58 protein-coding genes (2 of these 58 running past the window's edge) are annotated in these 56,221 nt (G+C 57.9%); 35 read left to right on the top strand and 23 right to left on the bottom strand.

The window, feature by feature from the left end; translation table 11 throughout:
- From narH to GPM19_RS12405, 3 genes are all read right to left on the bottom strand, one after another.
- Positions 1-1,021 carry the 5' portion of a nitrate reductase subunit beta gene (gene narH, locus GPM19_RS12415; protein ID WP_160419342.1) on the bottom strand. Its footprint begins 542 nt before the window's first position, so only the first 1,021 of its 1,563 coding nucleotides appear in the window; its start codon is at positions 1,019-1,021; the stop codon falls past the left edge of the window.
- Complete coding sequence (locus GPM19_RS12410; RefSeq protein ID WP_160419341.1) at positions 1,018-4,800, bottom strand: nitrate reductase subunit alpha; 3,783 nt, start codon at positions 4,798-4,800, stop codon at positions 1,018-1,020. Before GPM19_RS12410 ends, narH begins: the two co-directional genes overlap by 4 nt.
- Before the next feature lie 254 nt (positions 4,801-5,054).
- On the bottom strand, positions 5,055-6,332 hold the full coding sequence (locus GPM19_RS12405) for an MFS transporter (RefSeq protein WP_160419340.1): 1,278 nt from the start codon (positions 6,330-6,332) through the stop codon (positions 5,055-5,057).
- 193 nt (positions 6,333-6,525) lie between these two features.
- Here GPM19_RS12405 and GPM19_RS12400 point away from each other — a divergent pair, with 193 nt between their 5' ends.
- The 7 genes from GPM19_RS12400 (at position 6,526) to GPM19_RS12370 (ending at position 15,121) form a co-directional block, all read left to right on the top strand.
- Positions 6,526-8,430 (top strand): type IV pili methyl-accepting chemotaxis transducer N-terminal domain-containing protein, encoded by a 1,905-nt coding sequence (locus GPM19_RS12400; protein ID WP_160419339.1) that lies wholly within the window; start codon positions 6,526-6,528, stop codon positions 8,428-8,430.
- Positions 8,427-9,110, top strand: a complete 684-nt coding sequence (narL, locus tag GPM19_RS12395) for a two-component system response regulator NarL (protein WP_160419338.1) — start codon at positions 8,427-8,429, stop codon at positions 9,108-9,110. Before GPM19_RS12400 ends, narL begins: the two co-directional genes overlap by 4 nt.
- A 292-nt stretch (positions 9,111-9,402) precedes the next feature.
- The gene (locus GPM19_RS12390; RefSeq protein WP_160419337.1) at positions 9,403-11,034 is read left to right on the top strand and encodes an MFS transporter; all 1,632 of its coding nucleotides are present in this window, start codon (positions 9,403-9,405) and stop codon (positions 11,032-11,034) included.
- Between the two features lie 95 nt (positions 11,035-11,129).
- Entirely contained in the window at positions 11,130-11,606 is a 477-nt protein-coding gene (locus GPM19_RS12385) for a universal stress protein (RefSeq protein ID WP_160419336.1), read from the top strand.
- A 6-nt stretch (positions 11,607-11,612) separates the two neighbouring features.
- The gene (locus GPM19_RS12380) at positions 11,613-13,106 is read left to right on the top strand and encodes an MFS transporter (protein ID WP_160419335.1); all 1,494 of its coding nucleotides are present in this window, start codon (positions 11,613-11,615) and stop codon (positions 13,104-13,106) included.
- A gap of 83 nt (positions 13,107-13,189) precedes the next feature.
- Positions 13,190-14,521 (top strand): MFS transporter, encoded by a 1,332-nt coding sequence (locus GPM19_RS12375; protein WP_160419334.1) that lies wholly within the window; start codon positions 13,190-13,192, stop codon positions 14,519-14,521.
- A gap of 189 nt (positions 14,522-14,710) precedes the next feature.
- Positions 14,711-15,121 carry a hypothetical protein gene (locus GPM19_RS12370; protein ID WP_160419333.1) on the top strand — a complete coding sequence of 137 codons (411 nt, stop codon included), beginning with the start codon at positions 14,711-14,713 and terminating at the stop codon, positions 15,119-15,121.
- 28 nt (positions 15,122-15,149) lie between these two features.
- Here the strand turns inward: GPM19_RS12370 and GPM19_RS12365 are convergent, their stop codons facing one another.
- On the bottom strand, positions 15,150-15,536 hold the full coding sequence (locus tag GPM19_RS12365) for a SirB2 family protein (protein ID WP_160419332.1): 387 nt from the start codon (positions 15,534-15,536) through the stop codon (positions 15,150-15,152).
- A gap of 196 nt (positions 15,537-15,732) precedes the next feature.
- Here GPM19_RS12365 and hmpA point away from each other — a divergent pair, with 196 nt between their 5' ends.
- The 4 genes from hmpA (at position 15,733) to GPM19_RS12345 (ending at position 19,753) form a co-directional block, all read left to right on the top strand.
- The gene (hmpA, locus tag GPM19_RS12360) at positions 15,733-16,905 is read left to right on the top strand and encodes an NO-inducible flavohemoprotein (RefSeq protein WP_160419331.1); all 1,173 of its coding nucleotides are present in this window, start codon (positions 15,733-15,735) and stop codon (positions 16,903-16,905) included.
- A 170-nt stretch (positions 16,906-17,075) separates the two neighbouring features.
- Positions 17,076-18,071, top strand: coding sequence for a ubiquinone anaerobic biosynthesis protein UbiU (ubiU, locus tag GPM19_RS12355; protein ID WP_160419330.1), 996 nt, complete (start codon positions 17,076-17,078; stop codon positions 18,069-18,071).
- Between the two features lie 8 nt (positions 18,072-18,079).
- Positions 18,080-19,000, top strand: a complete 921-nt coding sequence (locus tag GPM19_RS12350) for a U32 family peptidase (RefSeq protein ID WP_160419329.1) — start codon at positions 18,080-18,082, stop codon at positions 18,998-19,000.
- A 15-nt stretch (positions 19,001-19,015) separates the two neighbouring features.
- On the top strand, positions 19,016-19,753 hold the full coding sequence (locus GPM19_RS12345; RefSeq protein ID WP_160419328.1) for an anaerobic ribonucleoside-triphosphate reductase activating protein: 738 nt from the start codon (positions 19,016-19,018) through the stop codon (positions 19,751-19,753).
- 35 nt (positions 19,754-19,788) lie between these two features.
- Here GPM19_RS12345 and ubiT read toward each other — a convergent pair whose 3' ends face one another.
- Positions 19,789-20,286, bottom strand: a complete 498-nt coding sequence (ubiT, locus tag GPM19_RS12340; RefSeq protein ID WP_160419327.1) for a ubiquinone anaerobic biosynthesis accessory factor UbiT — start codon at positions 20,284-20,286, stop codon at positions 19,789-19,791.
- A 39-nt stretch (positions 20,287-20,325) separates the two neighbouring features.
- Between ubiT and GPM19_RS12335 the strand changes: the two genes are divergently transcribed.
- Together GPM19_RS12335 and ytfE are read left to right on the top strand one after the other, a co-directional pair.
- Positions 20,326-20,475 (top strand): hypothetical protein, encoded by a 150-nt coding sequence (locus GPM19_RS12335; protein ID WP_160419326.1) that lies wholly within the window; start codon positions 20,326-20,328, stop codon positions 20,473-20,475.
- A 123-nt stretch (positions 20,476-20,598) separates the two neighbouring features.
- The gene (gene ytfE / locus GPM19_RS12330) at positions 20,599-21,255 is read left to right on the top strand and encodes an iron-sulfur cluster repair protein YtfE (protein ID WP_160419325.1); all 657 of its coding nucleotides are present in this window, start codon (positions 20,599-20,601) and stop codon (positions 21,253-21,255) included.
- Between the two features lie 123 nt (positions 21,256-21,378).
- Here the strand turns inward: ytfE and hemN are convergent, their stop codons facing one another.
- Positions 21,379-22,764 carry an oxygen-independent coproporphyrinogen III oxidase gene (gene hemN, locus GPM19_RS12325; protein ID WP_160419324.1) on the bottom strand — a complete coding sequence of 462 codons (1,386 nt, stop codon included), beginning with the start codon at positions 22,762-22,764 and terminating at the stop codon, positions 21,379-21,381.
- Between the two features lie 407 nt (positions 22,765-23,171).
- Here hemN and GPM19_RS12320 point away from each other — a divergent pair, with 407 nt between their 5' ends.
- The 5 genes from GPM19_RS12320 to GPM19_RS12300 all read left to right on the top strand — a co-directional run bounded on the left by GPM19_RS12320 (position 23,172) and on the right by GPM19_RS12300 (position 25,482).
- Complete coding sequence (locus GPM19_RS12320) at positions 23,172-23,621, top strand: RrF2 family transcriptional regulator (RefSeq protein ID WP_160419323.1); 450 nt, start codon at positions 23,172-23,174, stop codon at positions 23,619-23,621.
- Between the two features lie 58 nt (positions 23,622-23,679).
- Positions 23,680-23,991 carry a c-type cytochrome gene (locus GPM19_RS12315; RefSeq protein WP_227842398.1) on the top strand — a complete coding sequence of 104 codons (312 nt, stop codon included), beginning with the start codon at positions 23,680-23,682 and terminating at the stop codon, positions 23,989-23,991.
- A gap of 147 nt (positions 23,992-24,138) precedes the next feature.
- Positions 24,139-24,579 (top strand): DUF4870 family protein, encoded by a 441-nt coding sequence (locus tag GPM19_RS12310; protein WP_160419321.1) that lies wholly within the window; start codon positions 24,139-24,141, stop codon positions 24,577-24,579.
- Positions 24,579-25,145, top strand: a complete 567-nt coding sequence (locus GPM19_RS12305; protein WP_160419320.1) for a cytochrome c oxidase subunit 3 family protein — start codon at positions 24,579-24,581, stop codon at positions 25,143-25,145. Before GPM19_RS12310 ends, GPM19_RS12305 begins: the two co-directional genes overlap by 1 nt.
- A gap of 34 nt (positions 25,146-25,179) precedes the next feature.
- The gene (locus tag GPM19_RS12300) at positions 25,180-25,482 is read left to right on the top strand and encodes a cytochrome C oxidase subunit IV family protein (protein ID WP_160419319.1); all 303 of its coding nucleotides are present in this window, start codon (positions 25,180-25,182) and stop codon (positions 25,480-25,482) included.
- On the opposite strand, the gene GPM19_RS12295 is transcribed toward GPM19_RS12300, so the two are convergent.
- From GPM19_RS12295 to GPM19_RS12230, 14 genes are all read right to left on the bottom strand, one after another.
- On the bottom strand, positions 25,479-25,709 hold the full coding sequence (locus GPM19_RS12295; RefSeq protein ID WP_160419318.1) for a hypothetical protein: 231 nt from the start codon (positions 25,707-25,709) through the stop codon (positions 25,479-25,481). The two genes, GPM19_RS12300 and GPM19_RS12295, sit on opposite strands and share 4 nt — an antisense overlap.
- 11 nt (positions 25,710-25,720) lie before the next feature.
- Entirely contained in the window at positions 25,721-27,664 is a 1,944-nt protein-coding gene (locus GPM19_RS12290; RefSeq protein WP_160419317.1) for a nitric oxide reductase activation protein NorD, read from the bottom strand.
- Positions 27,665-27,673: 9 nt separating this feature from the next.
- Positions 27,674-28,486 carry a CbbQ/NirQ/NorQ/GpvN family protein gene (locus GPM19_RS12285; RefSeq protein WP_160419316.1) on the bottom strand — a complete coding sequence of 271 codons (813 nt, stop codon included), beginning with the start codon at positions 28,484-28,486 and terminating at the stop codon, positions 27,674-27,676.
- 66 nt (positions 28,487-28,552) lie between these two features.
- Positions 28,553-29,908, bottom strand: a complete 1,356-nt coding sequence (locus GPM19_RS12280) for a cbb3-type cytochrome c oxidase subunit I (RefSeq protein WP_160419315.1) — start codon at positions 29,906-29,908, stop codon at positions 28,553-28,555.
- Positions 29,909-29,957: 49 nt separating this feature from the next.
- Positions 29,958-30,410 carry a c-type cytochrome gene (locus GPM19_RS12275; RefSeq protein ID WP_160419314.1) on the bottom strand — a complete coding sequence of 151 codons (453 nt, stop codon included), beginning with the start codon at positions 30,408-30,410 and terminating at the stop codon, positions 29,958-29,960.
- A 218-nt stretch (positions 30,411-30,628) separates the two neighbouring features.
- Positions 30,629-32,185, bottom strand: coding sequence for a cytochrome D1 domain-containing protein (locus GPM19_RS12270; protein WP_160419313.1), 1,557 nt, complete (start codon positions 32,183-32,185; stop codon positions 30,629-30,631).
- Entirely contained in the window at positions 32,182-33,030 is an 849-nt protein-coding gene (cobA, locus tag GPM19_RS12265) for a uroporphyrinogen-III C-methyltransferase (RefSeq protein ID WP_160419312.1), read from the bottom strand. Before cobA ends, GPM19_RS12270 begins: the two co-directional genes overlap by 4 nt.
- Before the next feature lie 14 nt (positions 33,031-33,044).
- Entirely contained in the window at positions 33,045-34,244 is a 1,200-nt protein-coding gene (gene nirJ, locus GPM19_RS12260) for a heme d1 biosynthesis radical SAM protein NirJ (RefSeq protein ID WP_160419311.1), read from the bottom strand.
- A gap of 24 nt (positions 34,245-34,268) precedes the next feature.
- Positions 34,269-34,829 (bottom strand): siroheme decarboxylase subunit beta, encoded by a 561-nt coding sequence (gene ahbB / locus GPM19_RS12255; protein ID WP_160419310.1) that lies wholly within the window; start codon positions 34,827-34,829, stop codon positions 34,269-34,271.
- On the bottom strand, positions 34,804-35,280 hold the full coding sequence (locus tag GPM19_RS12250; protein WP_160419309.1) for an Lrp/AsnC family transcriptional regulator: 477 nt from the start codon (positions 35,278-35,280) through the stop codon (positions 34,804-34,806). Before GPM19_RS12250 ends, ahbB (GPM19_RS12255) begins: the two co-directional genes overlap by 26 nt.
- A complete protein-coding gene (gene ahbB / locus GPM19_RS12245) occupies positions 35,270-35,809 on the bottom strand; it encodes a siroheme decarboxylase subunit beta (RefSeq protein ID WP_160419308.1) in 540 nt (179 codons plus the stop codon). The genes GPM19_RS12250 and ahbB (GPM19_RS12245) overlap by 11 nt, the downstream gene beginning before the upstream one ends.
- On the bottom strand, positions 35,806-36,264 hold the full coding sequence (locus GPM19_RS12240) for an Lrp/AsnC family transcriptional regulator (RefSeq protein ID WP_227842396.1): 459 nt from the start codon (positions 36,262-36,264) through the stop codon (positions 35,806-35,808). Before GPM19_RS12240 ends, ahbB (GPM19_RS12245) begins: the two co-directional genes overlap by 4 nt.
- A gap of 104 nt (positions 36,265-36,368) precedes the next feature.
- A complete protein-coding gene (locus GPM19_RS12235; protein ID WP_319928121.1) occupies positions 36,369-38,033 on the bottom strand; it encodes a cytochrome D1 domain-containing protein in 1,665 nt (554 codons plus the stop codon).
- An 87-nt stretch (positions 38,034-38,120) separates the two neighbouring features.
- A complete protein-coding gene (locus GPM19_RS12230; RefSeq protein ID WP_160419305.1) occupies positions 38,121-38,459 on the bottom strand; it encodes a hypothetical protein in 339 nt (112 codons plus the stop codon).
- Here GPM19_RS12230 and GPM19_RS12225 point away from each other — a divergent pair.
- The 8 genes from GPM19_RS12225 (at position 38,458) to GPM19_RS12190 (ending at position 48,039) form a co-directional block, all read left to right on the top strand.
- On the top strand, positions 38,458-38,793 hold the full coding sequence (locus GPM19_RS12225; protein WP_160419304.1) for a c-type cytochrome: 336 nt from the start codon (positions 38,458-38,460) through the stop codon (positions 38,791-38,793). The genes GPM19_RS12230 and GPM19_RS12225 overlap by 2 nt on opposite strands.
- Positions 38,794-38,806: 13 nt before the next feature.
- Positions 38,807-40,006 carry a cytochrome D1 domain-containing protein gene (locus tag GPM19_RS12220; protein ID WP_160419303.1) on the top strand — a complete coding sequence of 400 codons (1,200 nt, stop codon included), beginning with the start codon at positions 38,807-38,809 and terminating at the stop codon, positions 40,004-40,006.
- A 356-nt stretch (positions 40,007-40,362) separates the two neighbouring features.
- Positions 40,363-42,507, top strand: coding sequence for a transcriptional regulator NosR (nosR, locus tag GPM19_RS12215; RefSeq protein WP_160419302.1), 2,145 nt, complete (start codon positions 40,363-40,365; stop codon positions 42,505-42,507).
- Positions 42,508-42,510: 3 nt separating this feature from the next.
- Entirely contained in the window at positions 42,511-44,385 is a 1,875-nt protein-coding gene (gene nosZ, locus GPM19_RS12210; protein WP_160419301.1) for a TAT-dependent nitrous-oxide reductase, read from the top strand.
- Between the two features lie 47 nt (positions 44,386-44,432).
- A complete protein-coding gene (locus GPM19_RS12205) occupies positions 44,433-45,740 on the top strand; it encodes a nitrous oxide reductase family maturation protein NosD (RefSeq protein ID WP_160419300.1) in 1,308 nt (435 codons plus the stop codon).
- Positions 45,737-46,672 (top strand): ABC transporter ATP-binding protein, encoded by a 936-nt coding sequence (locus GPM19_RS12200; RefSeq protein WP_160419299.1) that lies wholly within the window; start codon positions 45,737-45,739, stop codon positions 46,670-46,672. Before GPM19_RS12205 ends, GPM19_RS12200 begins: the two co-directional genes overlap by 4 nt.
- On the top strand, positions 46,669-47,493 hold the full coding sequence (locus GPM19_RS12195) for an ABC transporter permease (RefSeq protein WP_160419298.1): 825 nt from the start codon (positions 46,669-46,671) through the stop codon (positions 47,491-47,493). The genes GPM19_RS12200 and GPM19_RS12195 overlap by 4 nt, the downstream gene beginning before the upstream one ends.
- Positions 47,494-47,517: 24 nt before the next feature.
- Positions 47,518-48,039 carry a nitrous oxide reductase accessory protein NosL gene (locus tag GPM19_RS12190; protein WP_160419297.1) on the top strand — a complete coding sequence of 174 codons (522 nt, stop codon included), beginning with the start codon at positions 47,518-47,520 and terminating at the stop codon, positions 48,037-48,039.
- Between the two features lie 171 nt (positions 48,040-48,210).
- Here GPM19_RS12190 and GPM19_RS12185 read toward each other — a convergent pair whose 3' ends face one another.
- Positions 48,211-48,615: a ribonucleotide reductase subunit alpha gene (locus tag GPM19_RS12185; RefSeq protein WP_160419296.1), complete on the bottom strand. Its 405-nt coding sequence runs from the start codon at positions 48,613-48,615 to the stop codon at positions 48,211-48,213.
- Between the two features lie 124 nt (positions 48,616-48,739).
- Here GPM19_RS12185 and GPM19_RS12180 point away from each other — a divergent pair, with 124 nt between their 5' ends.
- Both GPM19_RS12180 and GPM19_RS12175 read left to right on the top strand, forming a co-directional pair.
- On the top strand, positions 48,740-49,123 hold the full coding sequence (locus GPM19_RS12180) for a YbaN family protein (RefSeq protein WP_160419295.1): 384 nt from the start codon (positions 48,740-48,742) through the stop codon (positions 49,121-49,123).
- Between the two features lie 38 nt (positions 49,124-49,161).
- Complete coding sequence (locus GPM19_RS12175) at positions 49,162-49,599, top strand: RrF2 family transcriptional regulator (protein WP_160419294.1); 438 nt, start codon at positions 49,162-49,164, stop codon at positions 49,597-49,599.
- Positions 49,600-49,700: 101 nt separating this feature from the next.
- Here GPM19_RS12175 and chrA read toward each other — a convergent pair whose 3' ends face one another.
- Positions 49,701-50,915, bottom strand: coding sequence for a chromate efflux transporter (chrA, locus tag GPM19_RS12170; RefSeq protein ID WP_160419293.1), 1,215 nt, complete (start codon positions 50,913-50,915; stop codon positions 49,701-49,703).
- Between the two features lie 201 nt (positions 50,916-51,116).
- On the opposite strand from chrA, the gene GPM19_RS12165 reads away from it, so the two are divergent.
- On the top strand, positions 51,117-51,263 hold the full coding sequence (locus tag GPM19_RS12165) for a hypothetical protein (protein WP_160419292.1): 147 nt from the start codon (positions 51,117-51,119) through the stop codon (positions 51,261-51,263).
- 16 nt (positions 51,264-51,279) lie between these two features.
- On the opposite strand, the gene GPM19_RS12160 is transcribed toward GPM19_RS12165, so the two are convergent.
- On the bottom strand, positions 51,280-51,840 hold the full coding sequence (locus tag GPM19_RS12160) for a flavin reductase family protein (protein ID WP_160419291.1): 561 nt from the start codon (positions 51,838-51,840) through the stop codon (positions 51,280-51,282).
- A 268-nt stretch (positions 51,841-52,108) separates the two neighbouring features.
- Between GPM19_RS12160 and GPM19_RS12155 the strand changes: the two genes are divergently transcribed.
- The 6 genes from GPM19_RS12155 to phnC all read left to right on the top strand — a co-directional run.
- A complete protein-coding gene (locus GPM19_RS12155) occupies positions 52,109-52,735 on the top strand; it encodes an HPF/RaiA family ribosome-associated protein (RefSeq protein ID WP_160419290.1) in 627 nt (208 codons plus the stop codon).
- Positions 52,736-52,918: 183 nt separating this feature from the next.
- Entirely contained in the window at positions 52,919-54,250 is a 1,332-nt protein-coding gene (locus tag GPM19_RS12150; RefSeq protein ID WP_160419289.1) for an IS200/IS605 family accessory protein TnpB-related protein, read from the top strand.
- A gap of 138 nt (positions 54,251-54,388) precedes the next feature.
- A complete protein-coding gene (locus GPM19_RS15295; RefSeq protein ID WP_202114825.1) occupies positions 54,389-54,580 on the top strand; it encodes a hypothetical protein in 192 nt (63 codons plus the stop codon).
- The gene (locus GPM19_RS12140; RefSeq protein WP_160419288.1) at positions 54,552-55,091 is read left to right on the top strand and encodes a phosphatase PAP2 family protein; all 540 of its coding nucleotides are present in this window, start codon (positions 54,552-54,554) and stop codon (positions 55,089-55,091) included. Before GPM19_RS15295 ends, GPM19_RS12140 begins: the two co-directional genes overlap by 29 nt.
- A gap of 107 nt (positions 55,092-55,198) precedes the next feature.
- A complete protein-coding gene (gene phnD, locus GPM19_RS12135; protein WP_160419287.1) occupies positions 55,199-56,179 on the top strand; it encodes a phosphate/phosphite/phosphonate ABC transporter substrate-binding protein in 981 nt (326 codons plus the stop codon).
- A gap of 12 nt (positions 56,180-56,191) precedes the next feature.
- Positions 56,192-56,221: the 5' end (the start) of a phosphonate ABC transporter ATP-binding protein gene (phnC, locus tag GPM19_RS12130; RefSeq protein WP_160419286.1), read on the top strand. 828 nt of this gene lie beyond the right edge of the window; 30 of the gene's 858 nt are visible here — the first part of the coding sequence; its start codon is at positions 56,192-56,194; its stop codon lies off the right edge, out of view.

The following is a 56,221-nucleotide window of genomic DNA, read 5'->3' as shown; positions in this document are numbered from 1 at the left end:
GCAGCGCCAAGCCCCACTCGATCGCCATCTTGTAAACCGGCGACGCCTGAGCGGCCTTGATCACATTTTCCTGGATACCATCCCGCTTGGCTTGAACAATCACTTCCGGATCATTGGGATCGAGGAAGATTTCGCACTGGCGATGGTAGAGGTCGCGCTCGTCCGGCGAGCTGGCCACTTCCTCGATACGGTCGGCGTCATACAACAGCACGCCGAGGTAGCGAATACGCCCCACACAGGTCTCGGAGCACACGGTCGGCATACCGGCTTCGATGCGCGGGTAGCAGAAGATGCACTTTTCGGACTTGCCGGTCTTCCAGTTGTAATAGATCTTCTTGTACGGGCAGCCGGAGATACACATCCGCCAGCCGCGGCACTTGTCCTGGTCGATCAGGACGATGCCGTCCTCTTCACGCTTGTAGATCGCACCGCTGGGGCAGCTCGCCACACAGGTCGGGTTCAGGCAGTGCTCGCACAGGCGCGGCAGATACATCATGAAGGTATTTTCGAACTGGCCGTAAATGTCGGCCTGCACCTGTTCGAAGTTGGCATCCTTGCGCCGCTTGGCAAACTCGGTGCCCAGGATTTCCTCCCAGTTGGGACCCCACTCGATCTTCTTCATGCGCTGACCGGAGATCAGCGAACGGGGGCGTGCCACTGGCTGGTGATCACCGATCTTGGCGGTGTGCAGATGCTGATAGTCGAAGGTGAACGGCTCGTAGTAGTCGTCCATTTCCGGCAGGTCGGGGTTGGCAAAGATATTCGCCAACACTCGCCATTTGCCACCGATACGCGGCTCGATCTTGCCGTCCTTGCGCCGCAACCAACCGCCCTTCCACTTCTTCTGATTTTCCCACTCTTTGGGGTAGCCGATACCTGGTTTGGTCTCGACGTTGTTGAACCAGGCGTATTCCATGCCTTCACGGCTGGTCCAGACATTCTTGCAGGTCACCGAACAGGTGTGACACCCGATACATTTATCAAGGTTGAGGACCATGCCTACCTGGGAACGAATCTTCATTTGACGGCCTCCTGCACGCTGTCATTACCTTCGCCATCCAGCCAGTCGATGTTCTTCATCTTGCGAACCAGAACGAATTCGTCACGGTTGGAGCCGACGGTGCCGTAGTAGTTGAAGCTATAGGAAAGCTGCGCATAGCCACCGATCATGTGGGTCGGTTTGGGACACACTCGAGTCACGGAGTTGTGAATCCCGCCACGTGTCCCGGTAATTTCGGAGCCGGGCACGTTCACAATGCGCTCCTGGGCGTGGTACATCATCACCATGCCGTCCTTGACCCGCTGGCTGACGACCGCACGAGCGGCGATGGCGCCGTTGGCGTTGTAGACCTCGATCCAGTCGTTGTCTTCTATGCCGATCGATGCCGCATCGGGTTCGGAAAGCCAGACCACCGGGCCGCCGCGATTCAGCGTCAGCATCATCAGGTTGTCGCTGTAGGTGGAGTGGATACCCCACTTCTGGTGCGGCGTGATGAAGTTCAGCGCCTTGCTCGGGTTGCCGTTGTCTTCGGGCAGCTTGAAGCCTCTGGCCGCCTTGGTGTCGATCGGCGGACGATAGACCAGCAGGCTTTCGCCGAAGGCGCGCATCCAGGGGTGATCCTGGTAGAACTGCTGACGGCCGCTGACGGTGCGCCACGGAATCATCTCGTGAACGTTGGTATAACCAGCGTTGTAGGAGACATGTTCATCTTCCAGACCGGACCAGGTCGGGCTGGAAATGATCTTGCGCGGCTGGGCGACGATATCGCGAAAGCGAATCTTCTCGTCTTCCTTGGGCAGCGCCAGGTGAGAGTGATCCCGCCCGGTAATCTTGCCCAGGGCACCCCATGCCTTGAGAGCCACCTGGCCGTTGGTTTCTGGCGCCAGGGTCAGAATCATTTCGGCGGCATCGATGGCGCTCTCGATCAGCGGGCGCCCCTTGTGCGGCCCGTCCAGCTTGCGATGGTTGAGCTTGCCCAGCAGTTCGACTTCAGAGTCGGTATTCCAGGCGATGCCCTTGCCGCCGTTGCCGATGCTTTCCAGAAGCGGGCCGATGGACGTGAAGCGCTCGTAGGTTTCCGGGTAGTTGCGCTTGACCTCGATCAGCGCCGGCATGGTCTTGCCGGGAATCGGCTCGCACTCGCCCTTCTTCCAGTCCTTGACCTCGACCTGAGCCAGTTCCGCCGGGGAGTCGTGCTGGTGCGGCAGGGTGACCAGGTCGGTCTCCTCGCCCAAATGCCCCACGCAGACCTTGGAGAATGCCTTGGCAATGCCCTTGTAGATATCCCAGTCGCTGCGCGATTCCCAGGCCGGGTCGGTCGCCGCGGTCAAGGGATGAATGAAGGGGTGCATGTCGGAGGTGTTGAGATCGTCCTTCTCGTACCAGGTCGCGGTGGGCAGCACCACATCCGAGTACAGGCAGGTGGTGGACATACGGAAGTCCAGGGTCACCAGCAGGTCGAGCTTGCCTTCCGGCGCCTCGTCATGCCACACGACTTCTTCGGGCTTCTGGCCGCCGAAATCACCCAGGTCCTTGCCTTGAATACCATGACGCGTACCCAGCAGGTACTTGAGCATGTACTCATGGCCCTTGCCGGAGCTGCCCAGCAGGTTGGAGCGCCAGATGAACATGTTGCGCGGGAAGTTCTGCGGAGCATCCGGGTCTTCCGCAGCGAAGCGCAGCTCGCCACTCTTGAGCTGTTGAACAGCATAGTCGGCGGTGGACATACCGGCGGCTTCGGCTTTCTTCGCCAGGCGCAGCGGATTGGTATCCAACTGAGGCGCCGACGGCAGCCAGCCCATACGCTCAGCGCGCACGTTGAAGTCGATCAGGCTACCCGGGTAGTCCTCGGCCTTGACCAACGGCGAGAGGATTTCCTTGATCTCGAGCTTCTCGTAGCGCCACTGGGAGGAGTGGCTGTAGAAGAAAGAGGTTCCGTTCATTTGCCGCGGCGGACGCTGCCAGTCGAGGCCGAAGGCCAACGGGGTCCAGCCGGTCTGTGGACGCAACTTTTCCTGCCCTACATAGTGGGCCCAGCCGCCACCGCTCTGGCCGATACAGCCACACATGACCAGCATGTTGATCAGACCGCGGTAGTTCATGTCCATGTGGTACCAGTGGTTCATGCCGGCACCGACGATGATCATGCTACGTCCGTTAGTCTTGTTGGCGTTGTCGGCGAATTCCCGAGCGATGCGCGTGCATTGCTCCGCCGAAACGCCGGTAATCTTCTCCTGCCAGGCCGGGGTGTAGGGGCGAATCTGATCAAAAGACGTCGCGCCGTCATCTTCGCCATCACTGGTGAAGCCCCGGTCGATGCCATAGTTGGCGCACATCAGATCGAAGACGGTGACCGTCAGCATATCGCTGCCATCGGCCTTCTTCAGACGCTTGACGGGCAGATTGTGGAACAGGAGGTCATCAGCAGCACCCGCCCCTGCGCCCTTCACATGCTCGAAGTGCTCGTGTTCGATGCCACCGAAATAGGGGAAGGCCACTCGCGCGACGCTATCGTGGTGCTTGGCCAGGCTGAGTAGCGGCTTGATCTCGGTGCCTTCGGCATCCAGCGATTCCAGGTTCCACTTGCCCACTTCGTCGCCGGTCTCGCCCCAACGGAAACCGATGGAACCACGCGGTACCACCAGCTGGTCGCGGGTTTCGTCCCAGGCGACGGTTTTCCACTCGGGGTTGTTTTCCTGACCCAGGGCGGCATCGAAGTCGCTGGCGCGCAACTGGCGGCCCGGGGCGAAGCTTCCGTCGTCACGCGCTTCGAGTTCCACCAAAAACGGCATATCGGTATAACGACGCACGTAGTCGGTGAAATAGGCACTGGGCTTGTCGAGGTGGAATTCCTTGAGAATCACATGGCCCATGGCCATGGCCAGAGCGGCGTCGGTGCCCTGCTTGGCGGACAGCCACTCGTCGGTCAGCTTGGAGACTTCGGCGTAGTCCGGGGTAATCGAGACCGTCTTGGTACCCTTGTAGCGTACTTCGGTGAAGAAGTGCGCGTCCGGGGTACGCGTCTGGGGCACGTTGGAACCCCAGGCGATGATGTAGCCGGAGTTGTACCAGTCAGCGGACTCGGGCACATCGGTCTGCTCGCCCCAGGTCTGAGGGCTGGCCGGCGGCAAGTCGCAATACCAGTCGTAGAAGCTCAGACAGACACCGCCGATCAGCGACAGGTAGCGGCTACCGGCGGCGTAGCTGACCATCGACATGGCAGGAATCGGTGAGAAGCCCATGATACGGTCGGGGCCGAACTCCTTGGCGGTATAAACGTTCGAGGCCGCGACCAGTTCGTTGAGCTCGTCCCAGTCGCCGCGCACGAAACCGCCCATGCCGCGGGCACGCTTGTACTGTTTGGTCTTGGCCGGGTCTTCGACGATGGAGGCCCAGGCATCGACCGGGTCAGGGTGCGCCTTGAGCGCTTCGCGCCACAGCGCCAGCAGCGGCTTGCGAACCAAAGGGTACTTGAGACGGTTGGCGCTGTAGAGATACCAGGAGTAGCTCGCGCCACGCGGGCAACCACGCGGTTCGTGGTTGGGCAGGTCGGGGCGGGTACGCGGATAATCGGTCTGCTGGGTTTCCCAGGTGACCAAGCCGTTCTTGACGTAAATTTTCCAGCTGCATGAGCCGGTACAATTCACCCCATGAGTACTGCGCACGACCTTGTCGTGCTGCCAGCGTGAACGGTAACTATCCTCCCAGCTACGGGATTCATCGCGGCTTTCACCGTGGTCGTTAGCGAAAGGCACACGGGCCTTGCGGAAGAAATTCAGCCGATCTATGAAATGACTCATGGTCGATCTCCAGGCTCCTCGAAAATTTTGTTACCTGCTGGACAGGTTCCATGGAGTCGATTGTGAGGGAACGACAAGCCGATTACTGCGTGATTACCTCCATATACACCCTCTCTACCTCCAAGGGGATAGATACCTGAAACCAGGGGGATAAGCCTATATCCCAAGCATCCAAAGGATAAAAACAAGGCAGACACGGAAAGTACCGGCAGCTGTGGCACAAGCGTGTCGAAAAGAGACAGCAGGAAGAGGCGTCAGGAGGACAGGCTAGCGGAGGGGTTGGCATGGTCCCACAGCATCAGCAACATGCAGACGGCCAAGGCGCCATACAGGAACATGAAACCGGCGGTACGAATACCAATCCATTCATTGCCCAGCACGAACATCAATGGCACCACGGCTGCGAACAGGCTACCCAAGGTCACTGCCAGGCCACCGACCAACGCCATTTCATTGGCATGATCGCGGTGTATCAGACGCATCAAGCTGCCCTTACCAATCCCCATGGCCATACCCATGACCACCAATAAACCGACGAAGACCGATAAGGAGGTGCTTATGTGAACCATTACTTCGCCGTGTACCCCCTCGACTCGCATCTCAAACGAGGGGTAGGAAAGCAAGAACAGACACCCCAGCACGCAGGCGCTGAGCCACCAGCGCAGCGTACGAAAATCTCGCCAGTCGGCCAGCATTCCTCCCAGAATCTGTCCGACTCCCCCGGAAAGTGGGAACAACAGTGCCCACAAGGCGGCTGTTTTAAGCGGCAATTGATATTGCGCCGCCAGATAGCCCGGTAACCATAGGGTTAACGCCACAAAAGCACCGAAGAAGTAACTATAGATAAGCGCCAAGCGCCAGACCTGGCGTCCGAACAGGCTGGTTATCGCCAACGAATACGTCTTGCGAGAAGATGACGGGCGCAGTTTGTCAATCGCGTCGGCGTCATGATCGGCAAACAGCCATAACAGCACCGCTACCACCAATACCGGCAACAAATAAAGCTTGGGCGCCATTCGCCACCCATAGGCTTCGCTGATCAAGGGCAGCAGCAAATAACTCAAGCCCGCCCCTAGCATGCCGGCACCATACAGGCCAAGTGCCAGACCGACGCGTTGGCGCGGACACCAACGCGCCACGTACACCAACCCGGCAGCCAGCGAGCCGGCACCCAGGCCCAGTCCCGCACCAGCGGCGACAAACTCTCGGTAGTCAACGGCATGACCGATCCACCATAAAAAGGGGCAGATCAGCAGCAGACACCCGACCATCACGCGCCCACCCCCCTTGCGCTCCGCCAGGCGCGCCATGGGTAAGCTCGCCAAGGCACCGGTCAGCATGGGTACCGCCAGAAGCACGGCGAAAGCCACGTCACCAAAACCCAATGCGTCTTGCAGCTCTATGCCCAACACGGCGAAAATCGTCCAACAAGCGAAAACCAGCGCAAATGCCAGCGGAGACAACACCACCACCACCAGCGAGCGATAGCCATTGGACACCTCGGCGACGAGGGCTTCCTTGGCAGGTATCATAGGGTTGAACTCGCGAGGATATTGCTGGATTCTCGTCACAACCACGCGAACCGTCAAAAGGGCATTGGAGGTATTCTTTAAGAGGGTTGTACCTACCTAGTAGGGTATAATCGAGTGGTTTTGACACCACTCCAAGCCACTATTCCAAGCCACCATGCCATTCGTCATGCCTGTGCGGAGGTCGTTCGACTCGATGAAATTACTCCAACGCTCGCTGGTCGCTCGTATCATTGCTTCGCTGTTAGCCATCAGCAGCATGGTGGTGATCAGTATCGTGGTAACCATCGTGATCGCGGGAAGCAGCCGTGGCGATGCCGCCGCCATCAATATGGCGGGTTCACTACGTATGCACACCTACCAGATCGTTGCCGCGCTTCAACGTTACCAACAGCAGCCAAGCGCCGAAAATCGTCAGCAGGTACAAGCGCTGGCCGAGCGCTTTGATTCACGTCTGACAAGCATCGAATTGACCAACGCGATTCCCGACGATGCAAGTCATGACCTCCAGGAGCAGCATCAACTGATTATCCAACGCTGGGAGCAAGAGCTGTCCCCGCGGCTGGAAGCCGCCATTGCGAGTGAGCCAGCAAGCAACATAGCGCTCAACCAAACGCTCGACAATCTGGTCGCCGATATCGACACGCTGGTGACGCTTCTTGAGCAAAATACCGAAGCCAAGATTGGCTTGTTGAGCGTGCTGCAGTTACTTTTCCTGGGGCTTACCATCGCTATGGTCGCGATTGCGCTTTTCGATATTCGCCACAATCTGACGCGCCCTCTCTATCAGTTGGTGGTACTTGCCAGAGAGGCTGCACATCATAACTTCCAATACCGTACTCATCTCAAGGGTAGCGACGAACTTGCCTTGCTGGGTCGCACTTTCGACGATATGTCCGAACAGCTGGCGGCAAGTTACGCCACCCTGGAAGAAAAAGTCTCACGCAAGAAACAGGAACTCGAGCGCAGCAATCAGGCGATGCAGTTGATGCACGATGCTAGCCGTACCTTGTACGGTGGCGGCAACGACCTATGCTCAAGTGCCGCCCCCATGCTGCGCCAGCTGGGAACCTTGCTTGAACTAGGCCCCATTCGGCTGTCGCTGAATGATCCTGTCGATCATCGGCAAATGCCTGTTTTGGAAACGCATTTACGCACACGTCCGATGTATTGTCGGGATCAGGAATGCCATGCCTGCCTGATCGACCCTCAGCCTTTGGAGATCATGGCAAGCGATCAGGTTCAATGCTTACTCCTGCCTATCAGCGTGGGTGATGCCATGCTCGGCACCCTGGAAATTTGGTATCCGCAAAAGCAGCTCGCCGACAGTACCCGGCAGCTACTGATCGTACTGGCAGACCAGTTGGCCACTGCGGTATATTTGCAACGCCGTATCGAGGAGCAGCAGCAAGTAACGCTTATCAACGAGCGCACCACGATCGCCCGGGAGCTTCACGACTCTCTGGCTCAGTCACTGTCGTATCTCAAGATGCAGGTGGCGCGCCTGGAGCGTATGCAGCAGAAGGAGGCTCCACGCGAGGCCCAGAGTGCGGTCTTCGACGAGTTGCGCACCGGTCTCAACAGTGCCTACCGCCAATTGCGCGAACTACTCACCACGTTTCGCCTCAAACTGGAGGCTCCCGGCCTGCACTCCGCGCTGCGCCAGACCACCGGTGAATTCGCCGAACGCATGGCGGTGCCGGTGGAGCTCTTCTATGAAGTGCCGCCTTATCTGCTTAACCCGAACGAGGAAATTCACGTTTTGCAGATCGTTCGGGAGGCACTGGCCAATACCCATAAGCATGCCCGTGCGCATTGGGCCGCCGTCACCGTGCGTTTCGCGCATGCGCGGCTATGGGTGAGCGTTGAAGATGACGGCATCGGTCTTATGGATGGCAGCTCTCCACCCATGCACTATGGACTGGTCATCATGCGCGACCGTGCCGAGACCCTGGGCGGAGAATTACACATCAGCAACCGTCAGGCGGGGGGGGTTAAAATCGAGTTCGAATTCACGCCCACTACCGCTCGATTGATTCAACAACAGCCTGATGTGCAAGACGCTTTCGCCTCTCAACCTGGAACGGGAACATCATCATGACGCTAACGCCAGCTACAGAGCCAACCGCCACCGAGCCACCCGCCACCCTGTTGATCATCGACGACCACCCTTTATTGCGACGCGGGGTCGCTCAATTGCTCGAACTGGAAGACGATCTTGAGCTGATAGGCGAAACCGGCAAACCTGAAGAAGGCATTGAACTGGCGCTCAAGCTTGAACCCGATGTGGTGTTGCTCGACCTGAATATGCCGGGAATGAATGGGCTGGAAACCCTGCGCCATCTGCGTGACGCTGACTACAGCGGGCGTGTGGTGATGTTTACCGTGTCCGACCATGAGGATGATGTGGTCGCCGCTTTGCGCACCGGTGCCGATGGCTACCTGCTCAAGGACATGGAACCCGAGGACATGGTGCGCCAGCTACGCCAGGCCGCACTCGGACGCATGGTGATCAGCGACAGTTTGACCGCGTTGCTCGCCGAAGCCCTGCGTAACCAGCGCACCGCACCCGCAACGCCCGATATTCACAGCCTCACCCAGCGTGAACGCGAAATTCTCCGCGAGCTTGCAGGCGGTCTTTCGAACAAGCTGATCGCGCGCAAACTGGATATCAGCGAAGGTACCGTCAAGGTGCACGTCAAGCATCTGCTCAAGAAGCTTAACCTGCGTTCACGCGTCGAAGCAGCGGTATGGGCGGTCCAGGAAAACCTCGATCGCTGAGCACTTTCATTGACGTCCCGGGTTACCCCGGTTCTTGGTGGTTACCTCCAAAAAGCCCAAATGCCGTCAACCCATCCGATCGCCCCTACCTACTTCGCTACAGCCTCCTAAAAATCAACAACCTAGAGCACTACCCCTTATAATCCGAAAGGGGTAGATCACTGTTTTAGCGCCTATTTCCTCCCATTTCACCGTTTGATCGCGGGACGTATCTTATTCCCCATCAATAATGAATCGCTCGCCAACGCATGGCTTCGCCGGCGCCGGCAAGCGGTCAATCAGGGGGATGGAGATGGCTAATAGCAACATCGATGCTCAAGGCTCGAACAACAAGCCTCGATTGAATGGCGACCTACATGAGTGGGAGGTCGAAGACGACACCTTCTGGCAACGCCAAGGCAAACGCATTGCCACCCGCAACCTGTGGATTTCGATTCCCAGCTTGCTGATGGGCTTCGCGGTCTGGCTGATGTGGGGCATGATCACCACCCAGATGCAAAACCTGGGCTTTCCATTTTCAGTTAATCAGCTGTTCACTCTGACCGCCCTTGCCGGGCTTGCCGGCGCCACGCTGCGCATCCCGGCATCCTTCATGATCCGCATTGCCGGTGGGCGCAACACCATCTTTCTTACCACGGCGCTGCTGATGATTCCGGCGGCGGGTACTGGCTTCGCCTTGATGAACCCGGACACCCCGTTCTGGATTTTCCAGGCATTGGCATTGCTCTCCGGCATCGGTGGCGGCAACTTCGCCTGCTCGATGAGCAATATCTCCACGTTCTTCCCGAAAAAGCAGCAGGGTTATGCCTTGGGCATGAACGCCGGTTTAGGCAACTTCGGCGTCACCACCATGCAGATCCTGATTCCGCTGGTAATGACCGTGGGCATTTTCGGCGCCATCGCCGGTGCTCCCATGGAGCTACAAAGTTCCAGCGGCACCTTGATCGGGCGTATCGAAGCGGGCACCCAGACCTGGATTCAAAACGCCGGTTTCATCTGGCTGGTATTCCTGGTCCCACTGGCCTTTCTTGGCTGGTTCGGCATGAACAACCTGCGCCCCATCACTCCCAACCCCGGCACCCCGCTTCAGGCGTTCGGCAAGATCCTGGGGCTCTATGCCGTGGGTATGGTGACCTCCATCATCGGCATGCTGGCGCTGGGCTGGCTCAACATGTGGGTCGCGCTGCCACTGACCATCCTGCTGACGTTGGGCCTTCTGCGCCTGATTCCCGGCGACATCAAACCCAATATCCAGAAGCAGTTCGCCATCTTCAACGATAAGCACACCTGGTCGATGACCGTGCTCTATATCGCCACCTTCGGTTCCTTCATCGGGTTCTCTGCAGCCCTGCCGCTTTCCATCAATGTCATCTTCGGCAACATGATGGATGTGACCGCTGATGGTGCAGTCACACGCATCACTAACCCCAATGGCCCCAGCGCCTTGACCTGGGCGTGGATGGGACCTTTCGTCGGCGCGCTGATTCGCCCGGTAGGCGGCTGGATTTCCGACAAGGTAGGCGGTGCCATCGTCACTCAGGTGATCTCGGTAATCATGGTGGTAGCTTCCGTGGCGGTGGGTTACGTGATGATGCTGGCCTACAACGCCACCGATCCCAACAGCTACTTCATCCTCTTTCTGATTCTGTTCGTGGTGTTGTTCGCGGCCAGCGGCATCGGCAACGGTTCTACCTTCCGCAGTATCGGAGTGATCTTCGATGCCCAGAAAAAAGGCCCGGTCCTCGGCTGGACGTCTGCAGTCGCCGCCTACGGCGCCTTTATTGCGCCACGGGTGATGGGTGAACAGATCCAGGCCGGCACCCCCGAGCTTGCCATGTATGGCTTTGCGGTCTTCTACGCGCTCTGCCTGGTAGTCAACTGGTGGTTCTACCTGCGCAAGAACGCCTACGTGAAAAATCCCTGAGTCGTGTCTCGACCTTGGATTGTCACTTACCTTTGAACCGCCCGGGCAAAGCGCTCGGGCCTCTACCATCCCCTACCCCTTAGCGGGAGGACAGCATGAAAATCATGATTGCCTACGACGGCTCCCGGAATGCCAGACTGGCCCTGGAGCAGACCATGAAGATGTTTCGCTCAAGCGAGCCTACCCTAATGCTGGTGGGTGTGGTGGAAAACCCCCGGGATGCCACGGATGCCAACGAGGACATGTTCGAGGAGGAATACAGGGAACTTAAGGAGCACCTGCAAGAGGGCATCGAGATCGCCGTCAAGGAAGGCTTCAATGCCGAGCTTCTGATTGCCGAGGGCGATGCGCGCAAGCTACTCCTGCAGGCCACTCACAAGCAGAAACCCGACCTGCTGGTGATTGCACGCCACAGCCACGAACCCGACCCGAGCTTCATCGCCAAGTCGCTCAATGCCATCTTCGACGAGTTCGACTACATGACCTTCGGCAGCGTCAGCTCCTTCCTGACTCGCCGGGCCGAGTGTCCGCTTTTGATTCTTCCCACAGGCGACATCGGAAACAAGGAATAGACGACCATGAAAGCCTCTGCCGTGTTCAAGGTAAAAAACCCTGAAATCAGGGCGCTGCATCTGACCTGGATCGCGTTTTTCATCACTTTCTACGTGTGGTTCAACATGGCGCCGCTGGCGTCGAGCATGCTCAAGAGCGTTGACTGGCTGACCTCGGACGACCTCAAATTATTCGCCATCTGCAACGTCGCCCTGACTATTCCGGCGCGCATCATCGTGGGCATGGCGCTGGACCGCTTCGGCCCGCGTCGGGTGTTCTCGGTGCTGATGGTGACCATGTCAATTCCGGCGCTGGTATTCGCCTTCGGCAACACCATGGCGCAGCTTCTCATCTCGCGGCTGGTACTGAGTTCCATTGGTGCAAGCTTCGTGGTGGGCATTCACATGACCGCACTGTGGTTCAAGCCCCGCGATATTGGCTTTGCCGAGGGCTTCTATGCCGGCTGGGGCAACTTCGGTTCCGCCGCCGCCGCCATGACCCTGCCCACCATCGCCATCACCATGTACGGTGGTGATGACGGCTGGCGCTGGGCCATTGCCCAGAGCGCCATCGTGATGGCTGCCTATGGCGTCTATTACTGGTTCGGCATTACCGATGGCCCCGACCCCAAGTCACACCGCAAGCCGCGCAAGGCGGCCGCCATGGAAGTCAGCACCTGGGCCGATATGATCAAGCTGATCATCTGGACGATTCCGCTGGTCGGGGTGCTCGCCATCCTTGTCTGGCGCATCCAGGACATGGGCTACCTTTCCACCACCGGGGCGATAGTCGCCTACCTGGCGATTGTGGCCATCATTATCTATCAGGTGGTGCAGATACTCAGGGTTAACATTCCGATTCTGAAAAAAGGTGTGCCGGAGGACGACAAGTATCCCTTCAGCAGTGTGGCTGCACTCAACAGCACCTACTTCGCCAACTTCGGTGCCGAACTCGCGGTAGTCTCGATGCTACCGATGTTCTTCGAGGAAACCTGGGGACTCAGTGCCGCCATGGCCGGACTGATCGCTGCCTCGTTTGCCTTTGTCAACCTGGTGGCCCGCCCGATGGGCGGCATGGTGTCGGATCGCATGGGCAACCGCCGTTTCGTCATGCTCAGCTACATGTTCGGCATCGGCATCGGCTTTGTGATGATGGCCATGCTCAACTCAAGCTGGCCGCTGATCGTGGCGGTGGCTATTACCATCTTCACCTCCTTCTTCGTGCAGGGAGCGGAAGGCGCGACCTTCGGCATCCTTCCTTCGATCAAGCGCCGAATCACCGGGCAGATATCGGGAATGGCCGGTGCCTACGGCAACGTGGGGGCGGTGGTCTACCTGACCATCTACACCTTCGTCACGCCTACCCAGTTCTTCTACATCATCGCCGCCGGCGCCTTCCTCAGCTGGTTGATCTGCTTTCTCTGGCTCAAGGAACCGGAAGGCGGCTTTGACGAAGAATACTATGTCTCCTCTGTCGATCGTATGCTCGAGAAACAGGAAACTGCCAAGGCACAGAAGTAAGACAGCAAAAAGGCTGTTCATTCTCAGCCCAGACGATGGCCGGTAACCGGCCATCGTCCTTTTCAGCTTTTGCAGGAGATCTCATGGCTTCCCAGCGTTTCAAACAGACTTCAGTACTCATCGCCAATACTTTCGCCTTTACCATGTGCTTCATGGTCTGGACCATGTTCGGCGAAATCGGCGTGCCTATTGCCGAACAACTAGCGCTCAACGGTACCCAGTTCGGCATTCTGACCGCCGTGCCGATACTCATCGGCTCGCTGGCACGCTTGCCCTTGGGTGCCATGACCGATCGCTATGGCGGACGCCCGGTATTCTTCATGATCCTGCTGCTCATCGTACCGTCGATATGGATGGTGCAGTTTGCCACCGAATACTGGCAGTTTCTGGTACTTGGTGGCTTTATCGGCTTGGCTGGCGGTTCCTTCTCTGTAGGAATCACTTACACTGCCAAATGGTTCGAAAAGGATCGTCAAGGCCTGGCCATGGGCATTTTCGGTGCCGGTAACGCCGGGGCTGCAGTAACCAAGTTCATCGCTCCTACGGTTATCGTGGTGCTGAGCTGGCAGGCGGTACCCAATATCTATGCGGCAATCATGCTGATCACCGCCATCCTGTTCTGGTTTTTCACCTTTTCCAATCCTGACCATCGCAATACCAGCAAGGTATCGCTGCGCGATCAAGCCAAGGTGCTCAACGACCCCAAGGTATGGAAGTATTGCCAGTACTACTCAGTGGTATTCGGCGGCTATGTGGGGGTATCGCTGTGGCTGACTCGCTACTACATGGGGGAATACGGGATGGGTATTCAGTTGGCGGCGCTGGTCGCCACCATCTTCGTGCTGCCTTCCGGGGTGATTCGTGCTTTCGGTGGTTGGCTTTCCGACCGTTTTGGCGCTCATACCGTCACTTGGACCTGTATGTGGGCCAGTCTGATCGCACTGTTCATCATGTCCTACCCGGAAACGAGTTACAGCATCCAATCCACCACAGATGGTTCGGTGGATTTTAGCTTCGGCATTCCCATCTGGTTGTTCACCGCTGCATTGTTCGTGGTGGGTATCTCCTGGGGAATCGGCAAGGCGTCAGTCTTCAAGTACCTATCTAACGATTATCATGAGAATCTCGGCCTGGTCTCCGGCATCGTCGGCTTAGCGGGGGGAATGGGCGGCTTTCTTTTGCCGATCATGTTCGGTGCCTTGGTAGATCTTACCGGTGTGGCCACCACGGTATGGATGCTCTGCTTTGGTGTAACGCTGGTGTCGATTATCTGGATGTGGTGGACCGAACGTCGCGTGCCAATGCTTACCCGCAAAGTGCTTGCCGAGACGGCTCTATCAAATACTGCTGCAAGCCAAGCGGCGGTAGCTGGTAGCGGTAAGCTATCGAACCAGTTCGAAGAGCTGAACCCTTGAGTTGCTTCAGCCAACAGGTACGTCAGTAGCCCGGATTTTTAATCATTGGAATTATGGATAGACCGCAGGCATGGCCTGGAAATCGAGTCTATGCTGGAGATGAGGTGGTCTAAAATATTTCATAACGTCTGTTTAGCGAGGTGATTCATGCCAATCCCAGCTTTTCTCTCCAGCTCAACGAAACGTTGGTTGCTTCTTCCTTTATGTTTCGTCGCTCTTCAAGCCATGGCAAACGAAAGCTACGACCTGACGTTTGAGGGTGATGGCAGCTTCTCTATGCCTCATGCCGGCCACAGCGTTCACGCGGCTATCGTCGATATCCATGCTGATGAGGTCGTGGCCAAGCAGTCGGAGACCATTTCGGGTACCGAAGACCCCGCCTTCTCTTTCCACTTCTCTGACGTACTCGAAGAAGGCAAGCTCTACGATCTGCATTACTGGATCGATTCCAACTTCGGTGGCGGTAAAGAAGGGGTTTGCGATCCTGTAGATATCGACCATCAATGGCGTATTCCGCTCGGCGAGCCCAGCGGGGATATGACCGAAGTAGCGCGGCATGCTCCCGTGGAACAGGCCCCGGTCTGCGACACCTTCGAATGATCCGGTGAAGGCCTCAGTCCAACACTTCTCAACCCAACCAGGAAAGGGGACTATGGCGAATAGCCGTCCCCAGCATGTAAATAAATACCGCCACCGCCACAAGCGCGCCCACGCCACGAACCAGCGGTGTCGGGCCACGCTTGATGGCGACCGTACCCACACCGATATAGACCACTAAAGCGATCAGTTTTGCAGCCAACCACGGGTGCTGGTGTGGCCACATTGAGAGCATCACCATCAGAGTGACACCCAGGGCAAGCAAGCTGGTGTCAATCACGTGGGGTAACACCCTCACCCAACGTTGCCCGAGCATGGACGACTCGCGCACCGACCACCAGGCGCGTAGCATGAAAAAACCGATGCTCAGCACAGCGGCGGTGACATGCAGATGCTTGATCAGGAAATAATACTCCATGGCGCTCACTCTCGGATAAAAGAAGGCCCATTGTGCTGCAGATGAAGGGCGGCTTCCATCAGCGTAAAACGATGCTTTTCTGAGCCATCATTACAGAGGCAAAGCTACGAAAGCTCGCACCGGGGTTGGTATTTGATGCTTCAGGCCTTAAGATGTATATATAAAGCATCTTAAATAATCCCCTGAGGTACTCCCTATGCTGTCTCATGAACAGGAAAAGTTGATCGACGCCACGGCCCCGGTCGTCGCCGAACATCTCGACGCCATCACCCAGCGCTTTTATCCAATAATGTTTAGCCGCTACCCGGAGGTCAAGCCGTTATTCAATGAGGTTAATCAGCAAAGCGGCGAACAACCTCGCGCCTTGGCGAGCGCCGTGCTGGCATATGTGCAACTGCGCCGTAACCCTGCCCAAGCACGTGCCACGCTGGCTATCGTGGTCAGCAAACATGTCTCCTTGGGTATTGTGCCGGAGCAGTATCCCATCGTCGGCGAATGTTTGATGGCAGCCATCGGCGAGGTACTCGGCGATGCCGTGACACCGGAAATCGCCGAGGCCTGGACCGCACTCTATAACGAACTCGCCGGTCTGCTGATCGATCTTGAAGACCAGCGCTATCTCGAATTCGAGCAAAGCCCGGGCGGCTGGCGTGGCACGCGCCGTTTCCGTATTGCCGATACCCAGCAGGAAAGTGCGGTGATTCGTTCTTTTGTGCTGGAACCCGAGGATGGCGGCGCCGTGGCCGACCACGAGCCGGGCCAGTATATCGGCGTGCGCCTGCTCATCGATGGGGAGCCGGTCTATCGCCACTACAGCCTTTCGGCAACCCCCAATGGCCGCAGCTATCGGCTTTCGATCAAGCGCGAAGCAGAGGGACAAGTCAGCCGCCATTTCCATGACGTCCTGCAACCGGGTGATACCCTGGAACTGCTGCCCCCGGCAGGCGACCTGACCCTGATAGACGGTGACGAACCCCTGCTGCTGGCCAGTGGTGGTGTCGGCCAGACGCCCTTGCTGCCCATGGCACGTCATGCCTTGGCGCTTGGACGTCAGGTGGTATATCTGCACGCCGCCCTGGATGCCGAGCATCACGCCTTTAATGACGAATTGGAGATACTCAAGCGCGAGTATCCCGAACGCCTTCAGGCTATCAGCATTCATGAACGGGGTAGCAATGCCGATCATATTGGTCGCATCGACCGCACCTTGCTGGCCCGCTATCTGCCCAACGCCAAGACACGCTGCTATTTCGTGGGTCCCCAGGGTTTCATGACCGCCATTAATGGTGCCTTGTCCGACTTGGGTGTCAACGAGGACCGCCGCCATTTCGAACACTTCGGCCCCTCGCGCCCTCTCGACGTGGCTTGACAGGCCCTCGGCTCACTTGAGTGATGCTCTGAAAAAAGCGGCCCCGGCAACTAACGCCAGGGCCGCTTTTGTATGGGTTCGGAAAATCCGCTCCACCATGACTCGGGTCAAAGGTCGGCAATAAATAGGCGACTAAGATACTCGAGTTTTCATCGTGAAGAGTCTCTGCCATGGAACTTGTATGTCCCGCCGGCAACCTGCCTGCCCTGAAACGTGCCGTCAACGAAGGCGCCGATGCCGTGTATTTCGGCTTCCAGAATACCACCAATGCCCGCCAGTTTGCCGGCTTGAACTTCACCGACAAGCGCGCCCATGAGGGCATCGACTACGCCCATGCCCATGGAAAACGGGTATTTTGTGCTATCAATACCTATCCTCAACCCGACGGTTGGCAGCAATGGACCCGCGCCGTGGATCAGGCTGTCGAATTAGGTGTGGACGCCCTGATCCTCGCCGATATGGGGCTGCTCGACTATGCCACTCGCCACCATCCGAACGTGGCTCGCCACCTCTCGGTACAGGGGTCGGCCACCAGCCATGAAGCGCTGAAGTTCTATCATGAACAATTCGGCATCAAACGTGCCGTGCTACCCAGGGTATTGTCGATCACTCAGGTACGTGACCTGGCCAAGCAAACCCCGGTGGAACTTGAAGTCTTCGCCTTCGGCAGCCTATGCATCATGGCCGAAGGGCGCTGCTACCTTTCTTCTTATCTTACCGGGGAGTCGCCCAACACACGCGGGGTCTGCTCACCGGCGGCCCATGTGCGTTGGGAGGAAACCCCGCAGGGATTGGAATCACGCCTCAACGGCGTACTGATCGACCGCTATGCCGATGGCGAGCGTGCGGGCTACCCAACCCTGTGCAAGGGACGCTTCGAGGTGGATGGTGAGACGTATCACGCCATCGAAGAGCCCACCAGCCTCAACACCCTGGAGCTGCTCCCGGAGCTGAAGGGATTGGGTATCAGCGCAGTCAAGATCGAAGGCCGCCAGCGCAGTCCCGCCTATGTCTCGAAGGTAGCCAGCATCTGGCGCCAGGCGCTTGATCGCCTCGAAGAAGCACCCGATCGCTTCCATCCGGATTCCGCCTGGATGGCCGGTCTCGCCGAGCTCTCCGAGGGTGCCACCACTACTCTGGGCGCCTACGAGCGTCGCTGGAAATAGGAGATCGTATGCCATCCACGACTCAGTCCCCGCAAATATCTCTCGGCCCGGTGCTTTACTACTGGACACGCGAACACTACGCCGACTTCTACCGTGAGGCTGCCGATTGGCCGGTGGATATCGTCACCCTGGGCGAAACGGTCTGTTCAAGACGCCGCGACATGAAACTTGATGACTGGCTGGGTATCGGTCGGGAGCTTTCTCAAAGTGGCAAGCAGGTGGTGCTCGCCAGCCAGACCCTGATCGAGTCCGAAGCCGATTTGCGCGATTTACGCAAGCTCTGCGATAACGGTGACTTCATCGTCGAGGCCAACGACCAGAGTGCCCTGCAACGTCTGTCCAGCGCTCGCCTACCCTTCATCGCCGGAGCCGCACTCAACCTCTATAACCCTGCCACTCTGGGCGTAATGGCCCGTGCCGGCATGCAACGCTGGCAGGTGCCGGTGGAAATGTCGCGGGAAGACTTGGCTCGACTTATCGATGATTGCCACCAGACGGGCGTGAGCCAACCCTGCGAAGTATTTGCCTATGGTCATCTGCCGCTGGCCTGGTCGTCACGTTGCTTTACTGCGCGGCGTCACCAGAAACCCAAAGATCGCTGTCAGTTCGTCTGCCAGCAATATCCCGAAGGCTTGGCGCTGCGCTCACAGGAGGCTCACGATGTCTTTACCTTGAACGGTATCCAGACCCTTTCCGGCGCTTGTCAGGATTTAAGGCATGAGCTTTCGGCCATGACCGAGATGGGTGTTTCAGTGGCACGCCTTAGCCCACGTGCCACAGGCATGGCTGAGGTGGTCAACGCCTTCGACCAGGCCCGCCACGGTAAGCTTCCGGCACCCGACCCACTGGCGCTGGTAGACGCCGAGATGTGCGATGGCTACTGGTACGGCCGCCCCGGCATGGACAACAGCCGCACCCAAGCTGGCTGAAACAAGGAGCGTCCTATGTGCCAAGCACAACACGACACCTTACCCGGCACGATTCGCCTGCCTATTGCCGGCCTGACGCCCATGACCACGTTGGACTACCCCAACCACTTGGCTTGCGTGGTATTTCTGCAAGGTTGCCCGCTACGTTGCGGCTACTGTCACAACCCCCAGATGGTAGACCCGAGACGCGGCAAGCCACACGAATGGCAGGAAGTGAAACAATTTTTGGCCAGCCGCCGTGGCCTACTCGAAGCGGTAGTGTTCAGTGGGGGTGAGCCGACGCTGCATAATGGCCTGACTGGCGCGATTCAGGAGGTAAAGGCAATGGGTTTCAAGGTTGGCCTGCATACTGCCGGCCCCTACCCTGAACACCTGGCCCGGCTGTTGCCACAGCTGGACTGGGTCGGCCTTGATGTGAAGGGGCGTGGACAGGATTTCGACCGGATATGTGGTCGCCCTGGCATCTGGCAGCGCCATAGCCACAGCCTGGTAGCGCTGCTCGACAGCGATATCGACTTCGAATGTCGCACCACGGTGCACTGGAAGGATTTCACGCTTGCCGAGGTGGAACGCCTGGCGTTGACACTGGCCGACTGTGGTGTGCGTCGTTATGCACTTCAGGTGGCTCGCACCGACCAGTGTATTGCCCCTGCCTATTGCCAAGCGGTCCCCAACGCTCCGCCCATTTCGATGCTGACGGCCCTGGTCAAACGTCTAACCCCATATTTTGACCGACTCGAGCTGAGACAATGAAGTATTCAGTTTTCAGGAGGGTTTTTACGGCCGTCTCAATCTCTGCGCGCCAGACGCTCCAGCCCCATCAATACCTCGCCCAAGCGCCCTTGGGCGAGGCCTTCCTCACAGCCATCCAGTAAATTCTTGAGCATCAGACCCAGCTCGGTGTCCCCCTCGATCAGCAAGCGACGCTGAAAAAACAGGCTGTCAGGATCTTCACGGCGAGTGGCAAGGCACAGAAATTCCCGCCAGCCTCCCCGGATAGTCGCCTCACCTATCTCATGACACAGTATCAGGTGCTGAGCCTCGAGCGTCAGGTTTAGCGCTACCCCTACATCGTCGATCGCCAGGGTGATACGACGCCCCTCCAGCGCATCGAACTCGCCCTCTTCGAGGGGCGCGGCAAAGGTACGGTTGAGCAGGGGTTCGACGAGACACCGCTTGATAGCGAAGGGAACCCGAGGATCGAGAAGACGAATCAGCCGACTAGGGGCCGGCGGAAGGGGCAGTGAAGAAGACAGCATGGGAACAGGAAAAGGCAGCAATGACATGACAAACACTCCGGGGCAAACACATCAACAGGAAACTCCGTGCTGCTCATCCTAGGCGCTGCCATGGTTCTTCGCACTGACATGCATCAAGCCATGAGCGCTAAGCACACCAATCCAGCTGCTGTGTTCGTAGAACGCAGCTACACCAACGCCCAGCAGGGTTTAAATGACCATTTAATGGTCATTTAAACCCTGTTCAGTCAGGGTAAAAACAACCATAAAAATTTCATCCTATTGATTTTTAGTCAATTAATAACCTGGCACGCCTATTGCAATACTCATGTTGTCTTTCTTATTCTACGGAGTCATACCATGAGCCTTTTCCAACAGCCTGTCGGCCGCCTTGCGCTTACTTTGCCCGGCGCTACCCGCATTTTCCACGAGCATCATATCGATTTTTGCTGCGGTGGCCGCATGAGCCTCGAACAGGCCGCCACTCAGGCCGGCGTGGATATCGAGACGCTGGTCACAGCACTTCAGGCGTTGCCTGCCGGCAACCCCAGCGACCACGACTGGCAAGAGGCCAGCAACGATGAATTGATCGACCACATCCTGGAACGCTATCACGCCGTTCATCGTCAGCAACTGCCTGAACTTATCCGGATGGCACGGCGCGTGGAACAAGTCCACGGCGAGCGCGACACCTGCCCCAATGGCTTGGCCGACCTCTTTACAACGATCCATCAGGAGATGGAAAGCCACATGCAGAAGGAAGAACAGATTCTCTTCCCGATGCTTCGCAAAGGCATGGGCGCCCAAGCCCGAGGCCCTATCGCAGTGATGCGTCATGAACATGATGATCATGGAGAAAACCTTGAGCAGGTCATGCTGTTGACCAACAACATCACGCCCCCTAAAGGAGCCTGTACCACTTGGCGCGCGCTCTACACCGCGATAAGCGAGTTCCGTGAGGATTTGATGCAGCATATTCACCTGGAAAACAACTTGCTGTTCGAACGTGCGGGATAATCCGTTCTGTATATCACCTCCATAACCAATGGAAATGACAAAGGCGCTACCCGTGCTTTTAAAAGGGTAGCGCCTTGCCTGCTACGCCCAAGGAGCCAAGCGATTGGCCGCCCTGTCCAAGATTCATACTGTGCGTGAAAACCGCCCTTCCTGAGGCTTGAGGTAAGCATCGAAGGCCATCGCCACGTTACGCATCATCAAGCGTCCGGCGGGCAGCACTTCGATGGCGTCGGCATGGATGATCAGCAGTTCATCACGCTGCATTTCTTCCAGATGCGCCAAGGCATCAGCGAAGGTTTCGCCAAACGTCACCCCATGACGCGCTTCGATATCGACAAACTCGACCCGACCATGGCACATCAGGGCGTTGATCACGTCGCGACGCAAGCGATCGTCATCGTTGAGGCGATAACCACGCATCACCGGCAAGCGTCCACTTTCCAAGCGGTGTTGATATTGAGCGGTCTCCTTGACGTTCTGGCTGTAAGTGTCGCCTACCTTACCGATGGCGGTGATACCCAAGCCGATGAGATCACAGTCGGCATGCGTGGAATAACCCTGGAAATTGCGCTGCAAGGTATGGTTTTCACGCGCCAGACTGAGCTCGTCTTCGGGTAGCGCAAAGTGATCCATACCAATGTAGACATAACCGGCGTCGGTGAGCCGTTGAATGGTCAACTCCAGCAATTCCAGTTTACGCTCCGGCGGTGGCATGTCTTCAGGACGGATCAGACGCTGCGACTTGAATAGCTCCGGCAAGTGGGCATAACTGTAAGTGGCGATACGGTCGGGCCGCAGGGCGATGATCTTGGCAAGCGTGGTGTCAAAGCTCGCCACCGTTTGCAGCGGGAGTCCATAGATCAAGTCGACACTGATTGATTGGAAGCCGGCATCACGGGCGGCCTCGACCAGTGCCACCACCTGGGCTTCGCTCTGCACGCGATTGACCGCCTCCTGCACATCGCGGTCGAAGTCCTGGACGCCGAAACTCAAGCGGTTGAATCCCAGCCCATGCAGTTCGTGAATTTGTTCGGGTGTCACGGTGCGTGGGTCCACCTCCAGCGAAAACTCACGCGCCTCGGGCGGTGCAAAATGAAAGGCTGCATCCAGCGCCGCCATCAAATCCGCCAACTGTGCATTGCTGAGGTAAGTAGGCGTCCCGCCGCCGAGATGCAGTTGTGTCATGCGGCGTGAATCGTCGAACAGTTTTCCCTGGATAGTTATTTCGTGCTTTAACCACTCCAGATATTCAACGGCGCGTTCGATGTTATGCGTAATGATCTTGTTACAGGCACAGTAGTAGCAAAGGCTCTTGCAAAACGGGATGTGAATATAAGCCGACAACGGCTTGGGCGATGCCACCCGATTGCTGCGCTCGGCAGCAGCCCGATAGTCGTCTTCAGCGAACGCCGCGTGAAACTGAGGGGCAGTGGGGTAAGAGGTATAGCGGGGTCCCGGCCGGTCATATTTTTCCACCAGGGGACGGTTGAACAGCACATCGTCTTTCATGATTGTCACCAGCCTCGTGAATAGGGTGGGCATGTAAATGGGGTGGGTCTGAAATTACTCAATGCCACATGGTATCGCAGATGATCTGCTCCATGGGTTTGTCGCCTGACTATTTGCCACCGGACTTTTCTTCGCATGATCATGCAGTGACAACACATCTATTCGTGACGACATTCATGACGACATTCATGACGCCACTGGAGATGAAATATTGCGTCAAAGTTAACATGCATATAAAGTACTACTTAAGCCGACGCCTGCCAACCAACAGGCATGATCCAGGCAACGTCACCCTGTTTTGACCCAAGAGGTACCGGCACAGCACTGACAAATAGCGCCGGCAAATAGCACAGTGGCTCTCTACAACCATTCGATCAGCGTCAAGGCAAAGCGAAGAAGGTTCCGCCATGCACCTAACCCGATTCACTGATTATTCGATCCGCGTATTGTGCTATCTCGCCGTAAAGAAAAAAGAAGAACGTTCGACTATTTCAGAAATCGCCAAGACGTTCGATATTTCCAACAATCACTTGATGAAAGTGGTGCAGAGTCTCGGCCACAAGAGATATATCACTGCCATTCGCGGCAAGAACGGCGGGTTGCTACTCAAACGTGATCCGGCGACAATTGGGCTGGGAGATCTGGTGCGTCACATGGAGCAAGAGCTGTGCCTGATGGAGTGCTTTCGCGACGAGAACAAGTGCATCATCACACCGGCGTGCCGGTTGAAACCCATGTTCAGTGAGGCCTTGAAAGCTTTTCTTGAAGTACTCGACCGCTATACATTAGCGGACATGCTGGAAAAAGATCAGCCTCACTTGGCAGAGCTGATGCGGATTCCTGCATCTGAGCTATAACCGATGCCGGGTAGTTGCTCGGCGCATCATGACCATGATCGATTTCAGGAAACCTATGATGAAAATATTGTCTGCTGCTCTTGTTGCTGCTAGTGCTGCCTTGGCTTTCTCCGTAACCGCTCAGGCGGAACCTGATGGCGAGGCAATTTATAACCAGGCCTGCATGGCCTGCCATATGACGGGGGCTGCCGGTGCCCCGATCAAGGGCGATGCCGAGGCTTGGGAGCCGCGACTCGAAAAGGGAATGGAGATCCTGTATACCCACTCGATCGAGGGTTTCAATGCCATGCCGCCCAAGGGCGGAAACCTTAGTCTCAGCGATGAAGAAGTGAAGGCGTCCGTCGACTTCATGGTCAGTGCGGTGGAATAACCCTAGCCTCGGCCTGGAAAGGCGTGACGGCTCGGCGAAAGCTAAAAAAGCACCATTTGCTCGAGTTCAGCGTGGCATAGAAAATGCCGTCATAAGCGCCGGGGATCCTTGAGAAACCCGGCTCACTGTTCCCAGAGAGGTACCCTGATGTCCTCCCCTTCGGCTCTTTCCTCCCCTCAAGCCGCATCCTTGCCTTCCAACCGTGGGCGCGGTACGGCGATCATCGTTTACATGCTTTTTTTGGGCAGTGTTCTGGCGGTGGTCACCGCCCCGTTGGGGGTATTGATCGCTCATTTGAAACGGCGAAACGCCGATGACTGGGTGGCTTCGCATTTTTCCTTCCAGATTCGTACCTTCTGGCTGGGTGTTCTCGGGGGTGGTGTTTTCGTCGCCGCCTGGCAATTACTCGGGCTTGCCGGACTGCCGCCCATGGCTCCCTGGGCAATGGGTTATGTCTATTTCACTGTTTGCCTGATCTGGATGGTGGCTCGATGCGGTGTGGGCATTCAACGTTTGACCTCCAATCGTCCCATCGACAACCCTCGTAGCCTGGCTTTCGGCGGTGCCCGTATCAGCTTGGAGGATTGATGAGCCGCGACCTGCCCAACCCCGGCTGGGGGCCGCTCTCGACCTTGCCCGGCAACCCACTGATGTGGGTGCTGATTCTCAGCGAAATGCTGGTCTTCACGGCTTTCTTTGCGCTTTACGCCGGCCAGCGTGCCCTTGACCCCGCCCTTTTCAATGCCTCCCAGCAACAGCTCGACCCTCTGCTGGGCGGCCTCAATACGCTGGTGCTATTGACCAGCGGGCTCTGTGTGGCCTTGGCCGTGGAGGCTATAAGCGTCGGCCGCATGCAACGCACCCGCCTGTGGCTGGGTGCCGCTATGCTGCTGGGCCTCCTGTTCTGTGGCATCAAGCTTATTGAGTACACCGACAAGTTTTCCGCGGGTCTAACGCCGGAAACCAATGCCTTTTTCGGTTTTTACTATGGTTTGACCGCATTTCACTTTGCCCACGTACTGTTCGGCCTGGCGTTGCTGGGATTGGTGAGCTGGCGCACTTCCACCGAGAACGTGGAAACGGCAGCGGCCTTCTGGCACATGGTGGATCTGATCTGGATACTGCTTTATCCGCTGATTTATCTTCTTAGATGATGTTCTTTTTAGATGATGTTCTTTCGAGGTAACCATGACGGCACTGCCCGGCACTCGTCGCTTATTCATCACCTGGGTCATGCTAATGGGCCTGACAGGGGTTTCCATGGTCTCTGCGCGCCTGGATCAGACCACTGACTGGCAGACCTTGTCTCTCTGGTCGGTCGCCCTGGTGCTAGTCGCTACCGCTTTCAAGGCGCATCGGGTATTGATGGTCTACCTCAATCTGCGCGCCGCTACGCCTGCCTGGAAAGGGATTTTTATCGGGTTAATTCTTGTGACGCTGGCGCTGATTGCCGCGGGCTATCTGGCGGGTCGCTTTAATTTAATGGGTTAGCGCGGCGTGGTATCGGAACCGGACATACCTGAAGGCGGCGGTACCGTATTCGCCCAGGCTTCCAGCAGCCGGCCCAGTCGCATCAGGCCATACACGACGAAGGGCACCAGCAGCATCAGCCCTATCCCCCAGTCGCGGTTATTGATCAGCCACACCAGCGGCACAACCACCCCCAAGGCAACGAGAGACCATAGCCCAACCGCCAGTACGGGACGCAAACGAGACATGGCAAACCTCCTCAGGTAGCAATAATCTGACGATAGATACCCGGCAGGGCCAAGGCAAGATGCTCCGGACGCTGCACGATGGCGTAACCACCTCGCCCGAACAGATGAGGAATGTAGCGCCCCGCCTCCCGGTCGATAGTCACCCCGAACACGCGTACTTCTTCTCGGCGCGCCTCGAGCACCGCTTTACGCGTGTCCTCGATGCCGTAACGCCCTTCGTAATAGTCGGTATCGTTAGGCTTGCCGTCGGTAAGCAGCAACAATAACCGATGGCGGTTGGGCCGCTTGGCAAGTTCACCGGAAAGATGCCGGATAGCCGGACCCATGCGGGTATAGTGGCCAGGCTTGAGCGCTGCGATACGCCGCGACACCCGATCTCCCATAGGCTCATCGAAGCTTTTCAGCGTATTGACCCAGACGCGATGACGGCGGTGCGAGGTAAAACTGTGAATGGCATAGTCATCGCCACAACCCGCCAGGCCGTGACCCAGTACCAGTAGCGCTTCCTTGGCCACATCCAGCACCCGACGATCCTCCAGCCAGGCCTCGGTGGAAAGCGACACATCGATCAGGATTGATACCGCCAAATCCCTCGCCTGGGTGCGACTGGCCTGATAGAGGCGATCGCTGGCCTCACCGGTAGCCGCCAGATCGCAGCGTGAACGAATCACGGCATCCATATCCAGTTCACTGCCATCGAGTTGGCCACGGACAATCTCGCGGCGTGGTCTGAGTGCTTCAAACTCGCGACGGACTCGACGTATGCGCCGCCGAGTGGATTCATCCGGTTGCCAGTTCTCCCCTTCCTCGCTCTGGATATCGCTAAGTACCACACAGTGGTCTGGCATATAGACTTGTTTGCGATGGTTCCATTCCGGGTAGGTATGGCGACCGCGCAGCCGTCCTCCGCTCACCTCATCGGGCGCCAGGTCGAGATCCAGCTTGAGCTTGGAAGCGGCCTTCTTGCGATGGGGGCTAAGCACGATCTCGTCGAGCTGATCGGCAGCCTGCTTGGCCTTGTCTTCGTCTTCATCTTCCACATGGCGATTGAGATTGACCATCTCGGCCCAGGAGAGCATTTTTTCCGAGGCATTCAGCATCAGGGAGTCGTCGCGGTCGGCCTGATCCTGCTCACGACGGTCAGCCTTGCGCTTGCCGTGGTCATCTTCCGGCGAGTCATTGCCGGCCACAGGCGCCTCGTCATCCTCCTGTTCAGTTCGCGCTTCTTTATTGGTACCCAGGGTCACGGCTTGACCCCATAACGGTACCGGAAGCGGCGGACGATAGCCGCGTGGCGCATGAAAGGCGTCCAGCGGCAGGGCGTCGTCGAGGATGGCATCATGCATCACTTCGGCCCAGCTCTCGTTCGGAATTGGATCACCGAGCTGGGTACACAGGGCGGCCTCCAATGCCGCTTCCATAGCCGGCAACCGCTTGCGCTGGGGACGAATCGCCAGCAATTCTCGGCAGAGCCTGGCATGGCGCTGAGCGAGTCCCGGAAAGTGGGCAAGCGCCGCCCGAGTCGCCCGACTCACTTCACGTAACTGAAGAAGATCATGCTGCAACGGATCTTCGACTACCGGGACATGCCGAGCCACCGCCAAGTAAGCCACCAGCCAGAGGTAGAGATCACGATTCAGTGAGGCGTCGGAGAACAAGGCGATGCGTGGCGGTAACAGCAGGCTCTCTTCATCGCGCCGAGCTTGATCGAGTACTTCCTCGTCGAGTCCCAGGCGTTGGCGTAGGGACAAGCGATGAGACGAACTGCGCCCGGCAATAGCGGCAACATCGACCCCCGCCTCGCCACCACCCGCGCGAAAGAAGACCCCGAGCATGGGGCGCAACGACTCGAGGCGCACCGCAGCTTCAGGGTGGTCGGGATAGCTTGCCGCGCCGGAAGCCCAATGGTGCCAATGGCGACCGACAAACTCCTCGACTTCAAGAAAATCAAGCATGAAAAGCCCTCAACCGAAGGTGGCGTGGATCGCTTCCATCAGCCCTTCCTGAACATCCGCATCATCACTGAGCGGCTCCACCAAGGTAGCGCGTGCAGCCTCCAGAATGGGCACTCCAGCAGCGATCAAGGTGGCGCAGTAAACCAGCAATCGCGTGGAGACCCCCTCTTCCAGATCCTGGCCCTTCATGGCACGCAGGCTTGCAGCCAGGTTGACCAGTGCCGCGCACTGCTCGCCCGGCAGCCCACTCTCCCGCGCGACGATGTCACGCTCGACCTTAGGCGGCGGAAAATCAAACGACATGGCCAGGAAACGTTGACGAGTGCTGGGTTTGAGCGACTTGAGAATGTGTTGATAACCGGGGTTGTAGGACACCACCAGCATGAAGTCATCCGGGGCTTCGAGCAATTCGCCGGTACGCTCCAGAGGCAGCAGGCGGCGATCATCGGTAAGCGGGTGCAAGACCACGGTGACATCCTTGCGCGCCTCCACCACCTCGTCAAGATAGCAGATCCCACCCTCACGCACCGCCCGGGTCAGAGGGCCGTCGACCCAGCGGGTCTCGCCGCCCTGCAACAGATAGCGGCCGGTGAGATCGGCGGAGGTCAGATCGTCATGACAGGAAATGGTGAACAGCGGCCGTCCCAGCTTGGCCGCCATATGGCTGACAAAGCGCGTCTTGCCGCAACCGGTGGGACCCTTGAGCAGCAAAGGCAGACGTTGACGAAAGGCATGTTCGAACATGCTGCATTCGTTGCCGACATTTTCGTAGAAAGGTAATTCGCGCTCATCGACATGAGCGGCGACTGAAGAAACAGGCATGGGAAATCTCCATGGCCGGGAAATTAAGGGAGGGGAAGCAAAAACGGCCCCGGAGGGCCGTTTTGTTCAGGCCGAGCCTGTCCCGGCGGTTATTTGCGTGCCGCCCGCCGGCACCTGCTCCCGAGCGGGGCCGAAGAAGGCGTAGAGTAGCATGCCCGCTCCCACGGCCACGGCGATACCCGAGCCCAGACGCATGATGTAGAAGAGTTCAAGTTGCAGCTGAACTTCCATGTAATTCATGCCCAGGACGCGCTGCAGATGCGTCTGCACCACCCCGGCGAAGGTCAAGGTGAAGGTCATGAAGCACATGCCGCTGGTCATGACCCAGAAACCCCACATGTTCAATACCTGATTGTAGGGCTGTACCCGGCGAATCTGCGGCATGGCGTAGGTAATCACCCCGAGTATCAGCATCACATAGGCCCCATAGAAGGCCAGGTGGCCGTGAGCGGCGGTGACCTGGGTGCCATGGGTGTAGTAGTTGACGAAAGACAGGGTGTGCATGAAGCCCCATACCCCGGCGCCGAAGAAGGCGATGGTCGGGCAACCTAGCGCCCATAGCATGGCGGCCTTGTTGGGGTGGTTGCGGCTGCCTTTCCAGAACATGGTGAAGGCGAAGACCACCATGGCGAAGAAGGGCGCCACTTCAAGCGTGGAGAAGACACTGCTGAGTGGCTGCCAGTAACTTGGCGCGCCGATCCAGTAGTAGTGATGACCGGTTCCCAGCAGTCCGGAAAACAGCGCCAGACCGACAATGATGTACAGCCACTTCTCGATCACTTCGCGGTCCACGCCGGTCATCTTGATCAAGAGGTAACCCAGCAAGGACGCCATGATCAGTTCCCACACGCCTTCGACCCAGAGGTGTACCACCCACCACCAATAGAGTTTATCCACCGCCAGGTTGGTCGGGTTGTAGAAAGCGAACAACCAGAACACCGCCGCCAGCCAGAGCCCCAGCATCAGTACCAGGTTGATGGCGGTCTTGCGCCCCCTGTGCAAGGTCATGCTGGTATTGAACAGGAACATCAAAAAGGAGATGGTGATCAGTACCTTCACCCAGAACGGCTGTTCGAGGAACTCGCGCCCTTCGTGAATACCGAACTGGTAACCGACCAGGGCGGCGGCCCCGGCGAAAGCGAAGATCGCCAACTGCAGGTAAGCCAGATTGGGGCTATGGATTTCCCGCTCGGCCTCTTCCGGCATCAAATAGTAGGTACAGCCCATGAAGCCGATCAACAACCACACGATCAGCAGATTGGTATGGCTGACGCGCATGATATGAAAGGGCATCACGTCAGTCATGAAGCTGGGAAAGGCATAGACGGTGGCGGCCAGCAGTCCGAAGACGACCTGCAACGTGAACAGCGCCATGGCCACCATGAAGAAGGGCAAAGCCACCTTCTGGGTTTCGTATTTCATTGTACGGTTCTCCTTGAGTCATCCACCCGACATTAGCAACGTTCGCGGCTTAGCCGGCGGGATGCGGGGGCCAGTTCTGGTCGTCGATACCATCGGTCCATTCGAGGAAGTCGATCAGGCCGTTCATTTCCTCGTCGCTGAAGTCGTAGGCCGGCATCTGACGCCGCCCCTCGACACCCAGCGGCTGGGCACGTATCCAGGCGTTGATACCGGCGCGTGCAGCTTCAGGATTTTCGTGGCCGCCATAACGTTCCCAGACATTACCCAGCTCCGGAGCGAAGTAAGCCCCTTCACCCATGATGCTATGGCAGTTGATGCACATGTTCCTTTCCCACACGTGCTTGCCAAGCTCGACGGACTCGGTGAGCCCCTCGCTGTCAGTGGACACATTGACCATGTACCAGTGGGTATGAGCCGTCAGCCCGGCGAACACCAGAAAGAAGAACAGCGAACCGCCATAGAAAATGTTGCGGGCTGCCGATTTAGTCAGTCCATCAGCCATAAGCCATACTCCCTTGCTAGTCTTTTTCGGCCTCAGGCTCAAGAGCCAAAAGGCATCTATTTTTTTAAGATGTATTTAAAATACAACTTAATAATACCAGAAGCAAATCAACACTAACTTTGACACAGATCAAATTTTGACAAAAGGGGAAAAACTATGCGTAAAAAAATAGTATTTCGCCGCACAGCACTTGTGCACCCAGGCTTATCGCCAATCCCTTAATGGCTGGTACCTTCTTCGTAGTGCGTCTTGTTCCAGACATTGTATTTACCCGATGGCTTGCGCATGGGGATACGCTGAAGCTCCTCCAGGGTATCGCCGTCATAAACGATCACGGCGCCATCATCTTCCCAAATGCTCAATAGCAACTTCTTGCCGTAGCGATCGAACTCCACATGGGCGGCGGTCTTGCCCGGTTCGGGAATCAGGGTCTCGACGATTTCCAGGCTGGCCTTGTCGATGACATGCACCCGGTCGCGGTTAGGGCCGAAAAACACATCCACCCAGGCATAGGGCGAATTGGCATGACTGCGCATGAAGAAACCAGGGCCGTCGGTTTCGAGTGTCTTGACCACCGACCAGTCCTGCATATCGATGATCGATACCGCTGCCTTGGACAAGTGCGGCGTTGCCATTACTCGGCGTCCCTCGTACTCCCAAGTGATGCCGGAACCCAGGTGCGGCATTCCGGCCAGGGGCAGTTCCGCGACCTTCTCGCCATTGTCCAGGTCGACCACCATGCCGCCCTGCCCGCCTCGGGAGGCGCCGATGACATGGCGATAGTCGAGATCGAAGAAGAAATCGTCCAGATAGTCCGGTACCGAAATACGCCGAACGTGGAAATTGGGCGTGTCATGAGATCGGCGGGCGGCCAAGGGCGTGCTCATGTGGCCGGTGGACACCACGGGCTCGGTGGGCAATGGCCAGGGAATCTCCCAGACCTCCTTGATATCCTTGAGCGCGGCAATGAAGCTACCCCGGGGCGGGGCGGCGTAGACGGCACTGACCCGGGAGCCGTTACCGGCCTCGTCGGCCACCGGATAGACTTTCATCAGATCCAGTTCATGCGCATCGAAAAGCACCAGGCTGTGCGGCAAATAATTGGCGGCCATGACATAGCGACCGTCGGCCGAGACGGCAATGTTACGCATATTGATGCCGGCGCGGACTTCGGCGACTACCTCGAGATTGTAAAGGTCGTACTTGGTAATCCAGCCATCTCGGGAGCCAAAGAAGACGTAACGTCCGTCCGGGGTGTACTTGGGTCCGCCATGCAGCGCATAGCGAGTTTCAAACCGATGGATGCGCTCGAAGCTATCCCCATCAAGCAGACTGGCGTGGTGGTCGCCGGTTTCCACCACGATGAACAGGTTGAGCGGGTCGGCATCGAAAACCGGCTCGTTCGGAAGACTACCCTCGGAGTGGAGCACGACCTGGCTGGCCAGGATAGCGTCCTTCGTCCAGCTTGGTGGGCTTTCTGGAGGGCGGTAAATCCACTCCACCAAGGAGGCGATTTCATCGCTATCGAGCGTTTCACCGAACCCCGGCATCTGGCTGGCTAAACGTCCATCGCGGATGACTTGGGTGGCAGCATCGGGTTTCAATCGCGAAAGATTGCCCGGGAGCAGTGCCGGGCCGATACCGCCCAGGCGAGTCTCGCCGTGGCAAGCGGCACACTGGGTTTGATAAAGCGTTCGGGTATCCGTTTCATCCGCCAATGCCGAGACAGCCGGCAGGAGTAGCGCCAACCGCACTGCAAGATTGAAAAATTTCACAGGGCAATACGCTCCCTAGCCAGTTCCAATATTTCGCCGCTGGCGAAAATCGCCTCCTCGGGCATCGGTTGGGCCAGCACATCGGCCAAGCGCACGACTTCCCCCACAACAATCAGCGTCGGTGGTCGCAATCCTTGCTCATCGATAGTCTTGACCAGCTCGCCCAGACAAGTAATCACCTGGCGTTGCTCGGGCGTAGTACCCCGCTCCACCAGGGCGACCGGATGGCCGGCCGCCAGGCCGTAGGACTGCAACTTATCGCTGATCAGTGCGGCATTGGCCAGGCCCATATAGAACACCACGGTGTGATGCGGCACCGCCAAGGCCTGCCAGTTCAAGGCCAGTTCACCGTCTCCCTTGCAGTGCCCGGTGACGAACGTGACGCTCTGGGCATGGTCACGATGTGTCAGCGGGAAGCCACCGTAGGCGGCGCACCCTTGAGCCGAGGTGATGCCCGGCACCACGCGAAAAGGCACGCGGTTTTCGACCAACACTTCGGCTTCTTCACCGCCACGACCGAAAATATAGGGGTCGCCTCCTTTAAGGCGTACCACCCGCCGTCCCTCACCGGCCAGGCGCACCAACAAGGCGTTGGTCTGCTCCTGAGTCAAGGCATGACAGCGCGAGGCCTTGCCCACATAAAAACGTTGCGCATCGGGGCTTGCCAGAGCCAGTACTTCCTTGGAGACCAACCGGTCGTAAACCAGACAGTCTGCTTGTTCGATCAAGGCCAGGGCCCGAAGCGACAATAGGCCGGGATCACCGGGGCCAGCCCCCACGATGGCCACCTCCCCGGGTGCCAAGAGCGTTTCGGCCAGGTCATAGGAAACACGATGTGACGTCATGACAGACTCCTCGGCTAGAGCTCGGTGGCGGGGATGGACGCAAAAGGAACGCTGATACGCCGTATTTCTTGATCATCAACGCCGATTTCCTGGTTGGTCAGGTAACAGCCGGGGTCTTCTTCCCAAGGATCACCGCTGACTTTCCAGGCCCGAACCCGGGTATTGCCATTGCAGATACTCAAATAACGGCAGGCGCTGCAACGCCCTTTCACCGGGCGTGGCCGTTGCCGGAAGCCCTGCATCAGGGAATCGCTAGTATCACGCCATATTTCGGAAAAAGGTCGCTGGCGCACATTGCCCAGGTCATGATCCCACCAGAACGTATCGGGATGCACATTGCCCAGGTTGTCGATATTGGCGATATGTTCTCCGGAGGCATTACCTCCCCAGTTCACCAGGCGTTGGCGCAACGCTTCGGCTTCATCCGGGAAATGCTGCTCGGCCCATTGCAGCAGAAAAGGACCGTCGGCATCGTTGTTGCCGGTAACGTATTCGCGCTCCACCCCACGCTCGAGTTCACTACGGCAATGCTCGAACAGTCGGTTCATGGCATCACGAGTCATCTGGTACCAGGCGTCTTGCTTGCTGTGGCGATTACCGCGACCGCCGTAGTTGAGATGCGAGAGATAGAACTTATCGATATCGTGCTCATCGAGCAGCGCCAGAATATCGCCGAACTGTTCATAGTTTTCCCGTGTCAGGGTGAAGCGTAGCCCCACCTTGATGCCTTTCGCCTTGCACAGCTTCACCGCATGCATTGATTCGCGAAAGGCCCCTTTGCGCTGGCGAATGGTATCGTGGGTAGTTTCCAGACCGTCAATGCTGATGCCCACGTAGTCGTAGCCGACATCGGCGATCTCCTCGATATTCGCCTCGGTAATCAGCGTGCCGTTGGTGGAAAGGCCGGTGTAGATACCCAGCGCCCTGGCCCGCCGAGAAAGCTCGAATATGTCCGGGCGCATCAACGGCTCGCCACCGGAAAGGATCAACGCCGGCACGCGAAAACCCTGCAAGTCGTCGAGCACCGCATGCGCCTCAGCGGTGGTGAGTTCGCCCTTGAAGTCAATATCCGCCGAGACGGTGTAGCAGTGCTTGCAAGTCAGGTTACAACGGCGGATCAGATTCCAGATCACCACCGGGCCGGGAGGCTTGCGAGCCCCCGGGATCGGTCCGGGTTCGAGCAGGGTCTTGATATAGCGGGTGACACGGAACATGGCGTTCTCCTTCTGCGGCAAGGCTCAGCCTCGCGCGTCGGTCTCGGTGCTTGCGGTCTGCAGATTTGCGGCGGCCAGGCGCAATCCGGTCTTTTTTAATATGCGCGAACTATAGAGAATGCGATGGCCGTGGCATGCCTCCCCCAAGCAGGCGCGAAGCACCTGGGCTTGTTGTTCGACTTCCTCACGAGTTCGCCCGTGGAGCATGGCGAAAAGGTTATAGGGCCAGTGAGGCAGGTGGCGTGGGCGCTGGTAGCAATGACTGACCCCCTCGATAGCGGCAATTTCCCGGCCCAGTCGCTCGACATCGGCATCCGCCACATCCCACACCGTCATGCCGTTGGCCACGTAGCCCAGGCGATAGTGATTGGGCACCGCGGCAATGCGGCGGATCACGCCACGTTCGAGCATCGCCTGCATGCGCGACAGTACCTCTTCGCCGCTCATGCCGACCTGCTCACCCACCGCCGTCCATGGGTCGGAGACCAGCGGCAAGCCTGCTTGAGTGGCCAGCACGATGGCGCGGTCTTGCTCATCCAGACTCTTGCTCTTGCCCTCCTCAGACGGCCAGATGAAGTCGGACATGGAATTCCCTCTCCTTGGGCATGTTGAAGACCGCCAGGCCGGTGGCCGCCTCGAGCTCCGCCACGACCTCGGGGATACGCTCCGCTGTCTCGGTGGCCAGGACGAACCACATGTTCAATGCATGCTCGCGACGATAGTTATGGGCCACTTCAGGGAAGGCGTCGAGTATTCCGGCCACCCGCTCATAGTCCATCTCCGGTACCGCCAGGGCCGCCAGCGTCAGGCCGCCTCCCAAGCGCTCGGCATGGTACATGGGGCCGAAACGGCTCAGCACGCCGGTATCACGCAGCCGCGCCAGACGTTCAATCAATTCGGCTTCAGATAGACCGAGCTCCCCCGCCACCAGCGCGTAGGGGTGCGGCGCCAAGGGTAATCCATCTTGCAGGCGGTTGATGACGTGCCGGTCGTCAGCATCAAGCTCAACCTCGTTAATCCCGTCCTTATTGCGCATAGCTCCCTCCCTGGGCATAACGCCCACCGCATTGGCGGTAGGCGTGATGACTAAACAGCACCTGGTGGTCGATTTCCGCGAGTCCATGGTGGTGAACGAGAAGCTCGAGCTGGGCAAGGACCTGTTCACGCTGAATGCCATGGATCATGCAGAAAAGATTGAACGGCCAGTCGGGAAGGCGGCGGGGGCGGCGATAGCACAGCGTAACGACACTTTCTTGAGCCAAGGCTTGGCCCACGCGAGCCACTTGTTCATCAGGCACGTTCCACACCACCATGGCGTTAGCCCTGATACCCAGGCAGCGATGACGCACCACCAGCCCCAGGCGCTTGATCAGTTTTTCATCCTGCCAGCGGTCCACGCAGGCCATGACCTCGGCTTCTTCCAGACCACACTGCTCGGCCAGCGCCTGCCAGGGCCGTGGGGTTAACGGCAATCCCTGCTCAAGAAGTGCCCGCAGGTGACGATGAGCGTCGGATTCATGGGCTTGGCAAACACGCTCCAAGACAAGCGGCGTTGTGGTTGTCATATTCTCTCCAGCTCAGCCCAAGGAATCGTAAACGCCAGGTCGATATGAAAGCTTTCCAGCATGGGCAGGCGCAGAATCGTCCGGCCGAGCATGGTTTCCAAGTGGTTCAAGCGTTCGTCAAGACACTGTTCCTCCGGTGCGGTCATCACGAACCACAAGTTGTAATGGTGCTCCCGGGCGTAATTATGATTCACCCCCGGGGCTTGGTTGATGAGCTCTGCAAAGGCATCGCGTTCTTCTTCCGGAACAGCCACGGCGGCCAACAAGCTGGCCCCGGCCAAGGTATGTTCGAAAACCGGCCCGACACGGCTCAGTACATCCAGCGCCTGAAGCCGCTGCAGGCGAGCGATCACCTCTGCTTCGGACGTGCCAAGACGCTCGGCCATGGCCTGAAAGGGCTGGGGACAAACCGGTAGATCGCGCTGGTAGCAATCGATCAAACGTCGGTCCAGCATATCGAAATCCTGGGGTTGGCAATGCATCGGCACAGCTCACTTCTGTCTGGTACTGCTTTTATAGGGAAGGGCGGCGGCCCTCTCGGACCGCTGCCGCTTCCTGTTCAGTAGATATCGTGCTGAGTATTGAGAACGTTGAACTTGCCGGTCGGCGTCACCAATCGTTCATCCTTGATCACTGCCTTCAGCTCACGCGTCGTGTCATCGACGATCACCAAGGCGGACTGCTGGTCCATGGCATTCCATACCGAGAACCACACCTCGTCACCCGCCTTGTTGTATTCCGGCTGCACTACCCGCTTGGGCCCTTCTCCCACATCAGCCCATTCGGCGATAGGCAGGATTTCGTAGCCGGCTTCTATATCGTTGAGGTCGAAGACCGCTACGGTTTGGCTAAGCGCTTCACCGGGATTAAGCGGTGTGTCGACATAAAGGTTACTCGACGCCGGATGGGTCTTGATGAACAGCGACCCGCCGCCTTGACCTTCGAGGATACGCACCACCTTCCAGGCATTTTCCGGATGACCTTCAGGGTCGGTACCGATCAGCTGGATGGTGTTATCACCCAGGTGGCTGGTCGCCCATACCGGCCCGAATTCAGGGTCGACAAAATTGGCACCGCGGCCAGGGTGCGGGATCTTGCCCACATCGATGATGGCCTCGAGCTCGCGCTCCTGGGCATCGATCACCACGATCTGGTTGGATTCGTTGGCTGCCGTCATGAAGTAACGGCCGCTGCTCTCCCAGCCCCCATCGTGCAGGAAGCGAGACGTGGCGATCTCCACCGTGCTCAAGGCATCCAGGTTCTCGTAATTGACCAGCTGAACCTTGCCGGTTTCCTTGATGTTGACGATGAACTCGGGATGCTGGTGTGAGGCCACGATGGCCGCCACGCGCGGTTCAGGATGATATTCCTGAGTGCCGACGGTCATGCCCCGGGTACTAACGATCTTCTTCGGCTCCAGGGTCTCGCCATCCATGATCACGTACTGAGGCGGCCAATAGGCACCGGCGATCGCAAAGCTGTCTTCGTAACCCTCGAACTTCGAGGTTTCGACGGAGCGTGCTTCCAATCCCACCTTGATGGTCGCCACGATTCCCGGCTCTTCCATCCACAAGTCGATCATGTCTACCTTGGCATCGCGACCGATGACGAACAGGTAGCGACCCGAGGCGGACATACGCGAAATATGCACCGCATAGCCGGTATCAAGAATATCGATGATTTCCTTGCTAGCGCCATCGATCAAGGCGATCTGACCGGCATCGCGCAGCGTTACCGAGAAAAGATTTTCCAGGTCCAGGTCGTTCAGTTGCTGGGTGGGACGTTCTTCCGGCGGCACCATCACTTCCCAGCTTTCCTGCATTTCGGGCATACCGAATTCAGGCGGAACCGGCGGTTCATGCATGATGTACTTGGCCATCAATTCGACTTCTTCTTCGGAGAAATCGCCCGAGGTACCCCAGTTAGGCATGCCGGCCGGGGAGCCGTAATTGATGAAAACCTTGAGATAGTCCAGGCCGCGTTCCTGGGTAACCTCCGGGGTCAACGGCTTGCCGGTCGCCCCCTTGCGCAACACCCCATGACAGCCTGCGCAACGCTGAAAGTAGATTTCCTTGGCTCGCTCGAACTCCTCCTCCGTAAGGTCAGGGGCACCAGGACTGCGCACCGCCTTGGCTGTCGCCGCTTCCACCGGTGACTCCGTGCCCCGATAGACTCTTGCCGCCTCTTGCTCCTGATCGGGATCATCCTCAAAAGCCTGTACCATGCCCAAACCCAAGCCGAGTGAGGCAGCTGTGACAGCCACTACCAGTGGTCTGAGATACCTGTTTCTCTTCATCATCGTTTCACCTATTCAATGGTCCACGTAAGCAGCTTTGTCAGGTAATGCTATTTTTATTTTCGCTGGAGAAACCCAGGTGTAGCGCTGCCTCCAAAAAGACTGATCGATTAAAAGATATTTTTCATGCATCTTTTGATTTTTGAGCAAGGTTTCGTATAACAAGTTGATCTGCAGCAATTCATTCGTTACCTCATCCGCGCCTACCTCCGAATGGACATTGTCAGGCGCCAGAAAAACTGATCTATTTTTCAAACAGTGCTTAAGCATCGTTTCATTGACACAAATCAATATAGCTCCGAACCGGAAACTCGACACTTCGTCCACTCCTTTCCACTTGCCTGGAGCTTTCATGTCCCTTCTAAGTCGCGCCATCCTGCTCTGTACGCTTTGGCTGCTGCCCGCTCAGCCACTGATGGCGCTAGATATCGACACGGCTCGGGAAAAGGAACTGGAAACACTGCTTTACCAGGATTGCGGCTCCTGCCATGGCATGACCCTAAAGGGTGGGCTAGGCCCCGCCCTGACCCGCGAACGCATGAATACCTATCCCCGCGATGGCCTGGCCAGGTTGATCTTGCAGGGCATTTCCGGCACCGCCATGCCCGGTTGGGAAGGTTTGCTTAGCGAACAGGATGCACGCTGGCTCGCCGATCATCTGCAAAACGACAACCCCTTGGCGCGCTGACGCTGGAGTCCCCATGAAGCTGAATTCGATACGTAAACCTTTCGCCGGCATAGCGTTACTCGCGCTACTTGCTGGTTGCCAGACAACTCCCGAGGCACTTCATGGCACCGGTGACCTCGGTGTGATCGTGGAGCGCGCCACCGGCAGCCTTGCCGTAGTAGATACCAGCCAACGCCAGATACTTGATCAGGTGAAAGGACTGGGCGATCTCTCCCACGCCTCGGTGAAATTCTCGCGGGACATGCGCTACGCCTTTGTCTTCGGTCGCGATGGAGGCTTGAGCAAGGTCGACTTGTTGACTGGCGAGATCACCGCGCGCGTGATGCAGTCGGGCAACAGCATTGGCGGGGCCATTTCCCAGGATGGACGGCTCGTTGCGGTGGCCAACTATGAGCCGGGCGGGGTGAAAATTTTTGGCAGCGAAGACCTTGAATTTGTAGCTGACATTCCCGCTACCTGGATAGATGAAAAGGGCCGTGAACAGCGCTCCAAGGTCGTCGGACTGGTGGACGCCCCGGGAAATCGCTTCGTCTACAGCCTGTTCGACGCCGGGGAAATTCATCTCGTTGACATGAACGGTGAAGCACCGGAACTGACACGCTTCACCGAGGTGGGTAAAAATCCCTATGACGCCCTGATCGACCCTAGCGGACGCTATTACATCGCCGGTCTGTTTGGTGAAGATGGTCTGGCCTTGCTCGATCTATGGCATACCGATGCCGGGATACAACGCATCCTGCCCGACTACGGCCGTGGCGAGGAACGCCTGCCGGTCTACAAGATGCCCCATTTGGAAGGCTGGGCCATGGCGGGAAACGAAGCCTGGTTACCGGCGGTCGGTCGCCATGAAGTGCTCATCGCCGCTACCGACGACTGGTCGCTTACCGAGCGCATCCCGGTCCACGGCCAACCCATCTTCGTCATGAGCCGGCCGGACGAACGCCAAATCTGGGTCAGCTTTGCGCACCCGGACAATGACGTGGTGCAGGTCATTGATAGCGAAACTCGCGCTATCGTGGCGACGTTGTCACCAGGGAAGGCCGTTTTGCATATGGAATTCACTCCCCGTGGTGAACATGTATGGATTTCAGCCAGAGACAGCGACCGCGTCACGGTCTATGACACCCATACCCTGGAGGAAATCACCCGCCTGGAAAGCGAGTCACCCAGTGGCATTTTCTTTACTCACCGGGCTCACCGTATCGGGCTTTAACGCTATACACAGGTCTCGCATCCTACCCCTGCTCAAGCCACTACCCGTTAAGAGGTAGGCCAAATTCTCATAAGGGGTAGTACCTATACAGCATGACCCAGATCAAATACGCTTAAAGCGACTTTAATTAATGTAGTTTCAATACACCTTCTCAAGGTGCTGGCTCAGGACATGTCTGAACCAAGCAACCAAGCAAAAAGATGCATAATAAATGCTTTTTATTAAACGCATCGCCAGCACCCTTCTCTTAAAGGGCCTTGAACGGCAAGGAGACGATTCATGACTACGCCATCGATGGTTTCTAAGGCCATAGTTTCTAAGGCCACAGTTTCCAAGAAAATGGTTTCCAGGAAATGATGTCATTAAGGCGTGCTGCTTGTCTGGCGTTGCTGCCAAACGTATGGCTCGGCCTGGTGCTGATGCTGGTATTGGCCCTGCCTGCCCAAGCTGTCGAGCTTGCGCAAATTCAAGCCGGCTTCCCTGAGGCTGACAATCTCAGGCAGGCCGAATCGCAATGGCCGGTACAGGAAGTCCTGGCGGGAGAAGACCTGCTCGGTTATGTCTTCGAGACCGTGGATATCGCGCCGATCCCCGCCTACTCCGGAAAGCCGATCAACTTGCTGGTGGCCATCGACACAAATGGCGACCTGGTGGTGACCGAGGTTCTCGAACACGCTGAACCGATCATGCTGGTGGGTATTCCTGAAGAGAAACTGCAGAATTTCGCCGATGCTCACCTGCCTTATCATGTCACTGATAATCCCAAGATCGGTGGCGACCTAGACGCTATCTCCGGCGCGACGGTTACCGTCATTGTGGCAAATGACACCATCATGCGTGCCGCACGCAAGGTGGCGGCCGAACAAGGGCTGATTGCTGATCCTTCGACCGCTCCGCCGGCACGGGTGCTGCAGGACGTGTTCTCCCCTGCTGATTGGAATGAGCTTACCGGTGACGGTACCATCCGGCGCCTGCACCTGACCCATGGCGAAGTCGACGCCTCTTTCGTCGATACCCCGGCCGAGAACTACCTGCGCACGCCGGAACCCGCCGACAAGACGTTCATCGAACTTTTCTACACCTATCTTAATCCGCCCACCGCCGGTCGTAACCTCCTGGGTGACACCCGCTATGAGCAGCTGATGGCCGAACTTGGAGAAGACGAACACGCCATCGCGGTCATGGCTCGAGGCGACTATTCCTTCAAGGGCTCGGGTTATGTGCGTGGCGGCATCTTCGATCGCCTCGAGCTGGCCCAAGGCAATACCAATATCAGCTTTCACGACCGCGATCATATCCGCCTGGGCAGCCTGTCCATTGACGGCATGCCCGCCTTGGATGAGCGCGATATCTTCATCGTAAGAGAGCAAGCGGGCTTCGATCCCGGCCAACCCTGGCAGCTGGAATTACTGGTACGCCGCGCCTCAGGGCCGCTGGCTACCGAATTTAGCCGCTTCAGTGCCGACTACAAGGTGCCGGAGGCTTACATTGAACGCCCGGAGCCCCCGGTGGAAGAACCTATCTGGGTGCAGGTGTGGCGCGACAAGGCTTTCCAGATCGGCGTGCTGGTCGCCGGGCTGATCGTGCTCACCGGCATCATGCTGTTTCAGGACATCCTGGTGCGCTACCCACGTATTCAGCGCCCGTTGCGCCTGGGCTTTCTCATCTACACCCTGGGGTTCATCGGTTGGTATTCGCTGGCCCAGCTCTCGGTGGTCAACATTCTGACCTTTACCAACTCGCTGATTTCCGGCTTCAGCTGGAGCTCCTTCCTGATCGACCCGATGCTATTTATCCTCTGGTCGTTCGTGGCGGTCAGCCTGCTGCTGTGGGGGCGCGGGGTATTCTGCGGCTGGCTATGCCCCTTCGGGGCATTGCAGGACCTGGTCAACAAGGCCGCCCGCAAGCTCGGCGTAAAGCAGATCGAGGTGCCCTTCGGGCTTCATGAGCGGCTCTGGGCGATCAAGTACATCATTCTACTGGCGCTGTTCGCTGTTTCCCTGCATTCCCTGGGTACCGCCGAGCGCTATGCCGAAGTGGAGCCGTTCAAGACCGCGATCACCCTGCGCTTCCAGCGCGACTGGGGCTTTTTGCTCTATGCCGTGGGCTTGGTGGCGATCTCAGCCTTCAACCACAAGTTCTACTGTCGCTACATTTGCCCGTTGGGTGCCGGTCTGGCGATTCCCGCCCGCCTGCGCCTGTTCGACTGGCTCAAACGCCATCGCGGCAGCTGCGGTACACCCTGTCAGATTTGTGCCAACGAATGCGAAGTCGGTGCCATCCATCCCGATGGGCGCATCAACGCCAACGAGTGTCATTACTGTCTCGACTGCCAAGTCAACTATTGGGACGACCAACGCTGTCCACCAATGATCAAACGCCGCAAGCGTTATGAAAAAGCGTCACGCCTGGCCGGCAACCCGGATGGTACCGAGACGTTCGACCCCGGCAATGCCGGAAACCGCAAACTGCAGCGAATCCCGACGCATCAAGAGGAGTAAGTCATGAGCGACAAGAAGACCATCAAGGACATTGGCCGGCGCCACTTTCTACGTAACAGTGCCGTTACCGGCGTAGCCGGCGCAGGCTTGGCCAGCGGTTTCGGTGCTGGCGCCCTGCTTAATAGCCAACAAGCCCGAGCGGCGGGGGAGAATGGGATCGAGATCGCTCCCGGCGAACTCGATGAATACTACGGTTTCTGGAGCGGCGGCCACCAAGGGGAAGTGCGAATACTGGGCGTTCCCTCCATGCGCGAGCTGATGCGCATCCCGGTGTTTAATGTCGACAGCGCCACCGGCTGGGGCATCACCAATGAGTCCAAGCGGATCCTGGGCGACTCGGCGCGTTTCCTCAATGGCGACTGCCACCACCCGCATGTCTCGATGACCGACGGCAGCTACGACGGCAAGTACTTGTTCATCAACGACAAGGCCAACACCCGGGTGGCGCGCATCCGTCTCGACATCATGAAAACGGACAAGATCACCACCATCCCCAACGTTCAGGCGATCCATGGGCTACGCCTGCAGAAGGTGCCTTATACCAAGTACGTTTTCGCCAACGCCGAGCTGCCGATTCCCCAGATCAACGATGGCCGCGACCTGGAGACGCCGGACAACTACTGGACCATGTTCAATGCCATCGATGCCGAGAGCATGGACGTCGCCTGGCAGGTGATCGTCGACGGCAACCTGGATAACACCGACGCCGACTATACCGGGCGCTTCGTGGCGTCCACCTGCTACAACTCCGAGAAGGGCATGACGCTGGCCGACACCATGCGCGCCGAGCGCGACTGGGTGGTGGTATTCGATGTCAATGCCATCGAGGCCGCAGTGGAAGCCGGCCAGTTCGAGACCTTGGGCGACAGCGAAGTGCCGGTACTCGACGGTCGCAAGGGCTCGAAGCTGACCCGCTACATCCCGGTGCCCAAGAACCCCCACGGCCTGAATACCTCGCCGGACGGCAAGTACTTCATCGCCAACGGCAAGCTCTCGCCCACCTGCACCATCATCGCCATCGACACGCTTCCCGATCTGTTCAATGATGCCATCGAGCCGCGCGATACCGTTGTCGGCGAACCGGAGCTGGGCCTGGGGCCGCTGCATACCACCTACGACGGCCGCGGCAACGCCTACACCACCCTGTTCATCGACAGCCAGGTCGCCAAGTGGAACATCGAGGACGCTATTCGCCACTACAACGGCGAAGACGTCAACTACCTGCGCCAGAAGCTCGATGTGCATTACCAGCCGGGGCACAACCATGCCAGCCTCACCGAATCCCGCGATGCCGACGGCAAATGGCTGGTGGTATTAAGCAAGTTTTCCAAGGACCGCTTCCTGCCGGTGGGCCCGTTGCACCCGGAAAACGACCAACTGATCGATATCTCCGGCGAAGAGATGAAACTGGTGCACGACGGCCCCACCTTCGCCGAGCCCCACGACTGTATCCTGATGCGCGCCGACCAGCTCAGCCCGAGCCGGGTGTGGAAGCGTGACGATCCCTTCTTCGCCGAGACCGTGGCCATGGCCAAGGCCGACGGCGTCACCTTGGAGGGCGACAACAAGGTCATACGGGATGGTAACAAGGTACGGGTTTACATGACCTCCATTGCGCCGCAGTTCGGCTTGAGCGAATTTAAGGTCAGGCAGGGCGATGAGGTCACTGTGGTGGTCACCAACCTCGACCAGATCGAGGATCTGACCCATGGCTTCGTCATGGTCAACCATGGTGCCTCCATGGAGATCAGTCCGCAGCAGACCTCCAGCGTCACCTTCACTGCCGACAAGGCCGGGGTGTACTGGTACTACTGTTCATGGTTCTGTCACGCCATGCACATGGAGATGACCGGCCGCATGCTGGTCGAGAAGGCTTGATGGCACCCGGGGCCGGACATTCGGCCTCGGGCTATAAGGGAGTCCTCATGCTTCGCATAGTTATTCTTGCCGCCACCACCCTCGTGGTGGCGGCCTTCTTGATAGGCTTGCCCGTGCAGGCGGCAGAGTGGCGTGGCGTTCCCGGCGAACCGCTCCAGCCGCTGATCGAGCAAGCCACCGATGGCGACCATATCCGCTTACCCGAGGGTCGCTATCCCGGTTCGATAGTGATTGACCGCAGCCTGTCGCTGACAGCCGAAGGCGTTGCGGTGATCGATGGGCTTGGCGAAGGCCATGCCGTGACACTCTCTGCTCCGAACAGCGTGCTGGCCGATCTAGTGATTGAAAACTGGGGCCAGGATCTGACCGAGATGGATGCCGGCATCCTGGTGCAACCCGATGCCACCGGCAGCCTCATTCAAGGCAACCGCCTTTCCGGGCCGGGCTTCGGTATTCGCCTCGACGCCGTCGCCGATGTCCAGGTAATCGACAATGTCATTCGAGGCGATGAAACGCTGCGCTCTCAGGACCGAGGCAACGGCATTCATCTGTTTAGCGTCAGCAGCGTGTTGGTGGAAGGTAACGATATCCGCCGGGTGCGTGACGGTATCTACATCGATACCAGTCGCGATAGCATACTGCGCGACAATCACATGCAGGATCTACGCTACGGCGTGCACTACATGTACGCCCACGACAACCACCTGGAAAACAACCTGACCCGCGACACCCGCACCGGTTATGCCTTGATGCAGTCCAAGCGTTTGACGGTGATCGGTAACCGTTCACAAAACGACCGCCACTACGGCATCTTGATGAACAACATTACCCACTCGCTGCTGCGCGACAACCGGGTCGAAGGCATACAGCAGCGCCGCGATGCTGCCGGCCAAGGACTAGTCAGTGGCGGCGAAGGCAAGGCGTTGTTCGTCTATAACTCTCAATACAATCGTTTCGAAGGCAACCGTTTCGCCCACAGTGACATCGGCATTCACCTGACCGCCGGTTCGGAAGACAACGTCGTGGTAGGCAACGCCTTTATCGATAACCGTCAGCAAGTGATGTACGTGGCGACTCGCCTGCAAGAGTGGTCAAAGGACGGTCGCGGCAATTACTGGAGCAATTACCTGGGCTGGGACCTTACCGAGGATGGTATTGGCGATACGCCCTTCGAACCCAACGATGCCATGGACCGCCTGTTGTGGCGCTATCCCGCGGCCCGGCTACTGATGGACAGCCCGACCGTGCTGGCCTTGCGTTGGGTGCAGCGTCAATTCCCGGTGTTTCGCCCCCAAGGTGTACGCGATAGCGCCCCCTTGATGACAGACCCTCACTTCGGAGACGCCGACACATGACCCCGGTGATCGACTTCCAGCGCGTGACCAAACATCACGGCGACCTGACACGCATCGATGCGCTCGATCTCTCGGTCAGCCAGGGCGAAGTACTGGCCTTGCTCGGCCACAATGGCGCGGGCAAGACCACTACCATGCACCTGATTCTCGGCTTGATCGCCCCGGACAGGGGTAGCGTCTCGGTGCTCGGCGGCGCACCTGCCGGCCCTCATGCCGAGACACTGCGTCGCCGCCTGGGCTACCTGCCGGAGAACGTCAGTTTTTACGACCAGCTCAGCGGGCGAGAAGTCCTGGCGTATTTCGCCCGGCTCAAACGGGTGGCACGCGCCCAAGTCGACGAACTGCTCGAGCGGGTAGGGCTATCGAGCGCCGCCGACCGGCGCGTCAAGACCTACTCCAAAGGCATGCGCCAGCGCCTTGGGCTGGCTCAGGCGCTACTCGGCGAGCCGCAATTATTGCTGCTCGATGAGCCAACTACCGGCCTCGATCCCGCAGCGACGCGTGACTTCTACGAGACAGTGAGAGACTTGCGCGACCGGGGCTGCACCGTACTGCTTTCCTCGCATGTATTGCCCGGCGTAGAGCCCTATATCGACCGCGCCCTGATTCTGGGCGGGGGACGTCGCCTGGCCATGGGTAACATGGCGGAGCTGCGCGCCGAAGCGCAGCTGCCCCTCATCATTCACGCCCGAGGCTCCCTGGAAGGAGACGCCTGGCGCCACGGCTGGGATGACCCGCGTATCCAGGCTGTTGATCACAAGAAGCATGGTGTCACCTTCTCGGTTCCCGTCGATGCCAAACTCGCGGCACTGCGCCACCTCACCGCCGATCCCAGGGTCGAGGACATCGAGCTATTGCCGCCGACCCTTGAGCATCTTTATACGCATTTTTCGGCCCGGCGCGCTCCCGAAGAACTAGGAGTTATCTCATGAAGGCTATTCTGACCATCGCAGGCAAGGAGTTTCGCGACGGCCTGCGTAACCGCTGGGTGCTGGCCATCGCTCTGGTGCTGGCGGCGCTCGCCGTGGGAATTGCCTGGTTCGGTGCCGCCGCCAGCGGCGGTCTGGGATTCACATCGCTTGCCACCACCCTGACCAGCCTCTCGACCCTGGCGGTCTTTCTGATTCCGTTGATCGCCCTGCTACTGGCGTATGACGCCGTGGTCGGCGAGCAGGAGGCCGGCACCCTGCTGCTGCTGCTCACCTACCCGCTGAGCCGCACTTCATTATTGCTGGGCAAGTTTCTGGGGCATGGATTGATTCTGGGCGTGGCCACGGTCCTCGGCTTCGGTATCGCCGGGGTGGTGGTGGCATTGGGTGCCGAGGGAGTCGACATTGCTGAACTCGCCGGTGGCATGGGCCTGCTGATTCTCAGCAGCGTTCTGCTGGGCTGGGTGTTCATCGCCTTCGCCTACCTGATCAGCGTTTCGGTTACCGAAAAGGCTCGGGCCGCCGGCCTGGCGCTGGTCGTCTGGTTCCTGTTCGTACTGGTCTTCGACCTTGGTTTGCTCGCCTTGCTGGTCAGCGTCAAGCAAGGCGGTGACTGGCTTCCCTGGCTATTGCTGCTCAATCCCACCGAGTGCTTTCGGCTGATCAACCTGGCCGGCTTCGAAGCAGCTCGTAGTGTGAGTGGCGTTACCTCCATTGCCCAGGGAGGCGCCTTCCGCCCGGCGGTATTGATACCGATTCTCTTCGCCTGGATACTGGTGCCTTTGGGCCTGGCCATCCTGCGTTTTCGCCATCGACCGGCTTGAGCCGAATACATTTGGACTATCACCATGACTCGACGCATTTCGCTGTTGCTGATCAGCCTGCTCGCCCTGTTGCTGCTTGCCGGCTGCAGCGAGCCAGAACCCGACACCCTGGCTGAACCTGTTCCCATCGAATCGGGCGATAGCTGTCATGTATGCGGCATGCTGATCAGCGAGCACCCCGGACCCAAGGGCGAGGCCTTCGTGCAGGGCCAGCAAACGCCGCTCAAGTTCTGCTCCACCATGGAGCTTTTCGTCTTTCTGCAACAGCCGGAAAACGAGACACGTCTTTCACATGCCTATGTTCATGATATCGGTGTGACCCCCTGGACAGCACCAGAGGATGACGCCTTCACCCTGGCCAGCGAAGCCTGGTATGTGATCGGCCACGAACGTCGCGGCAGCATGGGGCACACCTTGGCGTCCTTCGCCGAGCATGCCGCTGCCGAAGCCTTCCGCAAGACGTATGGCGGCGAGGTGATCGCCTATGGGGATATCGATCTGGAATTGCTGGGACAGCTGGGACGCGGGGAGTTGAACGGCCACTAGCCTTGCGCCACTTTCATAGCACCCCTTTGACACCCAGACGCCAGACAAGGCGCTGCAGGCGCACGGCGCTGGGTAATTCGACGGTGAGGTCGGCGAGCAAGGTGTCCTGAAACATCAGCGCCAACCCCTTCCGTTAACTTGCCTCATCCGGTTTGGTATAAATTGAAAAGGTCAATGAAAGCTGACTGCCTCGCCATGGCGATCGAAGGCCAAAAAGTTTTCGATGCTGCCCATCTTTATCGACTCGACCATGCGCTGCAAAGGCTGCTCCGCTTCTTCACTGCTGGGAGGCAAGGCGCCATCACCCGCCAGGGCGGCCACGAAGACGATGTCCCATTCCTGGCCGGTACCTTGTGATTCCTCAACCAGAGCCGCCATGTCGCTAAGCTCCTCGAGGGTCTTGTCCACGCAGAGTACCGGGGCCAGCACACCGCCTTCGCCTTGTTCGAAACGCTCACGCTGTGCCTGGTCGGGGCTGTCGGGCAATTCGGCACGTGCCAGAACGAACAGCAGCCGTTGTGGCTCGGTTTGACGGTGGGCTTCCGCCAGCAGGTCAGCATAATTGGAAATAGCCATTCGGGCCTCCTTGAAGGAAAATCACAAGAGTAAGCGAATCATGTTCAGGTAGCTTGTAAAAGCAACATTCGCTTATTATATTCATTTACAATACACCTTATAGAAAACCAAGGAGGCCGTCATCATGTTACTACCCCGCTCCTTGTGCTCACGACTCTATCAATGCCTTGCCCTCTTGTGCATCAGCCTGGGAGCCATGGGCATCGTTTTACCCCTGCTTCCTACCACGCCGTTTTTGCTGGTAGCCGCCTGGGCGGCGCCTAAAGGCTCGCCCAGATTGGCCAACTGGCTTTGGACACATCCTCGGCTTGGCCCTATCCTGCTTGCCTGGCGCGACCAGCGAGCCGTTCCCAGGCGCGCTAAAAATACCGCCTGTGCATTATTGATAGTCAGCTGGGTTACGCTGATGATGGTGGGTTCGCCCCTGCCTGTCCTGGCCCTTACCGGTATCCTGTTTACCGCCGTGGCCGCCTTCGTGTTGACACGGCCAACGGTTCAGCTTCCTTGATACCTCTTTTACCTCTCGCATGACAGGTTACCCAGATTATGCATATCACCCGCTATACCGATTATTCCCTACGTGTACTGCTCTTCGTGGCCTTGAAAGGCGAGGAACGCTCGACCATTCGCGAGATCGCCGAACGCTATGATATTTCCCGTAATCACTTGATGAAAGTGGTGCAAGAACTCAACCACAAGGGGTATCTACAGGCAATACGCGGCAAGCAAGGCGGGCTACTGCTGGGGCGAGCGCCCGAAGACATCAATATCGGCGCCCTGGTACGCGACACCGAGCAGGACCTGGCGCTGGTGGAATGCTTCGGCAAGCAGAATAAATGCGTAATTACCGGGGCATGTCGCATCAGACCCATGTTGGCCGAAGCCCTGGAAGCATTCTTTCATGTACTGGATGGCTATACATTGGCGGACCTATTGACCGATGAGCAGCGCCCTCAACTGCTTAGACTGCTGGCGATCAAGTGATAAAGACCGTGACGTGATCCCGCTGGTCGGTGTTCAAATACATCAACCCTGGCCACCATGAAGGCTATCAAGCGCCCCGCCGTATTAGCATGGGTAAAACATCATCCGCCGCTCAATCTGATCGCGAAGCCGCCCAAGGCGGAAACCAGCACCACTGCCCAGGCAGGCAGCCTCCATACGGTAAGCAGCATGAAACCGACCAGCGCCAGGGCGAATTCGTAAGGCCCGATAATCGCACTGGTCCATACCGGTTGATACAAGGCCGCGCCAAGAATCCCCACCACTGCCGCATTGGCGCCGCGCATCAATGCCTGAGCAGCGGCTACCTCGCGAAAACGATTCCAGAACGGCAGTACTGCCACCAACAACAGCAACCCAGGCAGAAAGATTGCCAACAGAGCGATGAAAGCCCCCCAGAGAGCATGGGGTACAGGTGCCAGTATCGCCCCCAGGTAAGCGGCAAAGGTGAAAAGCGGCCCCGGCACCGCCTGAGCGGCCCCGTAGCCTGCCAGGAAGTCTTCGGCACTGACCCAGCCCGACTGAACTACCTCGACCTCAAGAAGCGGCAACACCACATGCCCGCCACCAAACACCAGGGCCCCGGCGCGGTAGAAGGCATCGATTACCGCAACCCCGGCCGAGGGTCTGATGAATGCCAGCAGTGGCAAACCGACCAACAGCCCGAAAAACACCGCCAAGGCCACGCCTCCAGCACGGCGTGACACTGGAAACTGCAAGGTAGTGCCCGGATAGTCAAGATTGGCACGGCACAGCATCAGCCCCGCCAAGCCGCCCATCAGGATGGCGCCGACCTGGCTGAAGGGGCCGCTGCCGACCACCACAATCAGCACCGCTGCCAGGGCGATGCCCGCACGCCGACGATCAGGACAGAGGTTTTTCGCCATGCCCCAGACCGCGTGTGCCACGATAGCCACCGCCACTATTTTCAGGCCATGAATGACACCACTGCCCAAGGGGCCACCCATCGCCGAGGCTCCCAAGGCAAATACCAGCAGTAGCAGTGCCGAAGGCAAGGTGAACACCAGCCACGCCGCCGCGCCGCCCCAAGGGCCGCCGCGCAACAGCCCCAGGGCAAAACCGACCTGGCTGCTGGCCGGCCCCGGCAGAAACTGGCATAGCGCCACAAGATCGGCATAGGCTTTTTCATCCAGCCATTTTCTGCGCTCCACGAACTCGCTGCGAAAGTAACCCAAGTGAGCAATCGGCCCACCAAAGGAGGTAAGGCCCAGCCACAGAAATGCCTGGAATACCTCCAGCACCCTTCCCGCTCGCCGCGCATCCACGGGCTGTGTCATCGAATCCTTCCTTCTTCTTTCATGTATGGCTTTTCGGTGAAGCAGAAATTTTCGGTGAGTGTAATTGCTGATAAAGTCAACGAGGTGACGACGGTATATCCCTGTCATCCAGCTTTCATATCGACGTCACTGCCATGTCATGGTGGGCGCTTAGCGTAAAAACCTTCAGCGATGAGGACTCATTAAGATGGAGCAGCCGACATGGCCATCAAGAAGCGCGAACCGCTAAGCGAAGAGGAACTCGACTACCTGGTGCAGCTGGCTAATGGCAATGCCCTAGCACGCCAGCGCAAACACGACCGAGAGAAAGCCTTGCGCAACAATCGCCGGGGCAAGCAGGCTGATTAAATAGAAGCAAAGAGACTTACAACAGCCTCTCCGAAAACAAGGAGCGTTTATCAACGTGGTTGCCAGAGACCATAAAGATGCCATCACCCGTGTAATGCAAGGTTTCCGGGTAGGCGGGCTGCAGCGCGACATGGGCGGCCACGATTTCGAAGATAAAAAAGTTATAGCTATCCACTAACGCATCGTCATGCAGGCGGCACTCGAAGTTAGCATGGCATTCCTGGATAAGTGGCGCGGAAACGAGGCGGGCTTTTTCCGGCGTCAGCCCGAATGTCGAGAACTTATCGATCTCTGCGCCAGAGGTGTTTCCGACACCCACCACTTTATCCGTCAGTTCCGTGGTGGGGAGATTGATCACACATTCCCGACTTTGCTTGATCAACTGATGGCTGTAATTGTCTTCGGAAATCATGCAGCCCACCATGGAAGGGGAAAACGCCAATATCGTATGCCACCCTAGCGTCATTATATTGCTTTCGTCGCTGTGCTTCGATGTGATCAACACAACCGGCCCAGGCTCCAGATAACGACGCGCATTACTCACAGGAAAGTCCTGCTTACCGACAGGTTTGGTCATACCAATAGCTCCCCGATTTCTTTGATGGTGGCTTTTCTTTAGTGGCGGTTTTCCTTTCCTGCGTTAAACATTCCCTAAGCGCCCATGAGCGGCATCGCTTTCTTACAGGCTAGACGCATTTTTTGGAGAGCCGGTTCGGCGCGGGAATTTTTTCGTCGCCTCCCCCTTTAAAGCGGAAAAATCTGGCACAACAGCTATAGGTGAAAGGACGCAAACGTGTATTCGCGAGCGATGCTTGTCCATCAATTAGAGAGAGAGCGAGATAATCATGCAGGTACCCTTGGAAATTACCTACCATCATATCAGCCAGAGCGATTGGATCGATGAGTACATCAAGGAGCGCGCCGAGCACCTGGACAATATGTGCGACAACCTGATCTCCTGCCGTGTAATCATCGAACGGGAGCAACACTCCCAACACACCGGGAACCTCTACCGTGCCCAAGTCGAGGTCTCCTTGCCGCCGAAGAAACATCTGATAGGCGACAAGAAGGGTGTAGTCGAAGACATGCACGTGCAACTGCGCCCGATCATTCGCAAGGCTTTCGAGGCCGTAGAGAAACAACTCAAGAAAGAAACTGCACGCAGGAGAGGTGACATGAAACAGCATGAAAACGGTTATGAATCGCATGCGTTCGTGGTTCGGCTATTTACCGAAGAAGGCTATGGCTTCATCAAATCGCCCATTGATGGCCAGGAATATTACTTTCATCGCAACGCCGTGCTGCATGATGATTTCGAGCGTTTGCATCCAGGTACTCAGGTTCGCTTCGAGGCTGAGATGGGCGAAAAAGGCCCCCAGGCAAGCACGGTTCAGATTATTGACAAGCCCGGCGTGCGCGTTCCTGAAGAAGGAGAAGAGGCGATCGAACAGCCTGAAGATTGGAAAAAGTAGTGAATCGGGGCTTCAAAAGCAGCTCGATTTACCTTTGTTACTCGGCCGCCTTCGGGCGGTCGTTTTCGTTTTGAACAAAATCCTGCCGCATTCTGCGATTCGATTCTCTGAATGAAGCGTCAGTTAAGGCAGAGCAAGGCGTTAGCCTTGCTTGCTCTTAGTGCATGGATATATAGTCATCCGATGGCCATCATTCGTTCTGACACCCTCATTCTTCAGGTCATTAATGCCGATCAGCAGCAGGCGTTGGCAGATACGCTAAGGCTGTATCGACGACTGGTGCGCGATTTGATGACCGTGGCCTATACCCACTGGCCGATGGTGGGGGCTGGCAAAGGCAATGAAGTCGTTAAGGTGATCGAAGGGCTTATTCATCCGACCCGCCAGCGGCCACAAGTACGCTATCCCTATTTCGCCAAACGTTACTACAAATTCCCTTCATACCTTCGCCGCGTGGCTATTATGGATGCCGTGGGCCAAGTGCGTTCATTTGGCACTCGATTCGATCAGTGGCGATGCGGTAAGCGCAAGCACCCCCACGCGAAGCCGCCACGCCTGACCACCCGCACCCATACGTTCCCCAGCCTTTACGGCAGCCAGTGCGCCAAAGTGAACGCTGAGGCCACGCATGCCTTCATTAAGGTGCGTTGGCAGAACGACTGGATCTGGATGGGCTTTCAGCTCAAGAGCCAATGCCGCTTTCACGGCAAGGGCCAAGCGAAATCACCCCTGCTGACCTATAACGGTCGCCACTGGCAGCTCTCGTTACCCGAACAGTTCAACCCACCGACGCCCACCAAAGGCACGCCTAACCGGGTGCTGGCGGTCGATGTCGGTATCAACACGGCGGCCACCTGGGCCGTGGTCGATGCTCAAGGCACTGTCCATGCACGCGGGTTTATCTCGCGCACGGATAAAGACCGTGAGTGTCGGCTCATGCAACGCATCCGTCGCGCTGCGCGCAAACACACCCGCCACGGGTGCCGTTTGCCGGTGGGCTTTTGCCGTTGGGGTCACCAGCGTTTAACTCACCTGGCTGATAACCAAGCCCATCAGATCAGTCGACAGCTGGTGAACCAGGCGCTCAATCATGACTGCCAAGCCATGGCCGTCGAAGACCTCAAAGGCTGGCGCCCGAAAGCAGGCAAAAAGCGCACGCCGATGAAAGCGCGCTTTCACCGCTGGTTTCACCGCCAACTGGTTAATCGTATCGACAGCAAGGCAGAAGAAGTCGGCCTAAAGCGTGTACACGTGTATGCGCGTGGCACGTCGCGGCAAGCGTTTGATGGCTCGGGGCCAGTGAAACGAGACGTTGCCAATTACAGTCAATGCACGTTTTCAAGCGACAAGCGGTATCACGCCGATCTTAATGCCGCCTATAACATCGCCGCTCGCGGCCATGTCTACTTCCAGGGCGGTCAGCGCAAGCAGACCGCCCGTGTGAGGTCGCAGACGTCGACCCACGCACCGAGAACCCCGGTAACCCTCTCCACGCTCTGGCAACAGAGCGCGTGAGAGGGATTAGAATCCGCGATTCTATTCTGTGAATGAATCGGCGGAGGGTTCAAGTCATCGTTTGTTCATATCGCTGTCGTCGCAATGTCACCTCCCGGCGCAACACTGGTTGCCAATGAAACAACCGGTGAGAAACGTATGCGGATTTGTCTGGTCAGCGAAACCTGGTCGCCCGAGATCAATGGTGTTGCCCATACGCTGCGCCCGGACGTGATTTCTCTGGCCACCCAAGGCCCACTGAGCTGGGCCGATATTGCCGACCAGTTCCTGTCTTACCTTGACCATGCCCGGGAGGCTTATCATGCGACCCCGTACTCTTGCTCTGTTTGACCATCTTGATCTTCTCGAATGGCAATTCTGTCAGCGCATCACCCGGCTCAGCTTATACCGGCCCTGGCGTCTCACCTTGCAGGCCGCCAGTCGGTTGGGAGACTGGCCGGTGTGGGTGCTGCTGACCTTGGCGCAACCCTGGCTGCAAACCGACGGCAGCTGGCGTCTGGCTCAGTATGCCATCACCGCGCTGGTGGCGACGGCGCTGTACCGTTTGATCAAGACCCGGTTATGCCGCGAGCGCCCCTTCATTACCTATTGTGGCGGCATTCAATGCAGTGAACCTGCCCGGGACCGCTACAGCTTTCCCAGCGGCCACACCATGCACGCGGTGATGTTCAGCGTTCTGGTGGCCGCGCATACACCTTGGCTCTTGCCTGTGGTGATTCCGCTCGCCCTGCTGATTGCGTTTTCGCGTGTGGGTCTCGGCTTGCATTACGTAAGCGATGTGGTTGCCGGGGCGAGCATTGGCTGCGGCTTTGCCATCTTGAGCCTGTTCGTGGCGGGGTGAGCTTCCCCGCTTGTTCATCCGATTGTCACGCCCATGACTCGGCAACGTCACATCCCCACCTCAGGCTGACAGTCGTTAACCACGTTCCGCTTAACAGGTAAGCCGCCATGTCTTTCGATACTCTATCCCAGACCCTGCCCCGTACCCTGCTCGGCACTGCGATTGCCGCCACCTTGGCGTTCAGCGCCTTGCCGGCCAGTGCCGCCGATCTATCCTCACGCTTCATCGACAGCGACGGCGACATGGTCGCCGATACGCCCGCGGATGAGACCCAGTGGACCGACCCCGACACCCTGGTATTCGCGTATACCCCGGTGGAAGACCCGGCGGTGTACGCCGAGGTATGGGCCGGCTTTCTCGAACACATGGAAGCAGTCACCGGCAAGCGCGTGCAATTTTTCCCGGTGCAATCCAATGCCGCCCAGCTTGAAGCGATGCGTGCCGGGCGCCTGCATATCGCGGGCTTCAATACCGGAAGTGTACCGGTCGCCGTCAACTGCGCGGGTTTCGTTCCGTTCAGCATGATGGCCGCCGAGGATGGCAGCTTCGGTTATGAAATGGAGATCATCTCTTACCCCGGCAGCGGTATCCAATCAGTGGAAGACCTGGCTGGTCGCAACCTGGCCTTTACCTCGCCCACCTCCAATTCAGGCTTTCGCGCCCCTTCGGCGTTGCTACGATCGCAGTATGACCTGGAAGCCGACGAAGACTTCGAGACTGCCTTCTCCGGCTCCCACGACAATTCCATCCTCGGTGTGGTCAACGAGGATTACGACGCCGCCGCCATCGCCAACTCGGTGGCCGCTCGCATGCTCGCTCGCGACGTCATCAAAGAAGGCGACTATGAGGTCATCTACACCTCCGACACCTTCCCCACCACCGCCTACGGCCATGTGCATAACCTTCACCCGGAGCTTACAGAAAAAGTGCATGACGCTTTTTCCAGCTTTGATTGGGAAGGCAGCGCCCTGAAAGCGGAGTTCGCCAACTCCGGTGAAGCGCAGTTCGTTCCCATCACCTATCAGCGGAACTGGGAAGTGATTCGCACCATTGCCGAGGCTAACGGCGTCACCTACGACTGCGAGTAGGGAGGAAAGACCATGCTGACCCTATCCGGCGTCTGCAAACGC

The organism is Vreelandella zhuhanensis (genome assembly GCF_009793355.1).
Classification (GTDB): domain Bacteria; phylum Pseudomonadota; class Gammaproteobacteria; order Pseudomonadales; family Halomonadaceae; genus Vreelandella; species Vreelandella zhuhanensis.
Note: the sequence above shows the minus strand (reverse complement) of the source record. Positions and strands in the feature narration are given on the sequence as shown.

Excerpts from the sequence above, each read along its gene's own strand:
- GPM19_RS12385 (WP_160419336.1), top strand. The coding sequence starts at position 11,130 with ATGAAAATCATGATTGCCTACGACGGCTCCCGGAATGCCAGACTGGCC.
- GPM19_RS12320 (WP_160419323.1), top strand. The coding sequence starts at position 23,172 with ATGCACCTAACCCGATTCACTGATTATTCGATCCGCGTATTGTGCTAT.
- hmpA (WP_160419331.1), top strand. The coding sequence starts at position 15,733 with ATGCTGTCTCATGAACAGGAAAAGTTGATCGACGCCACGGCCCCGGTC.
- GPM19_RS12295 (WP_160419318.1), bottom strand. The coding sequence starts at position 25,709 with ATGTCTCGTTTGCGTCCCGTACTGGCGGTTGGGCTATGGTCTCTCGTT.
- GPM19_RS12315 (WP_227842398.1), top strand. The coding sequence starts at position 23,680 with ATGAAAATATTGTCTGCTGCTCTTGTTGCTGCTAGTGCTGCCTTGGCT.
- GPM19_RS12305 (WP_160419320.1), top strand. The coding sequence starts at position 24,579 with ATGAGCCGCGACCTGCCCAACCCCGGCTGGGGGCCGCTCTCGACCTTG.
- GPM19_RS12195 (WP_160419298.1), top strand. The coding sequence starts at position 46,669 with ATGAAGGCTATTCTGACCATCGCAGGCAAGGAGTTTCGCGACGGCCTG.
- GPM19_RS12205 (WP_160419300.1), top strand. The coding sequence starts at position 44,433 with ATGCTTCGCATAGTTATTCTTGCCGCCACCACCCTCGTGGTGGCGGCC.
- nosZ (WP_160419301.1), top strand. The coding sequence starts at position 42,511 with ATGAGCGACAAGAAGACCATCAAGGACATTGGCCGGCGCCACTTTCTA.
- ubiU (WP_160419330.1), top strand. The coding sequence starts at position 17,076 with ATGGAACTTGTATGTCCCGCCGGCAACCTGCCTGCCCTGAAACGTGCC.
- phnD (WP_160419287.1), top strand. The coding sequence starts at position 55,199 with ATGTCTTTCGATACTCTATCCCAGACCCTGCCCCGTACCCTGCTCGGC.
- GPM19_RS12400 (WP_160419339.1), top strand. The coding sequence starts at position 6,526 with ATGAAATTACTCCAACGCTCGCTGGTCGCTCGTATCATTGCTTCGCTG.
- GPM19_RS12230 (WP_160419305.1), bottom strand. The coding sequence starts at position 38,459 with ATGAAAGCTCCAGGCAAGTGGAAAGGAGTGGACGAAGTGTCGAGTTTC.
- cobA (WP_160419312.1), bottom strand. The coding sequence starts at position 33,030 with ATGACGTCACATCGTGTTTCCTATGACCTGGCCGAAACGCTCTTGGCA.
- ytfE (WP_160419325.1), top strand. The coding sequence starts at position 20,599 with ATGAGCCTTTTCCAACAGCCTGTCGGCCGCCTTGCGCTTACTTTGCCC.
- GPM19_RS12140 (WP_160419288.1), top strand. The coding sequence starts at position 54,552 with ATGCGACCCCGTACTCTTGCTCTGTTTGACCATCTTGATCTTCTCGAA.
- GPM19_RS12180 (WP_160419295.1), top strand. The coding sequence starts at position 48,740 with ATGTTACTACCCCGCTCCTTGTGCTCACGACTCTATCAATGCCTTGCC.
- GPM19_RS12410 (WP_160419341.1), bottom strand. The coding sequence starts at position 4,800 with ATGAGTCATTTCATAGATCGGCTGAATTTCTTCCGCAAGGCCCGTGTG.
- GPM19_RS12275 (WP_160419314.1), bottom strand. The coding sequence starts at position 30,410 with ATGGCTGATGGACTGACTAAATCGGCAGCCCGCAACATTTTCTATGGC.
- GPM19_RS12310 (WP_160419321.1), top strand. The coding sequence starts at position 24,139 with ATGTCCTCCCCTTCGGCTCTTTCCTCCCCTCAAGCCGCATCCTTGCCT.
- GPM19_RS12390 (WP_160419337.1), top strand. The coding sequence starts at position 9,403 with ATGGCTAATAGCAACATCGATGCTCAAGGCTCGAACAACAAGCCTCGA.
- GPM19_RS12200 (WP_160419299.1), top strand. The coding sequence starts at position 45,737 with ATGACCCCGGTGATCGACTTCCAGCGCGTGACCAAACATCACGGCGAC.
- GPM19_RS12240 (WP_227842396.1), bottom strand. The coding sequence starts at position 36,264 with ATGCTGGACCGACGTTTGATCGATTGCTACCAGCGCGATCTACCGGTT.
- GPM19_RS12365 (WP_160419332.1), bottom strand. The coding sequence starts at position 15,536 with ATGGAGTATTATTTCCTGATCAAGCATCTGCATGTCACCGCCGCTGTG.
- narL (WP_160419338.1), top strand. The coding sequence starts at position 8,427 with ATGACGCTAACGCCAGCTACAGAGCCAACCGCCACCGAGCCACCCGCC.
- ahbB (WP_160419308.1), bottom strand. The coding sequence starts at position 35,809 with ATGACAACCACAACGCCGCTTGTCTTGGAGCGTGTTTGCCAAGCCCAT.
- GPM19_RS12285 (WP_160419316.1), bottom strand. The coding sequence starts at position 28,486 with ATGCCTGTTTCTTCAGTCGCCGCTCATGTCGATGAGCGCGAATTACCT.
- GPM19_RS12375 (WP_160419334.1), top strand. The coding sequence starts at position 13,190 with ATGGCTTCCCAGCGTTTCAAACAGACTTCAGTACTCATCGCCAATACT.
- GPM19_RS12250 (WP_160419309.1), bottom strand. The coding sequence starts at position 35,280 with ATGCGCAATAAGGACGGGATTAACGAGGTTGAGCTTGATGCTGACGAC.
- GPM19_RS12290 (WP_160419317.1), bottom strand. The coding sequence starts at position 27,664 with ATGCTTGATTTTCTTGAAGTCGAGGAGTTTGTCGGTCGCCATTGGCAC.
- GPM19_RS12300 (WP_160419319.1), top strand. The coding sequence starts at position 25,180 with ATGACGGCACTGCCCGGCACTCGTCGCTTATTCATCACCTGGGTCATG.
- GPM19_RS12150 (WP_160419289.1), top strand. The coding sequence starts at position 52,919 with ATGGCCATCATTCGTTCTGACACCCTCATTCTTCAGGTCATTAATGCC.
- GPM19_RS12220 (WP_160419303.1), top strand. The coding sequence starts at position 38,807 with ATGAAGCTGAATTCGATACGTAAACCTTTCGCCGGCATAGCGTTACTC.
- ahbB (WP_160419310.1), bottom strand. The coding sequence starts at position 34,829 with ATGTCCGACTTCATCTGGCCGTCTGAGGAGGGCAAGAGCAAGAGTCTG.
- GPM19_RS12185 (WP_160419296.1), bottom strand. The coding sequence starts at position 48,615 with ATGGCTATTTCCAATTATGCTGACCTGCTGGCGGAAGCCCACCGTCAA.
- GPM19_RS12405 (WP_160419340.1), bottom strand. The coding sequence starts at position 6,332 with ATGATACCTGCCAAGGAAGCCCTCGTCGCCGAGGTGTCCAATGGCTAT.
- GPM19_RS15295 (WP_202114825.1), top strand. The coding sequence starts at position 54,389 with ATGCGGATTTGTCTGGTCAGCGAAACCTGGTCGCCCGAGATCAATGGT.
- GPM19_RS12160 (WP_160419291.1), bottom strand. The coding sequence starts at position 51,840 with ATGACCAAACCTGTCGGTAAGCAGGACTTTCCTGTGAGTAATGCGCGT.
- GPM19_RS12190 (WP_160419297.1), top strand. The coding sequence starts at position 47,518 with ATGACTCGACGCATTTCGCTGTTGCTGATCAGCCTGCTCGCCCTGTTG.
- GPM19_RS12380 (WP_160419335.1), top strand. The coding sequence starts at position 11,613 with ATGAAAGCCTCTGCCGTGTTCAAGGTAAAAAACCCTGAAATCAGGGCG.
- GPM19_RS12345 (WP_160419328.1), top strand. The coding sequence starts at position 19,016 with ATGTGCCAAGCACAACACGACACCTTACCCGGCACGATTCGCCTGCCT.
- GPM19_RS12350 (WP_160419329.1), top strand. The coding sequence starts at position 18,080 with ATGCCATCCACGACTCAGTCCCCGCAAATATCTCTCGGCCCGGTGCTT.
- GPM19_RS12155 (WP_160419290.1), top strand. The coding sequence starts at position 52,109 with ATGCAGGTACCCTTGGAAATTACCTACCATCATATCAGCCAGAGCGAT.
- ubiT (WP_160419327.1), bottom strand. The coding sequence starts at position 20,286 with ATGTCATTGCTGCCTTTTCCTGTTCCCATGCTGTCTTCTTCACTGCCC.
- GPM19_RS12225 (WP_160419304.1), top strand. The coding sequence starts at position 38,458 with ATGTCCCTTCTAAGTCGCGCCATCCTGCTCTGTACGCTTTGGCTGCTG.
- nirJ (WP_160419311.1), bottom strand. The coding sequence starts at position 34,244 with ATGTTCCGTGTCACCCGCTATATCAAGACCCTGCTCGAACCCGGACCG.
- GPM19_RS12235 (WP_319928121.1), bottom strand. The coding sequence starts at position 38,033 with ATGGTACAGGCTTTTGAGGATGATCCCGATCAGGAGCAAGAGGCGGCA.
- nosR (WP_160419302.1), top strand. The coding sequence starts at position 40,363 with ATGTCATTAAGGCGTGCTGCTTGTCTGGCGTTGCTGCCAAACGTATGG.
- chrA (WP_160419293.1), bottom strand. The coding sequence starts at position 50,915 with ATGACACAGCCCGTGGATGCGCGGCGAGCGGGAAGGGTGCTGGAGGTA.
- GPM19_RS12165 (WP_160419292.1), top strand. The coding sequence starts at position 51,117 with ATGGCCATCAAGAAGCGCGAACCGCTAAGCGAAGAGGAACTCGACTAC.
- GPM19_RS12280 (WP_160419315.1), bottom strand. The coding sequence starts at position 29,908 with ATGAAATACGAAACCCAGAAGGTGGCTTTGCCCTTCTTCATGGTGGCC.
- hemN (WP_160419324.1), bottom strand. The coding sequence starts at position 22,764 with ATGAAAGACGATGTGCTGTTCAACCGTCCCCTGGTGGAAAAATATGAC.
- GPM19_RS12175 (WP_160419294.1), top strand. The coding sequence starts at position 49,162 with ATGCATATCACCCGCTATACCGATTATTCCCTACGTGTACTGCTCTTC.